This window comes from Microcoleus sp. B13-B6, from assembly GCF_036705405.1.
Lineage (GTDB): Bacteria > Cyanobacteriota > Cyanobacteriia > Cyanobacteriales > Microcoleaceae > Microcoleus.
The window spans coordinates 1-51,503 of record NZ_JAUBUJ010000058.1; the positions used below are offsets into that span (position 1 = coordinate 1).

Consider the following 51,503-nt stretch of genomic DNA (forward strand, 5'->3'; position numbering starts at 1 on the left):
AGGTTTTTTATTTCACCGGTCCTGAGTCTGCTTTCGGAATGAATCCGGGGGCTTGTATCCTGGATGCTTTCGGTCAGGCAGATAGTCTCTGCCATTTATTCACAGCTTGCCAAAAAGAGCATCTGCTACACATAGAGCCGCAAAAGTTATTTTTGATGAAAAATAAATATTTTCGCTCTAACTGTAGGGAAGAAAAGTAATTGCCAATATTACTGACAGCCTTAAAACTATATTAAGTTTTGATTAAAAAAACTAAAACACAGAGTAGAAATTGTCAGAAATTATCAAGCTCCACTGCCTAAATTGTTGTCTGAGGCAGACGAACTCAAACAAGTTTCGATAAATCTGATGCACAATGCTTTACAAGCGATAGAGAATTGCCGAGTTTTAAAAGTAGAGGTGAGAGCAGAAAATCAGAGCCTGCTCGTCAGTGGCAACTGAATTACCCGGAAATTTGGCCCCGAATATTCGATCCGTTCTTTACCAGAAAACCCGCCGACGAAGGCAGCGGATTGGGACGGGAGATTGTTAAAAAAAGTGTGGAAAAACATTCGGGTAAAATAGAAGTAACATCAGTTATCGGTCAAAGGACGTGTATTGTGTCAATTTCGATCGCCATCAAGGGCGATCGCACTAAAAATCATACCAATGCGCGACTAAATAAAAATGCAACTCTAGACCGATGTCAAATCTCGATTGCGGTTAGCGTGTCGCGACTGTAAAATCGGAAATCTAAAATGGTATTAAGTCCCGGTTCCGCCTGCATCTATCCCCCTTGATTGGCCCATGTCAACAACAGTTTCTGATACCCAAAGCTTGCTAGAACAGGCGATCGACCCCAAACTACCTGTGCTGCCTCCAGACACACCCTTGAAAGTCGCAATTGCTGCCATGACTGAGGCGAGTGCCAGTTGCATTTTAATCGCGTTTGAGCAGCAATTGCTCGGAATTTTTACAGAAGGCGATGTTGTGAAAATAACTGCTAGCGGTATTTCGCTAGCAGGGGTGGCAATTTCTGAGGTGATGACTGAAAACCCGATCGCCCTGAACCTCGATCAAGCGGGGAATATCTTGAAGGTATTGAGCATATTGCGATCGAAAAGAATCCGTCATTTACCCCTCCTAGACGAAGGTGGCAACTTGCTAGGCGCTATCACCTGCGAAAGCATCCGTCAAATCCTCAAACCGGCAGATGTGCTGAAAATGTGGCGCGTCCAAGAAATTATGACTACACAATTAATAGTTACCTCAAGCAGCGCCTCAGTTTTAGAAGTCGCAAAACAGATGAGAACCCACCGGAAAAGCTGCATAGTCATTTGCACGGACAGCGACAACCAAAATCAGAAACCTGTGGGCATAATTACAGAACGCGACATTGTTAAATTCCAAGCTTCTGGACTAGATTTCGCAGATACTCCCGTCACCGCCGCGATGAGTTTTCCGCTGATACCGTTGCAGGTAAAAGCCACCTTGTGGCAGGCTCACCAGTTAATGCAGCAGCACGGCATCCGGCGCTTGGTGGTGGTGGACGAGGAAGGATATTTAGCCGGAATTGTGACTGAAAGTAGCCTGCAGCAGGTCTTAGATCCGGTAGAAATGCACGCAAATGTCGAGCTTTTGCAGGAAACACTTGCCGACAAAATTCAGGAGTTGAACAAAATGAACGAACAATTGCAAAAAGAAGCGTTGCGGAGAAGAGAAGTAGAGGAAAGATTGCTGATTTTAAATGATAACTTGGAAGAACAAATTAAACAGCGAACTTTAGAATTAATTAATGCCAACAGTCAGTTAAAAAAGGAAATACAAGACCGCACCACCGCTGAAGATGAAGTTCGCCGCCTCAACACCGAACTCGAACAGCGAGTTCTAGACCGCACGGTTCAACTAGCAGCCAGTAACGAAGAATTGCAGCAACAAATTAGCGATCGCAAATTGCTCGAAGAAAAATTGCACTTTTCTGAAAAGAAAGTCCGCGCCGTTTTTGAAGCGATGACCGACATCGTTCTCGTGCTAGACAGTCAGCGGAACATAGAAGTTTTGCCAACGAATGTGGCAGCGGCTTCTGAGCCTGATTGTGATATAGTCAGCTTGACCATAGAACATTTTTTTGACGACGACAACCCGGATGATTGGTGGGTGTTAGTTCAGCAAGTGTTAGAAACACAACAAACACTCAATTTTGACTACAGCTTAACAGTTTGTGGTCGCGAAATTTGGTTTTCCGCCTGCATTTCCCTGTTCTCAAAAGATGGAGTCATTTGGGTTGCCCGCAACATCAACTCCCGCAAAATAGCCGAGTCAGCGCTGTGCAAAAAAAATGCAGAATTATCTCATACCTTAGAAGAACTGAAGCGGACTCAAAAAGAACTCATTCAATCAGAAAAAATGGCAGCCCTCGGACAGTTAATTGCCGGAGTTGCTCATGAAATCAATTCTCCTTTAGGGGCGATTCGCTCTTCTGTGCAGAACATCGCCGACTTCTGGACCGAACAATTGCAGCAGTTGCCGATATTTTTTCAACAACTATCCCCGGAGCGGCGGCAGGATTTCTTTGCTTTGCTACACCAGTCCAGCCAAGAAACAGATACCTTATCTAGTAAAGAAAAACGTCAGTTAAAAAAACTTTTGCAAGGGCAATTAGAATCAGAAAACATTGACGACGCTGCCAGTCTTGCCTGTACTTTATTAGATATCGGCATCGGCAATAATGTAGAACCTTTTTTACCTTTGTTGAAAGACAGCCAAAGCCGAAATATTGTAGAAACCGCATACCAATTTGCTACAGTACAAAAAAGCACTAGAAATATTGCTACTGCCACAGATAGGGCAGCCAAAATCGTTTTTGCTTTGAAAAGCTACTCTCGTTACGACCAGTGGGGTTCCAAAGTAATCGCTAATATTACCGACGGTATTGATACTGTTCTAACGCTTTACAACTACCAAATCAAACACGGTGTGGAAGTCGTCAGAAACTATGGTACTAATTTGCCCCCGGTGCTATGCTATCCTGATGAACTCAATCAAGTTTGGACAAATTTGGTTCACAATGCTTTACAAGCGATGGGCAACAAAGGAGTGTTACAAATTGATGTCAAATGCCAAGCGAACGCAATATCAGTCAGTATTACCGACAGTGGCCCCGGCATTCCTCCAGAGATTATGCCGAGAATTTTTGATCCCTTTTTCACAACTAAACCTCCAGGGGAAGGCAGCGGTTTGGGATTAGATATAGTTCAAAAAATTCTGGACAAACACCAAGGTGAGATGCAAGTAGAAAGCGTGCCTGGTCAAACAAAATTTACTATCTCCTTGCCCATCGAAATTCCTTGATAGCCATAAAAAAAATAGGTAAATGCACCCATTCTTAAAATTTAATAGAAGTAAAATTTTATGCTGAAACCAGTAATTTTGTGCGTTGACGATGAAGTTGTGGTCTTAAATAGTTTAAAAATTCAGCTTAAAAAAGAATTTGGGGATGCTTACCTCTATGAAGTAGCAGAAAACGCAGATGAAGCTATGGAAATTCTGGAGGAAATTCAGAAAGAAGATGAAAGTGATATTTTGGTCATAGTATCTGACTGGTTAATGCCAGGGATTAAAGGAGATGATTTTTTGATTATGGTTCACCAAAAATATCCTAAAATTGTGAAGGTCATGCTGAGCGGGCAAGCAAACGAAGTAGCAATAGCACGGGTGAAAGAGCAAGCAAACTTGCACCGTTGTTTGTACAAGCCGTGGGAACGCCAAGAATTAGTAGAAACAATAAAATCTGGGTTAAAAAAAATATGAACCATAAACCTGTGATTATTTGCGTGGATGACGAACCGATAATTCTTGAAAGTTTGAAAATTGAGTTAAAAAAAACCCTGGGGGAAGAACATTTATTAGAAACCGCTGAAGGCGGCGAAGATGCTTTAGAGTTAATCGAGGAATTACTGGCTGATGGCTGCGAAATCGTAGCAGTAATTTGCGATTATCTGATGCCGAATATCAAAGGGGACGAATTGCTGAAGCAAATTCACAGAATTTCCCCAAAAACTATCAAAATTATGCTGACGGGGCAAGCAGACCTCGAAGCAGTGGCGAATACGATTAAATATGCTAAATTGTACCGATATATATCGAAGCCTTGGCAGTCAGAAGACTTGAAGTTGACGGTAAAAGAAGCCATCAATAGCTATTTTATGGAGAAGCAATTAGCGGAACAAAATGCTCAACTCCAAAAGCTAAATCAAGAATTGGAAACTTTAGTCGAGGAGCGGACTGCACAACTACGCTTGTCTGAGGAAAAGTTTGCTAAAGCTTTTCGTTCGTCTCCCAACCCGATTACTATTACCAGATTTAATGACGGTCGTTATTTAGAAATTAATGAGGCTTTTTGCCAGACAATCGGTTATTCTGCCGCAGAAATTCTCGATCGCACGGCGATTGATTTGAATCTTTGGGAAAATATACAAGCCCGCGCTGAGTTGTGTAAAATGTTAGATGAAAAACAAATTATTCTCAACTACGAATTTGATTTTCGCACTAAAATAGGGGAACTCAGAACCGGGCTACTGTCAGCAGAAATCATTGACATTCATGGCGAAACCTGCGTGATTTCTGTGATTCAAGATATTAGCGATCGCAAATTAGCCGAAGAAAAACTCCGATCAGTAGCGGCTTCTTTAGCAGCAGCGCAAAGAATCGCCCGTGTCGGTAATTGGGAATGCGATTTATCGACCAACACAACTACTTGGTCGCAAGAGTTATCTCGGATTTTTGGGATTGAGCCAACTCAGCCTGCGCCAACACTAACTGAGTTTTCGCAATACGTGCATCCCGACGATAGACAAAAGTGGCAAACAACGATCGACGCTGCTATTGCTAGCGGGCAATCTTACACTTTGGAATATCGAATTCTGCGGCCGGAACCGAAAATTGCTGCCGATAATTCCCCGTCACAAATAAGTGAAGGCGGCTTCATCCGCTACATCGAAGCCAGAGGAGAAGTAGTTGTCAACCAACAAGGGCAAGTGACAAAACTATTCACAACTTTGATGGACATTACCCCACGCAAGCTGGCAGAACTAGCCCTAGCAGAGAGCGAAGAAAAATACCGTCATTTAGTTGAAACTTCCCAAGATATTATTTGGTCTTGCAATGATCAAGGCCACATTACTTTTGTGAACCAAGCAGTTAAACAAATATACGGTTACGAGCCTGAAGAAATGCTTGGCTGTTCTTTTAGCGATTTTTTAGCTCCAGGAGAGATAGACTGGAAATGGGAACTTCAGCAGCGCTTACTGACAGGAAAAACTGTGTTTCAGTACGAAAATATAGTATTAGGAAAAGACGGCAGAAAGATTGATGTAACTACCAAGGCGATCGCGCGCATGGACGCTGAAGGAAATATCATCGGCACAACAGGCACTGCTAGCGATATTACCGAACGCAAACAAGCTGAAATAGTCCTGCAAAAAGCCAAAGAAGAAGCCGACAGAGCGAACAGGGCAAAAAGCGAATTTCTCTCGAATATGAGCCACGAATTGCGAACTCCCCTCAACGCAATTCTCGGTTTCAGCCAACTGCTAGCCCGCGACCCAGACCTCGGTGCCGACCAACAGCAATACTTAGGAATTATTACCCAGAGCGGGGAACATTTGCTCGTTCTGATCAACAATATTTTGCAAATGTCAAAAATTGAAGTCGGGCTGGTGACACTTAATAACAGCACCTTCGACTTGCACAAACTGCTAAAAAATACTGAAAATATGCTGAAGCTGCAAGCCGAAAAAAAAGGGTTGCAGTTAATTTTTGATTGCCCAGCCGACCTACCTCAATATATAGAAAGTGACGAAAGCAAGTTGCGACAAGTATTGATCAATGTAGTGGGAAATGCTATTAAGTTTACGACCGAAGGTGGTGTTAATTTGAGAATCAAACATGAGTTGTTGAAAACTAAAACTCATGGAGAGATGCCGCCAATTGACTGTTGCTGTTTGCTATTTGAAGTGGAAGACACTGGTTCAGGAATTTCTGCGGCAGAAATGGACAATTTATTTAAACCTTTCGCGCAAACTGAAAGCGGAAAAAAAGCTCAAGAAGGAACAGGTTTGGGCTTGCCAATCAGCAAGCAGTTCGTTAAGTTAATGGGAGGGAAGATGACGGTAACAAGCACCCCCGGTCGCGGCAGCATTTTTAGATTTGATGTTAAAGTTTCGCTCCCTAATGAAATGGAAATTCAGGTGGCTCAAACAGCTAGCCGAGTGGTCGGTCTCGAACCAGGACAGCCAGAATACCGGATTTTAGTTGTTGACGATCGCCTGGAAAGCCGCTTGCTGTTGGTCAGAATGCTGACATCGCTAGGCTTTGCGGTGCAGGAAGCTGAAAATGGCGTTCAAGCTGTGGAAATGTGGTCGAGTTGGGAACCTCATTTGATTTGGATGGATATGCGGATGCCGGTGATGGACGGTTACGAAGCTACTAAACAGATTAAAGCGCATTTGAAAGGTCAAGTAACGGTGATTATTGCTCTGACTGCAAGTGCTTTTGATGAAGAGCGATCGGTGATTTTGTCTGCTGGTTGCGATGATTTTGTAGCGAAGCCTTTTCGGGAGCAAGTGATTCTGGAAAAGATGGCTAAGTATCTGGGAGTCCGCTATGTTTACGATCGAGAAGCTTCGCTAAGTTATGATGCTGCGGTGTCCGCCGAGGTTTCCACGGCAACTGAAACGGCTGATTTGCCTTTTACGCTCAATACTTCATTTTTGGAAGCGATGCCTGCTGAATGGGTTGATCAATTGTATTCTGCGGCCGATGCGGTTGATAACGAGGAGATTTTTCGGCTGTTGTTGTCGATCCCTCCTATTAATGCTAGTTTCGGCAGCGCGATCGCTGATTTGGCGAATAACTTCCGGTGCGATCGGATTATCGATTTGATTGAGGAGTTTAGAAATTGTTGAAGGATGAAAGAAGAAGGGATAATAGGGGCAGGTTCAGGATTATTGATGATGTAGGGCGATCGTCTAGGGAGCATCTCATATTTGTAAAAATACTTCTTCTGGCTCCTTCCTTCTGCCTCTTTCCTCCTGCCTCCTGCCCCGCAGCTTCGGGCCTCAAAACTCCAATTTCTAGCTTAGCTGCCAAAATGAGATGAGCCCCTTTAATCTCCCATCTCAAATCTTAACTAGGATAAGTTGTGTAAATATAAAATGAGTTGATTGAGGATGGAGTGCTATAATGACTTTTTAACCAGTTTTCAGCATTTCAACACTTCTTAAATTAACAAAAAATAACCAGCGATGACCAACAATCACAGAGAAGAAAATAAAGGCAACATATTAATTGTTGACGATACTCCCGAAAATTTGCAAGTTTTATCAGCAACGCTGTGCGATCGGGGCTACAAAGTCCGCGGCGTAATTAGCGGCAAAATGGCAATCAGAGCCGCGCGATCTGGTTCTCCAGATTTGATTTTGCTGGACATCAAAATGCCGGAAATGGACGGCTACGAAGTCTGCACGCAGCTCCAGGCAGATCCGAAGACATCAGAAATTCCCGTTATTTTTATCAGCGCTTTAGATGAGGTATTGGACAAATTAACCGCATTTCAAGTGGGAGCGGTAGATTATGTCACAAAACCGTTTCATGTAGCAGAAGTTTTAGCGCGAATCGAACACCAACTGACTATCCAAAGACTGAAAAAACAATTAATCGATCGCAATAAAGAACTGCAAGAAGAAATAATAGAACGCAAAAAAGCCGAAGAAGCAGCGGCCGCTGCATCCCTCGCAAAAAGTCAATTCGTTGCCAACATGAGCCACGAATTGCGGACTCCCCTGAACGCCATCCTGGGTTTTACCCAAGTCATGAGCCGCGACTCTTTGCTCAGCCACGAAAATCTCGAAAATCTCCGAATTATTAACCGCAGCGGTCAACATTTGCTGGAACTAATTAACGATGTTTTAGACTTGTCGAAAATAGAAGCAGGGATAATTGCCTTAGATGAACGCAGCTTTGACCTTTATCTACTCCTCGACACTCTCGAAGAAATGTTTCAAATCAAAGCTGAAACAAAAAAAATGCAACTGAGATTTTCCGTCGAGGCTAATGTTCCCCAATATATAAAAACTGACGAAAAAAAGCTGCGCGTCTGCTTAATTAACCTGCTGGGAAATGCCATGAAATTCACTCCCGAGGGGGGCAGTATTTGGCTGCGCGTGAGCGTGGAAAGCAACCAGCCGCAGTCGGTAGAATCGGGAAGTTATCCTAACTATACGTCGCTCGAACCATTGTTAATTTTGTTTGAAGTTGAAGACACGGGAATTGGCATTGCAACAGCAGAATTTGATACTTTATTTGAGGCTTTCGTGCAAACACAAGCCGGGAGAAAAGCGGCTGATGGTACGGGATTGGGTTTGACAATTACTAAAAAATACGTGCAGATAATGGGCGGGGATATTAGGGCCAAAAGTGTTGTAGGTGAGGGAAGCAGTTTTAAATTTAATATCCGAGTATTTGCCGCTATTTCGTCTGAAATAACAGTGGCGACATTGCAGCGGGTGATCGGACTAGAAGCAGATCAACCAATTTATCGGATTTTAGCAGTAGACGACAATCCAGACAATCGGCTGCTGCTGCTTAAAATGTTACAACCAATTGGTTTTGAAGTCCGAGAAGCGGAAAATGGCTACCAAGCTGTTGAACTTTGGGAAAGTTGGCAGCCTCATTTAATTTGGCTGGATACGCGAATGCCAGTAATGGACGGTTTTGAAGCTGTCCAACGAATTAGATATAAAGAGAAACAAACTCAGTGGAAAACTGTAATTATTGCTCTGACTGCTAGCACTTTTGAGGAAAGAAAAGACGAAATTATCGCCGCAGGTTGCGACGATTTTGTGCGAAAACCTTTTCAAGAACAAATCCTCTTTGATAAGATGGCTTGCTATTTGGGAGTGCGCTATCTTTATCAAGAGTTGCCCCAGCTCCCAGTCGGGGCTTTACGGCGTTATTGTGTGAAGGAAAAACCCGATTCATTTTTCGGAGGGCTGCTGGCTCAGATGCCTCAAAGCTGGGTGCAGGAACTCTACGACGCCGCTAATGATGTTAATGAAGAGCTAGCGATTCAACTTGTCGATCGCATCTGGGAAAGTCATCCAATTTTAGCTGAGGCTTTAAAAGATTTGCTTGCCGATTACCGACTCGACAAGATAATGGATTTAACTCAATCGAGTTTAAAATAAATGGATAATAGCGAAATTAAAGTATTGGTGGTTGATGACCAACCAAGCAATCTGCGGTTCTTATCCAAACTGCTAACATCCCAGGGGTATCAAGTTTACCGAGCTATTTGCGGGCCACTGGCGTTGCATGTTGCGATCGCCCATTGCCCGGATTTAATTTTGCTCGACATTAGAATGCCGGAAATGAACGGTTATGAAGTTTGTCGGAGACTGAAAGCGACACCAGAAACCGAACAAATTCCGGTAATTTTTTTAAGCGTCTTAGATGAAATGAATGATAAATTACAAGCTTTTCGAGTAGGAGGCGCCGACTATATTACTAAACCATTTCAAGTAGAAGAAGTTTTAGCGCGCATCGACAAGCAAGTCCGCTTGCAAAAACTGCAACAGCAATTAAAAGAGCAAAATTATCAACTGCAACAGTCACAGTCGCTGCTTGCTAGCATATTAAATAGTTCCTTAGACTGTGTGGTGGCTTATTCGGCTGTCCGCGACAGTGAGGGAAATATTGTAGATTTCCAGTGGCTCTTGATCAACCCTGCCGCCGAAAAATTTTATGGGCTGCTATTCAATGACATAGTTGGCAAGAATTTGTTATCCCAAGTTTCCCAAGTTAGCAATAACGGGTTATTTGATTTGTATGTTTCTGTAGTAGAAACAGGAGAAACTGTAGACCAAGAAATTTATTACGAACAGGAGCGAGATACAATTGTTTGGCTGCACATTGTGGCGGTAAAATTAAACGATGGTCTGGCAGTAACATTTCGTAACATCACCGAGCGCAAACGAGCAGAAATTGCCCTACGAGACAGCGAAGAACGCTTCCGCGCGATATTCGAGCAAGCAGCAGTCGGCATAGCTAAAACCGCACTTTGTGGTAAATTTATACGGGTAAATCCCGGCTTTTGTCAAATAGTCCGCTATGCAGAATCGGAATTGTTACAGCAAAATTGGCAGGCAATTACTCACCCGGATGACAGAGAAGCGGACAGAGAATACCTGCGCTCGCTGTTATCCGGGAAGATTCAAACTTTTTCTGTGGAAAAGCGTTTGGTATGCAAAGATGACGCAGTGCGCTGGGCAAATGTTACTGTTTCGGCAATGCGCGATGTCAAGGGGACGCTGCAGTATTTGATTTGTGCGATCGAGGATATTTCCGAACGCAAGCTGGCACAAGAATTGCTGCAAGAGAGTTTAGACACTCAAACCCGCTACGCTCAAGAATTAACTCGTTCTAATGCCGAACTAGAACAGTTTGCTTACGTGGCTTCTCACGATTTGCAAGCGCCTTTGAGTACGATTGTCGGCTACGCTCAACTATTAGAAAAGCGCTGTCACAACCAACTTGATGCCCAAGGGAATAAATTTATCCGCAATATTGTTAACTCTTGCGGGCGGATGCAGGGGCTGATTGATGACTTGCTGGAGTATTCGCGGGTAGGTCGCAGTGAGAAACCTTTTGATGTGATAGATTGCAATCGGGTTTTTGAGGATGCTTGCGCTAATTTGCAGTTGGCCATCCGCGAGAATCAAGCTTCTGTTACTAGGGGGGATTTGCCCAGGGTAAAAGGTGACAGTTTTCAACTGCTGCAACTGTTTCAAAATTTAATTGGTAACGCCATTAAGTACCGCAGCAGTGAGGCGCCGGTGGTGCAGGTGGACGCTTCGTGTCAGGAGGATAGCTGGGTGTTTTCAGTGCAGGATAATGGTATTGGGATTGCCTCACAGTACCATCCGCGAATTTTTCAGATTTTTCAGCGCTTGCACACCCAAAAACAGTATTCGGGAACTGGTATCGGTTTAGCGATTTGTCAAAGAATTATCGATCGGCACGGCGGCAGCCTTTGGGTAGAATCAGAACCCAATCGAGGCTCGACTTTTTATTTTTCTATTCCTATATCAAAGTAAAGTCAATCGATTTTAGATTTTAGATTTTAGATTTTAGAATTGAAGAAAGCGACCCCACTGATAAATCCGGGGGCTGGTGATATCGATTTGAGATTTGAGATTTGAGATTTGAGATTTGAGATTTGAAGAAAGCGACCCCACTGATAAATCCGGGGGCTTGCGATCAGGATTCGGAGCTTGTTTCTCGCTCCACGGATGAATCCGGGGGCTTGTCAGCAAATTGCTTGATTGTCACCCGTCCTTTACTTAAGCTTTAAATATCTTTATCTGTTCTTTACAAAAATGCTTATAAAGTGTAGCATATTCACTGATGACATCGAGCTAAAAATCTATCAACATAAATCTATTAGCTCTATCCTTATACAACTTATAAATCAGCGGTGCGCGCAAGACTTGTTAATTTTTTTCAACTGTATCCAGAGCATCTTGCTTTGGGATGCAATAGTTTCCCTAGTAGTTCGCGGAGAAGGATTTGTGATGTGTTTGCAGTTTGCCGGTTCTGGGACAGACTGCCAAGTGAAACAAGCATGATTCGCAAACCTTTGCAAATGGAGAAAAACGGTAAATGGCTGCAACACAATTTCAGTGTCCTCAGCCCAATTTACCGGATGATGGCAAGAGATTCTTTGCAGGTAATCAGACACGGCTCAAAGTCCCGCAACCTCATAAAAGACGTTCCTAGTGAGGCAAAGCCGTGAATTATCAAAAGAAAAAATTTACTCTTTTAATAGCAAACGATGACGAGGACACGCGCTTTTTGGTGGAGGAAGCACTGCGAGAAGTTCGATTAGCAATTACGAGCGAATTTGTGGAAAATGGAGAACAAGTCCTAGACTACTTATACCGTCGCGGTCAATATCTTGGTAGCAGCAATTGGCATCAGCCAGACTTGATCCTTTTGGATCTGAATATGCCGAGGCTGGACGGGCGAGAAACACTAACTTCGATCAGATCTGACCCCCATTTGCAACAAATTCCGGTTGTAATGCTCACAACTTCCCACTGCAGAGGAGATATCTTGCTTTGCTACCGCTTGGGAGCCAATTCTTTCATATCCAAACCAGTAACTTTTGAAGGCTTGCTTGAAGTAATGAAGACTTTATGTGAATATTGGTTTGAGATCGTTTCACTCCCGCCGGATATGTAAGCATTAATGGAGCGCTAAATGCCTAGTTTGAGTGTATAGTGAATTTGATCGGCCGAAATATTGGCCGATCGCAAGTATCGCTATCAAAACAAAAAAGTTGCTTTCGACGCGCTCCGAAGGCTATAGTTGTGTTAACACGTCACCAATGTCTGAAAATTTTGTTGGTTGAGGATGACCTCGGAGCTCCGACAATGATCGAAGACCTTCTAGGGTCATTCAGCGAGTCTCTATTTCTGCTCCAAACTGTTAAGTCTCTGGAGATAGGAGTTGGGCGTCTGGAAGTAGACAAGTTTGACGCCGTACTATTAGATTTGTCAGTGTCAGACAGCTTGAGGGGAAGCGAGGATCTCGCAGTTTTGAAAGGGCGATGGCCCACATTGCCAATTGTGGTGCTGACAGATATCAGCGATGAAAATATGGCCCGGTCAGTATTGCGCTGGGGCGCTCAAGATTGTTTGGTAAAGGGAAGATTTCACAGAACTCTGCTGGTGCGGGCAATCCATTACGCGATCGAACGCCAGCAAATCGAAGAACAATTGCGGCAGCAGGCTCTCCGACAGCGCCTGTTGGGGAAAATGATCGAACATATTCGATCGTCAATAGATCCGGCAAGCATTCTCCAAAATACCGTTGCAGATGTGCGACAATTTCTCCAAACAGACCGCGTTTTAATTTATCGCTGTCAGGATTGGGTGTCTCAATTGGACGGGGAAGAGCACAAAGGTGCGATCGTCGCAGGTGACGGTTTGCCAGAAGGTGATATTGAAAACCAAAATATTAGTGCTGCTTTGGCGGTATCCTGCTTTATTTTAGTCGAATCCCAGTCGGTACAAGCAATAGCAGATGTCAGCACTGCCCCCTTGGCTGGCAGTTGCAAAGAATTGTTGACAGATTGTGAAATTGCAGCAGTTATAAGCGTACCAATTTGGCAATCAGGCGACTGGGAAACGGCAAAAGAAACACAAGAAGCCACGGTTTGGGAAGTCGAGAACAATCAAGATGCAGCGGAAAATTATATCGGGAACCAGGCGAGTGGCAAACCGCAGGCGCACAGTAAAAATTTGCCGGATTCGATCGCAGAAAATGGCCATAGTTTGTGGGGAATGCTGACAGCATACAATTGCTACGGTGTCAGGGAATGGCAGCAGTGGGAAATAGATTTTTTAGAGCACTTGGCAAATCAAGTGGCGATCGCGATCGAACAATCTCAACTTTACCGCAAGCTAGCAATAGCCAATCAAAAATTGCAGCAACTGGCAACTACTGACGGACTGACTGGCATTGCCAATCGCCGCCAGTTCGATCGCATTTTGAGCTTAGAGTGGCGCAGATTGGCAAGAGAGGAACTGCCACTGTCTTTAATTATGTTTGACATCGACTTTTTTAAACTTTACAACGAGTTTTATGGGCATCTCGGCGGGGACGATTGTTTGCGCCAAGTTGCCGGGGCGATCGCCAGCGCCACCAACCGGGCTGGGGATTTGACTGCCCGCTACGGTGGCGAAGAATTTGCCCTAGTGCTGCCCAACACCAGCGCCCAAGGGGCAAACGCTGTCGCCCGGAAAATTTGCGACGGCATCGCCTGCTTGAAACTGCCCCACGCGCGATCGTCGATCGGCCCCTACGTTACCCTCAGTTGTGGCATTGCGACAGCGATTCCTTCTGCCCAGGAATCTCCCACCACCCTAATTCACAGCGCTGACAGCGCCCTTTTTCAAGCCAAAAGCGAAGGCAAAAATCGCATTTGTCACGCCAGGAGTAACTCGGAATCTGCCCCGATTTTTATGTAAAAGTTGAAGGTAATATCATTTCCGGTAACACCAGAATGATGTTGACTGTTGACTGTTGACTGTTGACTGTTGACTGTTGACTGTTGACTGTTGACTGTCAACAGTGAAATCGAATTTACTATTCCGATGCTAACGGATTTGATATAATTGGTAATTTGTAATATCGTGTTTGATTTTTCACTCACAACGGTATTTGATATTACTGAGATGTTGCACCCTTCTCAATTACTTGTTGAGGAACAGGCTTTTCGGCCTGTTCCACGAGAAAATTCACTCTTTGTGGAACAGGCATCTTGCCTGTTATTTTGAAGGGTGCAAGAGCTGAGATATTACCCATTTCCGCATTTGATATTACTGAGATGTTGCACCCTTCTCAATTACTTGTTGAGGAACAGGCTTTTCGGCCTGTTCCACAAGAAAATTCACTCTTTGTGGAACAGGCCGAAAAGCCTGTTCTTGAGAATCGTGCAAGATGTGAGATAGTAACCATTTCCGCTTCCTAATTTCCAATTACCAATTGCTAATTATTGCCCCAAATTTGAATTCCTACCAGTTAAATTCGGCCGCACTGGAATTTCAATCAAAAACTCCGCGCCCTCTCCCGGTGTCGAAATACAACTCAATCTGCCACCGTGGCGATCGACTATAATCGAGTGAGAAATCGACAATCCCAAACCCGTACCCTTGCCCACAGGTTTAGTCGTGAAAAACGGGTCAAACAGCCTCGATCGCACTGACTCCGGTATCCCCTGCCCGTTGTCGGCAATCGATACCGCTACGAAGTCGGCAGCCGCCTGATAACTGCGAATAGCGATCGTGCTGGGATGTCGATCGCACTCCTCGATCGAACGCTGCTTGTCCCGTTCTTCCAAAGCATCGATCGCATTAATTAAAATATTCATAAATACCTGATTCAACTCGCCCGGAAAACATTCAATTTGTGGCAAGATTTGGTAATCTTTAACTATCAGAATTTCTCCTGGACTGCTGTGAGATTTTAAGCGATTTTGCAAAATCATCAAAGTGCTATCAATTCCTTCGTGAATGTTAACCGCCTTCCCTGCGGACTCGTCCAATCGGGAAAAATTACGCAACGATTTCACGATTTCGACAATTCGCTCGGTTCCTACTTGCATCGAATTAAACAATTTCGGGAAATCCTCAGCAATATAAGCCAAGTCTATTTCCTCAATTTTCTGCAAGACTTGGGCGGGAGGATGAGGACAGTAATGCTGGTAAACTTTAATCAATTCCAGCAAATCTAAAGTGTAATTGCGAGCCGGATTGAGATTGCCGTGAATAAAGCTAACAGGATTATTAATTTCGTGAGCAACACCAGCAACTAACTGACCCAAGCTCACCATTTTTTCATTTTGAACGAGCTGAGCTTGAGTCGTTCGCAGTTTGTTAATAGCTGCTTCTAACTCTAGCGCTTTTGAACGTTCTCGCGCTTCCGATTCCTGCAAAGCTGACTCGGCTTGTTTGCGATCGGCAATTTCACTTTGTGCTTGCTCAAACAGCATTGATTGCTGGATCGCGATCGCCAACTGCACGCTAATTTGTTTGAGACACTCGACCTCAATTTCCAGCCACTGGCGAGGGCCCGCGCACTCGTGGGCAATCAATAGCCCCCACAACTTCTCGCCTTGCAAAATCGGCACTACCAAATTAGCTCGCACCTGAAATTGACTTAATAAATTAAGGTAGCACTGGGAAAGACCAGCTTTGTAAATATCATCTACAGGTACAGCGCGACCGTGTTCGTAAGCAGAAGCATAGCTGTATTCAAAGCAGGGATCGTTAATAGTTAGTCCCTGAATCGATCGCCACTTTTGGCCCACCGACTCGACAGTTACAAAACCGCTCCTATCGGGATTAAAGCGATAAATTATTGTCCTGTCTGTTTGCAAAAATTGCCGTACTTCAGCCACAGCTTTTGTCAAAATTTCTTTTAAATTGAGAGAAGAGCGAATGCGTTCCAGCATCTCTACCACCAAGCGTTCTCGCTTTAATTGCTGGCGCAAGATAGCCTCGGCAAGTTTGCGAGAGCTAATATCTTCAATCACAGCAATTACATAGCTAGGTTCCCCAAACCCATCCCGCACTAAAGATACAGTCATATTAGTCCAAACAAATGAACCGTTTTTGCGAATAAAGCGTTTTTCAAGGGAATAATTAAAAATTTCCCCAGCTAACAGTCTGTCGCGCGACTCGGCATCTGCTGCTACATCTTCGGGGTGAGAAATCTCCCCAACATTTCGCGATTTCAGCTCCAATTCTGAGTATCCCACAATATTGCAAAACCCTTGATTTGCATTCAAAAATTGACCGTCGCGCCACACTTTAACAATGCCAATCGCCGCTTGTTCAAATACAGCGCGAAATCGCTGTTCGCTTTCTTGTAAAGCAATTTCTGCTTTTTTGCGATGGCTAATGTCCATTGCCGTGCCAAACAGCCGCACCACCTGACCCAACTCATTTTTAATAGCTTGTCCTTTAGCGTTAACGTGCCTAATTTCTCCTGATGGGAAATAGATGCGGTGGTCGATATCGTAAGCTGTTCCTTCAGTCACTGCTTTTTGTACAACTTCTGCGAACCTTTCTTTGTCATCGGGATGAATTTGCTCTAAAAGTTCTTCCATTGTCGGTGGCAGATTCAATTCTCGACCATAAACTCGAAACAGTTCTTCCGACCAAGTAATAAGTCCTGCCTCCCTATCGAATTCCCAATTGCCGATGCGGGCTATTTTTTGCGCTGCTTGCAACTGTTCGGCAAGTAGTTGCAGAGATGCGATCAACTGCGTTTTTTCGGCTTCTGCTGCCACGCGGGCGCTGATATCTTTGTGAGTGCCCGTTATCCGCAACGGCGCACCCCATTCGTCGTACTCGACTACCTTGCCCATTGCCAGAATCCACTGCCAATTGCCCGCTTTGTTGAGCATCCGAAATTCAAATTCATAAATCTCAGTCTCACCTTCCAAATAGGAATTTAAACATTCCATTACCTTCCCTCGGTCTTCTGGATGCAGCAAACTTTCCCAACCTTTGAGGTTGTTTTCAATTTCGGTTTCTGCGTAGCCAAGCATTGATTTCCAATGAAAATCGAAATAAGTTTCGCCAGTAGCTATATTCCAATCCCACAGCCCCAAAGAGCTGCCTGAAACCGCCAACTGCAATCGCTCTTGACTGAGTTTTAATGCCGATGCGGTGCGTTTTAGTTCTGTGAGGTCGGCAATTATGGCTATCATTCCTATCGGTTGACTAGCGCTATCTTTAATGCAGTTAGCTCGCAAGAAAGTTTCTATGATATCGCCATTTTTACTCTTGATTTCAATTTCACTGTCCCAGGAAAAACCTTTCCGCAGCCCCCTAAATAACTTTCTCAAATCTTGAGATTTGGGGTACATTACTGCTGGGCCGCCGGCATTATTTAGTTCCTCAACTGTATAGCCGTAGCGCTGAATAAATGCTTGATTGTGATAAATGGAATAACCGTCCAAATCGGCGATCGCGATCGCATCACTAGCACTGTCTACAGCTTGAGTTACCAGGCACAGAGTTAGTTCGGCTTGTTTGCGATCGGTAATGTCAAAAATCGCTCTGTCGAGCCACAAAACTAGCCCTTCTATATTGTAAGTTGGCCTACCTCTTTCCGACATCCACCGCACCGCCCCGTCAGCGCGAACAATCCGGTATTCTAGATTGTACGGCTGTTTCGACTCTACGGCTGCGCTGATTTGTCGATCGACCATTTCCTTGTCTGCCTCGTGGACAATTGTCGCAAAACTCAAGCCGTTGTTGCCAATAAAATCCCCAGCAGGATACCCACTAATTACCTCAATTTCATCGCTAATAAATACCATCGTCCCCTCAGCATCGTACAAGCTGCGGCAGATAGCGCCGGGGATATTCTCAACGAGCGATCGAAATCTGGCTTCGCTCTCCCGCAAAGCTGCTTCTGCCTGTTTTAAATCAGTAATATCCAGCACCATGCCTTCCCAAACTATATCCCCTTCCTGCCCTATTTCAGTCGGACAATCAACTCGTTCCGGTTTCGACGAAACCCCTTGCATCCACTTAAGTTTTCCCGACGGTACAATCGCGCGCCATTCCTGCTGCCAGGGCTGCATATTTGCCGCAGAAACAGCAAGAGATTCTTCAAATTTTTGACGGTCATCTGGATGAAGAAAACTAAAAAGGAGTTGAGGATTCTGCTGAATCTTTTCTGGTGCCAATTCAAATAAATCGCGACTGCCAGAAGAAATGTAAGGAAAACTTTTTTTGCCGTCGATTGAGAGGCGAAATTGATAAATTATTCCCGGCAAATTGGCAGCAAGCTGCCGCAGTCTAGCCTCGCTTTCTTGCTGCGCTAATTGTTGGCGCCTCTCCTGAGTGATATCTCGAATTATCCCGACGAGAATTTTACTGCCATCGGTATTTTCAAAGACAGTTTTTTTAGTAGACAAAATGTGCTTTGCACCGCTGCCGTCCGTAAATATTTCCTCGCTCTCGTTTTCTTCCCCCGTCCTAAAAACTTGTTCGTCATTCTGCCAAAAAATCTCAGCTTCTTGTTTTGGGAAAAAGTCGTAATCCGACTTGCCCAGCAGTTCCTCGCGCTGCTTGCCGAGCAGCTTGCAAAAAGCATTATTTAACAGTATCCAGCGGTGATATTCGTCCTTGACAAAAATGGGATCAGCCAGTGCATCTATCGTATAATTCAAAAACTTTTTACTAGCTTCCAGTTCGGAGAGTGCTAAAATTTTATCCGTAATATCGTGGATAGTTCCTGTCGTCCCCTGTGGCGCGCCGTCCCAGCCCAACATAAAAAATTCTTGCACTTCCACCCACCGAATTTCGCCATTTTTGGTAATATATCGACTTTGATAACAACAGGATGTTTCTTGATTTGGTTTCTGACCTCTAAACGAATTTAAATATTGGTATTGATCCTCAGAATGAATGTAACTCAAACAGGAAGTTCCTAAGCTTTCATCAACGGTAAATCCGGTAATTTCCGTCCAAGCTGGATTTAGAAAAGTCCAATGGCCCGCAGTATTTGTTTCAAAAACTACTTCTTTGATATTGCCAACAACCTGCTGGTATTTTTGTTGACTTTTTTGCCATTCTGCTTGCCGTTTCTGGCGGGCGATCGCGCACCTAAGCGTCCGTACCAGCAGCCGGCTGTCTACCTGTCTTTTCACCAAATAATCTTGGGCGCCGGCGGCAATTAACTCGACAGCCAGTTCTTCGTCATCTGCGGCTGTCAGAATGACGATCGGAATATTTATACCGCAATCTTGCAGTCGGAAAAAAGTATTAAATTTTAGGCTGTCAGGAAGTGAAAGATCTAATAAAATTACATCAAAAATTTTGTCGCTTAAAATTTCAATCGCTTCCCGGAGGCGAACTACATTGGTGACATCAATTGATAGTCCTAGTTGGCCCTCAGACAGCAGTTCTTGAATGAGTTCTGCATCTTCTGCACAGTCTTCTACTAAAAGAATTTTTAAACCAGGCGTTAAAGTTGACTCAAACACAGAGGTCATACCATTTTATATTTTAGATTTGAGATTGGAGATTGGGAATGACTGATGAGTATCGCAGTTTGGTTCTTGCGTACAGTGGCATTTTTTTTTACTGCTATCCTTTTGCTATTTTTTAGTAATTATAAAATCTCAGCAGCGGATGCAGCTACCTAGCTGATGATTGGGGAACTTGAACCGCACCAGGGCTGTTTCATTCTCTTGTAGGGGCAATCCCACGCCCGGTTGCCCCGATATCTAAAACCCCTACCCGCTCGTCTATCGGCTGGGCGGGCACGGGGAGTAGGGGTCGCACCGCCCCTACAAAACCCTGGTTTTTCTGAGAATGAAACAGCCCTGTGAACCGCACGCACGAGAGTGCGCTGTGTGCTTGCAGACCCCGCAGATTTGTAGAATTGAGTTGTTCGCTGCAAGTTTTCCGCCTCGCCCCAAACCTAGCGATCCAAAACTATAATACTCTTACCAATATTGCAACTCAACTCTCTTTTAATTTACAACCTTTGGCAGGGGAATAGCAAGAGGCAACTCAAAAGAGTGCGGAGTAATCAGGATTTGCCTTGCTGATAGCCTTGGAAACTTTAGATTATAAATTGCCGTTTAAAGCTTGCCTAAAGTTGCCTTATTTTTTTAAAATGGTATAGCAATCCTCAATCATTTGTGAATTTCTTACTCCCTCCCCGCGGCTTCGGGGAGGGTTGGGGTGAGGTGAAAAGTTTACGACTCCTGCAAGGATTGCTATATTACTACTAAGCTACGAAAGTTACCGTTGATTTACAAGATATGCTCTGAGATTGGGTCCGGTTAATTGCCCGCAATTAGCGCCTGTTTGTATTGAGTAATGCAAGTCCTCTCTCGATCGAGTAACCAAGACTTGCATTCCTTGCTACCAACCTAATTACCAACTTAATTAGGGTTGTCTAACCGGACACAATTTAACTCAGTTGAGTCGCTCAATTTTTCTGCGGTTTTGGCAGCACAACTGTAAACACGCTGCCTTGACCCACATTGCTGCTAATAGCAATTTCACCGTTAAAAGGTTTTAAAAGTTCAATACAAGTATAAAGTCCTAGGCCCGTTCCTGTCGGTTCTCCTTCGGTCTTTTCCTCCCCTTTAGGTGGCTTTGATGTGTAAAAAGGGTCAAAAAGTTTTGACACATCTTCAGATGCTATGCCGCATCCCGTATCTGCAATATCCATGTATATGTTCGAGTCGTCTTGCCGAGTCACGATAGTTATTTCTCTGCTTTTCTTGGCCCACATAGCATCCATTGCATTATTGATTAAATTATAAAATACTTGAGAAAGATAGGAATAAATTAATGGAATGCTGGGAATTTCTTCGTCATAAAAGTATTTTTTTCTAATCTTATTTTTAAAATACAGGTTGCCTTCCAATAGCTGAATTTCTCTCTGGACTAAATCGTTGATATTCACCGGGTGCAAATCTTGCTTTTGCTCGTTTCGGCTTTTCATCATCAGAGTATCCATGATCAGATTGATTTTTGTGACAGCTTGGAAAATATACTTAGTATAATTAAACAGAGAGTCGTCTTGAATTTGTGTGGCTTTTGTTTCAATCAAATCGACGCTAGTCTGGATCACTTGCAGGGGACTTTTGAGGTTGTGAACCATGCCCTGAGTCAAACGTCCGATGATGGCTGTTTTTTCCTGGTTTATTAATTGCTTGGTTTTTTGTTCAACAAGTCTTTCGAGGTTTTGGTTGAGGTGGGCAAGTTCGAGGTTTTTTTCTTCGAGTTTTTTTTGCAAGCTGCGGATTGTCAAGTGGGTTTGAATCCGGCTCAAAACTTCTTCGTGCTGGAAAGGCTTAGTGATGTAGTCAACGGCTCCTGTCTGAAAGCCTTTTACTTTATCAGGCGTATCGGAAAGGGCGCTCATGAAGATGATGGGAATATCTTGCGTTGACGGATCTGCTTTCAAACGTCGGCAAGTTTCAAAACCGTCAATTCCTGGCATCATGATATCCAAAAGAATCAAGTCTGGATGGATGTAGTCAATTTGCTCGATCGCACTTTCGCCGTCTAGAGCCACTAATACTTTAAACCCGTAATTCCTTAACAACTCGAAAAGTACGTCAAGATTTGTTTGGTTGTCATCGACAATTAGTATGATGCTTCTTTCGGAATTCTTATCGTTCATATTCAAGGGAAATCTTCAAATTTTTGAGTGTTGAGTTGTGGTTTGTGACGTAAAACGTGATTCAATGAATTTTTTGCGGATCTAGAAACCCGGTGGGAGCATCTCATATTTGTAAAAACACTTCTTCTGGCTCCTTCCTTCTTCCTCTTCCCTCCTGCCTCCTGCCTCCTGCCTCCTGCCTCAAAACTCCAATTTTTAGCTTGGCTGCTGTCATTGAGATGCTCCAAACCCGGTTGCTTCCTAGATGCTTCTATTTGCAATAACCGTTTGAGGAGCAGGCTGCGAGTCCGGGCCGCCCAAGCAGATTAAGTTGTCGCTTCGCGGGAGGCCCGAACCCCTGATTGAGAATGGTACTCAGGGCGCGAGATTTAACTGATTTTGAGTGGTCTGTTAGCTACCGTCAATTTTAGGACAAATGTTGCTTCAAAAAATCTCGAATTTGCTTGAGCTGAAATCCTTTAGCAAGTTGGCGCAGGTGATGAACGAAAGGCACTAATGTCGGGTCAGAATGTTCTAGTTTAGCAGTTTCTTCCAGAATAGCTTCAATATCGCCCATTGCAGCCAATCTTAACAACGCCAAGACTGACTCTGAGGCAGGAGACACCATCGTTGAGTCAGCAGCAGCAATCTCAGAAGATGCTTTTGCCGTTTGATCTGTCCGCTTTTTGGTTTGCACTCGTTCTTCGTAAACCCATTCTAGTCTCAAGTGCAGGCGCAATAATTCTAAAAGCTCATTAGTTTGAATCGGCTTGGTGAGAAAATTATCGCAACCTGCAAGTATGCTCTGTTGCCTGCTAGTCTCGTAAACGTTAGCGGACAAAGCAAGGATAACCGTATCTTTTAATTCCGGCAACTGTCGCAGCCGCCTGGTAGCTTCCCAACCGTCCATTATCGGCATCAGCAAATCCATTAAAATTAGATCGGGTAGAAATTCCTGTGCTTTGTGCAAGCAGTCTTCGCCGTCTGTGGCCTGTGCAATTTCAAAGCCCAAATGAACAAGTAGCCTGTGCAACATGGCGCGATTTACTTCGTGATCGTCAACTATTAGCACTTTCCGCTGGGGGCCGATAAAACCTACAAGCCGCCTTTTTTCTTGCCGGGAGGGGAGTTCCGAACACTGGGCGACTGCTGGCAAGTCTAGATCCAACCAAAATATGCTGCCTTTGCCGGAGGTACTTTGGACGCGAATTTGGCTGCCCATCATTTTGACTAATTTTTGGCTGATGGAAAGTCCCAGTCCGGTACCTTCGACGAAATTTTTATGATCGCCCACTTGATGAAAAGGCAAAAATATTTCTTCTAATTTATTCTGCCCGATGCCAATGCCGGTATCTTCGATTTGAAAGCGAATTTTAGGGGTAGGGGCACCATCGCCGGTATTGTCTGTTGTCACCTCGCGCGCCTCTGTTGTTCCTAGCGGCGGGTTCGACATTTGCTGCGCGTCTATATTCCCGGCCAAATTGATTGTTTGAGTGGCAATTTCCGCTGTCAAACTAGAATTTTCGCAGTTGGTTTGAGGATAATTATCGGGAAAATTTTCTGCATAACCGACTTTGAAGGTAACGCTGCCGCTGTTCGTAAACTTAACGGCATTACTGAGCAAATTAATCAAAACTTGACGCAACCTTTTTTCGTCGGCCCAAATGCCGTCTGGCAGGGCTGAAACCTGCTCGTAATTAAAAGCAATTCCTTTTTGAGCAGAGCGCATCTGGAACAAATCAATAATACTTTTCACAAAACTGGAAAAATGCACGTTTGTCCGTGACAGTTCCATTTTACTAGCTTCGATTTTTGAGAGGTCTAAAACGTCATTAATCAGCATCAGCAGGTGGTTGCCACACTGGTGAATGTTGTTAAGACTTTCCTGCTGATCGGCGGTAAAGTTTTTATCGACTTTGAGCAGTTGAATGTATCCCAAAATCCCATTCAAAGGCGTCCGCAATTCGTGGCTCATGTTGGCGAGAAAGTCGCTTTTAGCGCGGTTGGCGGATTCGGCGGCTTCTTTAGCTAATTGCAGGGCGGCTTCTGCCTGTTTGCGATCGGCAATTTCGGTTTGTGCTTGTTCAAATAGCATCGATTGCTGAATGGCGATCGCCAACTGCACCCCCAATTGTTTTAGGCACTCTCCCTCCAATTGTTGCCAGGGACGCGGGCCCGTGCAGTGGTGGGCAATTAACAGCCCCCACAAGTTTTCGCCTTGCAAAATCGGCACTACCAGATTCGCTCTCACCTCGAACCGAGTCAACAAAGCCAAGTGGCAGTCGGCCAGACCGGCATTGTAAACATCTTCTGTTGCTCTAATTCTGCCGTCTCGGTAAAGAGTAACGTAGGCTTCCCCAAAACATGGGTCATAAATATCCATTCCTACAATGGGTAGGGTATTTTCGGCAACCGACTCTACAGCGATAAACCCGCTCCAATCGGGATTAAATTGGTAAATAACTGTGCGATCTACTTGCAAAAACTGTCGCACTTCTTCGACAGTTTTGGTAAGAATTTCTTCTAAATTTAGAGAAGACCTAATGCGTTCCAGCATAGCTACTGCCAACTGTTCGCGCTTTAACTTTTGGCGCAAAATTACTTCAGATTCTTTGCGTTTTGTGATGTCTGTAATTACTGCAATTAAGCCGATGTAATTCCCATTAATATCTTGAATACTGTCAGCTCGCACCAGAGCAGTTACTGCTTCGCAGCTCTTAGTTTGCAGTGAAAGTTCGCCACACCAAGAGCGACCTTGGCGAAGGCTTTTATAGATTTGTTTGTAATTTTTAGGTCGGACATAAAGCGCGGCCATATCGCCAATATCATTGAGTTCTTCCACCGTGTAGCCGTAGCGCTGAATGAAGGCTTGATTGTGGTAAATAGACCGCCCTTTCAAGTCGGCGATCGCGATCGCGTCGCTGGTACTTTCGACGGCTTGAGTGACCCGCAGTAAAGCTAATTCTGCTGCTTTGCGATCGCTAATATCCGTCATCGAACCCACCATCCGCAGAGGGTTTCCGGCTTCGTCCCACACTGCTTGAGCGCGGGCGAGCACCCACTTATAGCTACCGTCTTTGCACTGCAAGCGGTATTCGGCGGCGTAATTGGGGGTTTGGCGATCGAGATAACCTTGGATCGCTGCTTGCACTCGTGAGCGATCTTCTGGATGGATGCGATCGATCCATGCGGTGTTGGTGTTTTCGATTTCGCCGTCTGTGTAACCGATAATTTCTTGCCAGCGGGCCGATCGAAAAGCTTCATTTGTTTGAAGATTCAGATCCCAAATTCCGTCTTGATTGCCTTTGAGAACTAACTGCCAGCGTTCTTCACTTTTACGCAATTCTTCTTCGGCTTGTTTGCGCTGAATATGATCGCCCAACTGAGTCGCTACAGCCTTGACCAACTCTACTATACGCGGTTCCATAATCGAGCGATCGCGCTTGCAGAATACTAAAACTGCCAGCACCTTTGAGCTAGCGTGAATTGGCACTCCGAAACAAGCTTTCAATCCGACTGATGCCGCCATTTGCGATCGGGCAAAAAGATGATTCTTGGCTAGAGAAATATCTTCAATCCACTCTACATTTCTGGTTGACCAAATCCGTCCAGGTACTGCCACTCCGGCGGCGAATCTAATTTTTTTACTTTCGCGGCCGAACCTATCTAAATCGCGATCGCTAGCGTACCAAGTTTCGCTGTGTTCCAAAAAAGTACCGTTAGCAGTCGGTATCCAAGCTTCCGCAAAATTCCAGCCGATCGCATTGCACAGCAACCGCAAAATATCTGGGAGGGCGCTGTGAAAATCGGCAGACTGACTAATGGCTTGAGTTGCTGCCAGCAACAGCTTTATTTCATCTTCTGCTTGCTTGCTTTCTGTAATATCAGTTGCCGTGCCGAGAATTTGTTTTAACTTACCGTCTGCTGTTTTCGCAAATACAGTATCTCGGCTAACCATCCAGCGCCAAGAACCATCCTTGTGCCTAATTCTGTATTCAATTTCAAAGATATCCCCTTCGCTGCCTGTTTCGACTTGCTGTAAATAATCAGGCATTTTGATTGAATCTTCGGGGTGGATTAAAGTTGACATCATCCACGGCCCCATTGCCTGAATCTCCTCTACTGTATAGCCAAGAATGTGGTAGATAGAAGCGTTTGCATAGATATTTTTTTTTTCAATTAAGTCACAAACATACAAAATATTAGGACTGGCTCCAGCAATTTGCTGAGCGAACCGCTGGCTTTCCCGCAATGCTGCTTCTGTTTTTTTTCTTTGGGAAATATCGCGAACAATGCAAATGATTTCCCCGTCGGGCAGCATTGTCAGCGAGACATCTAGAGGGACTTCCGAGCGGTCGCGACGGCATCCTACTGCTTCGGTGCTGTAAGAACCTTTCTTCACTACAGTCGGCAGGACTTCTTGCTCGAACCTTTGCAGTTCTGCACCTTGGTAGAAGATTTTCCAACTTTTACCTAAGATTTCTTCGAGAGAGTCGTAACCGTAGATTTTTAGTCGTGCTGCGTTGCAATAAATCACCTCTTTGTCGGCACTGAATATGGCGATACCTTCGGAAGCTTGGGCCATTGCCGCTGCTTGCCTGTGGAGTTTTGACTCAAAACGTTTGCGATTGGTGATGTCGCGGACGATCGCGATAATTTCGTCCTCTGTGCAGAAGACAATTCTCGCTTCAAAATCGTACAGTTCACCCTTAACTGGCATTTGATATTCTACGACTTGAATCTCGCCAGTGTCGATCGCTTGTTGATGGCCCGACAAGATTTTGTCAGCAAAAGCAGCCGGCAATATGTCTTGTGCTTTTTTGCCAATTAGTGATTTTTGTGGTAGGATATTCTCGAAATCTTTGGCCGGTTTGAAGTCTACAAAAGTGCCGTCTGCCCGACAGCGAAATATCATGTCTGGTATCGCATTTAAAAGAGCGCGGTTTGTGGCTGCGCTCTTACCCAATTCAGCTTCAGCTTGCTTGCTAAATGTAACGTCGCGAGCCACTGCATAAATCAAACCTTCTTCTGCAAACGGCGATGCTGTCCACGAGAGCCATTTATAAGTACCATCTTGGCAAAGATAGCGGTTTTCTAAGCTAATAACGGGGTGGCTTTTTTTAAGTTTTTCTAATTCCGCTACAGTAATTTCTCGGTCTTGTGGATGCACGAATTCTATCAAAGGTTTGGCTAAGATTTCATCACTGCTATAACCCAATACATTTGACCAAGCGGGGTTTAAGCGTTTGAAATAGCCATCAAAACCTGCAATGCAAAGTAAATCCAGCGAGAGATTAAAAAATCGATCGCGGTCTTGCTGGGTTTGTTTCAATTCCGTAACATCCATCACCAAACCATCCCAAACTATATCGCCGTTGGCTTGCTTTTCTGGCTTCGACGCGCCTTGCAGCCATTTCACTCGATCTCCCATAACTTGTCGCCACTGGTGTTGCCAAGCTTGCTGAGTCGCCGCTGAAGTTGCCATCGATAGCTGCAAGTCTGAGATGTCGTCTGGGTGAACTGTTGCAAAAGCCAAAGCGGCATTTTCTTCTATTTGTTCTGGCTTTAAATTGTATATCTGCCAACTGCCGGAAGAAACGTAAGTAAAAGATGTTTTACCATCTACATAAAGCCGATATTGATAGATCATTCCCGGCACGTTGTCGGTCATTATTTGAAATCGAGCTTCGCTTTCCTGCAACGCTATCTGCTGGCGTTTGTATTCGGTCACATCTCGCATTGTGCCGACCAACATTTGACGACCATCGGCGTTCTTAAAAACTGTTCTTTTTGTAGATATAATGCGTTCTTTGCCGCAGGCCTCGGTAAAATTTTCTTCTGTTTCCTGAGAAAGACTTCTTTGCAATACTTCCTCGTCTTGTTGCCAAAAAAAAGCCGCTTGTGCTGGGGGTAAAAAATCGTATCCTGACTTGCCAATCAGTTCCGAGCGCCTTTTTCCTATCAAATTGCAAAAAGCATCGTTTAATACGATCCATTTGTGCTGCTCATCTTTGACAAAAATCGGGTCAGGAATAGAATTGATCGTGTGATTTAAAAACTCTTCTGAGGCTTTTAATTGAGCTTCGTAACGGTAGCGATCGCTCACGTCTAAGACTACTTTAATCATGTGGTCGATCGAGCCGTCTAGGGCGCGAATACAGCGCAGGGAAACTCTAGTATAAACTGTTTTTCCGTCTTTTCTGCGCCACCTTTTGTCTAGAACATAGCCTTCGCTCTCCCCGGCAAAAATTTTTTTTAACTGCTCTAAACTGGCCTGCAAGTCATCAGGAAAACCCCACTGATCCCATTTTATGTGCAAAAAATCTTGGCGATTGTATCCCAGCAAATCGCACAAAGCATTGTTCACTTCCAACCACTCGCATTTTTCGGGTTCTGAGGGAGAAATTGGAGGAGCAATAATGGCAATTCCGACCAGAGAATTCTCGACTACTGACCGATATTTTTCTTCGCTTTTTCGTAAAGCTTCTTGGTTCTGCTGTCGCTCGACTGCGTAGCGAAGCGATCTAATTAACACTTCGCTGTCGATTTTTCGCTTGACTAGATAATCTTGAGCGCCGGCTTGGATTGACTGCACGGCAAGCTCTTCATCGTTGCGGGCAGTCAGGACGACAATCGGAGTATTCAGGCTATATTCTTGTATTTTGACAATTGTATTTAAGTCTTGGCTGTCGGGCAGCGAAAGATCTAGTAAAATCACATCAAAATTTTCGCCTACCAAAAGTTCCTGCGCTTTGCTGAGACAGTCTGTACAACTTACTGATAGCCTTTGGGGTTCGGCTCTACTGACATTTGTTTCTAATAATAATTCTTCGATCAGATCGGCTTCTGCTTGATTGTCTTCGACCAGAAGAACTTTAAAGCCATTTCGCTTTGCGGGTGGGCTCAAAACTGATATCATATACCTTGTTTTTTGTAATAAGGCAGTTTAGCTAACTATTATAGCATATAAAGAATTGTATAGCCACAAATCCCGCCCTTCCCAGTTAAAAACTCTTTGGTTCAATAATTACAATGCACTTTATCTCAAAGGTTGAACGGTTCTCAAGAACGGGCTTTCCGACCCATTTCACAAAGAGTAAATTTTCTTGGGAGGGGTTCTTCTAACCAGCCCTTAAAAGGCTTATTGAAAATGGTGCAATATATAGCCTTTCGAGCTCTCATATGAGGTACTCATGGGCATAGGGCATAGGCCTCCGTGGGCATAGGGCATAGGCCTCCGTGGGCATACGTCACTTTTTTGAGAACCGCTATATAATATCTATCCGGCTGTGTTTTTCTTCTAAGTAGGCTAACGCAATCAGAGGGAAAATTTTTAAGGTTTTTAGAAGCTGGGTTTCAGGAGGAAACTAAGCTGCTTAGTATTTTTTTGGGCGATCGCCCCTGTGACCAGATTTTAAATTTTAGATTTAGTCCACAGATGAATCGGGGATGTGGAACTAGAATCTCCAATTTTGGGCGACTCACGACTTCTGTCGGAAAGTAAGTATCCGTTTTTGGGCGGGTTCAGCCGATCGCGCGATCGAACCCCACCCTTTGTTGCCCTTGGATTCCGCTACCCACACAATCCGAGCCATATCCCCACACCAATGAGCGCTCAACGCCCAAAAAGCGTTGGGAACTATCTTCGCTATTCATATTTTTACCACTTCTTTTATAATACCTTACATAAACTAATTACTGCAATTTCTTTACTTTTTGCAATCAAATAAAATATCTCCACCGGCCTTGCTATTTAGCCAAAAAGTGATAATCTTGAAATAGAGGCAATCGAACACTCGGTTGATACAGCCTAAGAAAAAATCCGAGAATTTTGGTAACAAAATTACAAGTCCCAATAAACTGTCTTTTGTTTACTGTCCTTTGACCGAACTGAGATGAAGTTGAGAGGAAAAAAAGCAATGATCGAAAATTTAGCAATTGAACAAAAACCCGGTTTAATTCCCAAAGAAAAAGCCTTAGTATTGTTGTTTGATGAAGTCGGCATCGCCGACATCCCATTAGTAGGCGGTAAAAATGCTTCTTTGGGCGAAATGATTCAACAATTAACCTGTCAAGGAATCAGAGTTCCCAACGGATTTGCAACTACAGCACACGCTTACCGGTACTTCATCCAGTCAGCGGGTTTAGAAGCTAAATTGCGCGAAATTTTTGCCGATTTAGACGTAGAAGATCTGCAGAACCTGCGACAAAAAGGCAAGCAAGCGCGGGCACTGATTCTCGACACACCATTTCCGCGAGAACTCCAAGCGGCGATCGCGGATGCTTACGAAAAATTGTGCGATCGCTACGGCGACAGTACAGACGTAGCAGTGCGTTCCTCCGCCACCGCCGAAGACTTACCCGACGCCAGTTTCGCGGGACAGCAAGAAACCTACCTCAACGTCCAAGCTTGCGCTGGTGTCCTCGAATGCTGTCACAAATGCTTTGCTTCCATATTCACAGATCGCGCGATTTCCTACCGCCAACAGCGGGGTTTCGACCACTTTGAAGTCGCCCTATCAGTCGGCGTCCAAAAAATGGTGCGATCGGACTTAGCATCCTCCGGCGTCATGTTCAGCATCGACACCGAAACCGGATTCAAAAACGCCGTATTAGTCACCGCCGCCTACGGATTAGGCGAAAACATCGTCCAAGGAACCGTCAACCCCGACGAATACTTCGTCTTTAAACCAACCTTAAAACAAGGTTTTCGCCCAATTTTAGAGAAACGACTCGGCAGCAAAACCCTCAAAATGGTGTACGATATCGGCGGTTCTAAATACACCAAAAACGTCTCCGTCATCGCCGCCGAAAAAAATAAATTTGCCATCCAAGATGATGAAATTCTGCAACTAGCAAAATGGGCCGTAGTCATCGAAGAACACTACTCTAAAGTGCGCGGGACATACACCCCGATGGACATTGAGTGGGCAAAAGACGGCAATACGGGCGAATTATTTATTGTCCAAGCGCGACCCGAAACAGTACAATCTCAAAAGTCGGCTAAAGTTTTGCGAAACTACAAATTGCAAGGCAGCAGTGCAGTTTTAGCAAAAGGACGCGCCGTTGGCGAATCAATCGGACAAGGCAAAGCCCGCGTGATTTTAGACGTTCACAGAATCGCTGAATTTCAATCAGGAGAAGTTTTAGTTACCAACAAAACCGACCCGGATTGGGAACCGATTATGAAAAAAGCAAGTGCGATCGTCACCAATTCCGGCGGCCGCACTTGTCACGCCGCCATCATCGCCAGAGAAATGGGAATTCCCGCCATTGTCGGCACCGGCGATGCCACCCAAATCTTGAAAAACGGGCAAGAAATCACTGTTTCTTGTTCCGAAGGAGAGGAAGGCAAAGTTTATTCCGGTTTGCTTCCTTTTGAAATTCAAGAAACTGCGATCGAGAATTTGCCCCGCACCCGCACTAAAATTTTAATGAATGTCGGGAACCCAGAAGAAGCCTTTGGTTTATCAGCCATTCCTTGCGACGGCGTAGGCTTAGCGCGGTTGGAATTCATCATTGCCAATCACATTAAAGCACACCCCCTGGCACTGATTCACTTTGACGAATTGGTAGATGAATCAGTCAAAGAAGAAATTGCCAACCTGACAGCACTTTACCAACACAAACCCGATTTCTTCACCGACAAACTAGCCCACGGAATTGCCACAATTGCCGCCGCATTTTATCCAAATCCAGTTATCGTGCGGATGAGCGATTTCAAGAGCAACGAATATGCTAATCTTTTGGGAGGGCGGCAGTTTGAACCCAAGGAAGAAAACCCGATGATCGGGTGGCGCGGCGCCTCTCGCTATTACGACCCAAATTACCGCGAAGCTTACGCTTTGGAATGCAAAGCATTAAAGCGAGTTCGCGACGAAATGGGCTTGACAAATGTGATTCCGATGATTCCATTTTGCCGCACCCCAGAGGAAGGCAGAAAAGTGTTAGCCGAGATGGCAAAACACGGTTTAGTTAAGGGCGAGAACGGCTTGCAAGTGTATGTGATGTGCGAATTGCCGAGCAATGTCATATTTGCTGACGAATTTGCCCAAGTTTTTGACGGATTCTCGATCGGCTCTAACGATTTAACTCAGCTAACATTAGGATTAGACCGGGATTCGGCTTTAGTCGCACACATTTTTGACGAACGGAATGAAGCTGTCAAGCGAATGGTAGCAATTGCCATTAAAGCCGCTAAGAAGTACGATCGCAAGATTGGGATTTGCGGTCAAGCACCCAGCGATTATCCTGAGTTTGCTCGTTTCTTGGTTGAGTTGGGAATTGATTCGATTAGTTTGAATCCCGATTCGGTTTTGAAGACTTTGTTAGATGTTGCTAAGGTGGAAGGTGCGGGTTCGTTGATGGATTTAGCGGGAGATATTGCTAAGGTTTAACCGTTTTGGTTTGGGAGAGCAACCGGTTTCTCAAACAAGCCTATTCCAGGTTTATGAAGTACACCCCATAAACCTGGTTTCTTTACAGTTCTTGCCTCTAAACTAATTCTGTTCAAGAAACCCGGTTTCTCGCGCTCTACATCTACATGGAATATGCTGTATTTGATGGCTGGTAATTGACCGAAAGCATCCAGGATACAAGCCCCCGGATTCATTCCGAAAGCAGACTCAGGACCCAGAAATAAAAAACCTGTATCCCATAAACAAGTCCCCGAATTTATCCGTGGGGTCAATGCTTCAATTCTTTAATCTAAAATCTAAAATCTAAAATCTAAAATCTAAAATCTAAAATCGATTGACCTGACATAATATCACATCATATCTGCGTTTCTGGCTTTGTTTAACCCTGGCGCGGCGCGCGATCATCGCCCTCCTCACCCGCCAGCTAACGCTTAACACAGGGGCGGCCTAGTTTGAGACTCGATCGGGAACTTTTCTTATTTAAAACCGTCTTCTTGGGGAGGATTTTTTGTTGCCGATGGCCTAAATCAAAAAACATATTCTCCACATAATCTCTGAAAATGTGCTAACTGCTCTCCTGATTATTTTCATAGGTTTAGCTCCCTCGCTGCTGTCTTTGTGGGTGATGCGCTCTGCCCAGAGCCAAGCCCGCGACAGAATTGCAGCGGCCAGACTTGCGGTAGCCAATAGATCCCTGCGAACTCAACTAGCAACTGCCGATCGCACTTACATACAAAGCCTCGGTTATTCGATCGGCGATATCACTTGCGAGTATAACGCCCGCTCTAATTACATTCGCTGCGCTGTCAATCCTTCTGGGCCCTGTCAAGGTTGTCGGTACTACCAAGCCAGAACTCTTGACGCTCGCGGTGAAAAGATATAGCTTGTATTGGTGCTTGTATCTACGTCTATTTGCGGATGTAGTAATCCATGAGTTAGTATGTACTTACGTGTAATGATTATTGGTGAAGCTTGTTTGGGACGACCCACGCCCCAACTCAGCAATTAAAACCTAATCGAGCATTATTGCTTGGTTACAGTTGCCATAACACGCGGATTGCGATCGGTGTTTTTCTAGTTGAGGACTTACGATCATAAACGAAGTTTAGATCATGAATTTTGGTTGGGTGGCGAAAAATCTAGGCATAAATTGGGTTTCTAGTCTCCTGGGCGTAACTCCCGCAGTTAAGAAAATTAGCCAACAAAAATCGTAAGTAGCACAGGAGCAAATCTCCCAATCAGTTTCTCCAAAACATCATGAAAAATTCTGCACGAAACATTGTCCAGAGCATTTATCTCAAACTGTCAACCAGCTCGAAGACTCGCTCGTTGACAGTTTGAGAAGTTGCTTGTGGGGGGCACTAATCTGTTTTTGCGATCGTAGCGAAACAGTCTCAAACCTAGATTGCTATCTCCCGACTCCAAGTCATGAATTTTTAAGACGCTTCGTCGATACAGGGTATGCCGATTTCAATTGAATCTCATATGTTGCACCATTTTCAAGAATAGGCTTTCTGGCCTTTTCCACAACAAGTGAATTTTCTTATGGACTGGGCAGGAGAACCCTCCATAGAATGGTTATTGAGAATGGTAAAAGATATCAGTTGAATGACACTTCGGGCACGGCCGACATAATTATGTGACGGCTATCACTCCCTAATTAATGTCTAGTTGCTATTGTGAATAGGGCTTGCACACCCAAACCAAAGAAACCGAGTTTTTTACCGGGAGCAAAGGCGGCAACCAAGTCTTTTCGTCCATCCAACCCGTTTATCCGTCCATAAATAGTGAAAATTCTCTGCAAATTAAAGTGCATTAGACGATCTACAGAAAACCTCATCAAGTAAATTTTTGAGAAGTCCTGTTATTATCTACTGCGCGATGTAAGAGACAGGCGTATAACAGATACACTCGCTAACAGAAAAGAAAAAAGCCCAAGGCAAAATATCACCCGATAGAGAGATTATTGGCATTTAAACACCAAATCGTCAGCGTTTCTGCCGGCGATACTTGCAATGCTATCAAATAGCAATATAGCACTGCTTTGTGCTGAGTAAAATTCGCTTTTTGCTCTTGATTCAAGTCAAGCAGCAGAGCCTATTACTCTGCAATTAAACCTTGTCAATAGGTGATAATTATCATCTGGAAATGGGTACATCATCTACAATCCGTGAGCCAATTTGACCATGCAAAGCATCTGCAACAAACCAATTTTTATTACCCCAAAAATATGTGACTCCACCGCAAGGATTGCTGGCACAAAGTCCCGAACAACAGCTACTTATCATCAGAAAAAACAAATAAAACAAGTAAAAACAGTAGGGGCAATCCCCCCGTGGTTGCCCCTGTCCCCGAAACTCCGTGGCGGCACGAGAATTGGGCATCCCCACAGAGAATTTTTGCGATCGACTGTAGGGGCAAACCCCCCGTGGTTGCCTTCTCGGACTATAAAAAATGTGCTGTTCCTCGATGCCAGAGTAGAGAACTGGGACAGCTTGGCAAGAGGAGCAACAGCCGATACAGAGGTATTTGTACTGGACTCGACACGGGATGGAGTCGAGCAAATTACTAGAATTCTGGCGGTTTGCAGCGATTTAGATAGCCTTCAGATAGTTTCTCACGGTCGAGAAGGGGGCGTGCAGCTAGGATCGATCGAACTCTGCAACGACAACTTAGAAACCTACAGCCATTTGTTACAGCAGTGGGGAAAAGCCCTCAGCGAGAGAGGAGATATCTTGTTATTCGGGTGCAGCGTCGCAGCAGGGGAAAGCGGCGCGGCCTTCGTGCGGCGGCTGAGCTTGATGGTGGGTGCAGATATTGCAGCTTCCGACAACTTGACGGGGAGTGCGGCACTCGGCGGCGACTGGGAATTAAAATTTGCGACTGGGGAAATAAAGGCGAGAATCGCCATTGAAAAAGAAGTGCTCGAAGCCTACCCTTACGCCCTCGGCATATTAGTTAACGAAACTTTCAAAAACTCCACAGTTAGGGGGCCGTGGATTTACGGGGGAAACGACGGGGCACTGTTCAATCCGAGCAGCAACGCTCCAGCAGCCGATCAACTTATCCCCGGCATTACGGGAGGCACAGTATCTGGGGTGCTTCCGGGTTTGGGCGGTTCGAGTCCCGGCGATGGTGCTCTGCGATTAACTCCTGCAGTAAACCTTCGGGAAGCCTTTGTCATCTACAACAACCCTATTCCTTCCACGGACGGTCTCAGAGTTCAGTTTGATTTTTATTCTTACGGTTCAAGCGGGCAATTTGAGGCTCCGCAACCCAATATTGGCCCTCAGCCAGGGGACGGGCTGGGTTTCTTCTTGATTGACGGCACTGTTAGCCCAACAAGGACTGGGGGTTATGGCGGTTCTGTGGCTTACGCTCCACGAACGGGTATACCCGGTATTGAGGGAGGTTATTTAGGCATTGGGTTTGATGAGTTTGGCAATTTTTCAACGTCTACAGAAGGGCGCTCCGGCCCTGAGCCGCCTGCGATTCCGGGTTCTTCTATTGGTTCTTTCAGGCCTGATTCAGTAACGGTTAGAGGAAATCAAGCAGAAGGTTATAAGTTTTTAACAAATGCGATCGTTCCTTTTGGCATCGATAACATTCCTACGAGTATTGACTTTAGTGGCCCTCAACAAGGCAGGAGTTTTAATTTCAGCAATACGTTCACGAGCGATCGCAATTTAGCCAAAAGATCCGTTCAAATTACGCTCAATCCATCTAACGATCCGGTGAATCCCTCTCGCCTCACGGTTGCCTTCGATGAAAATTTCGATGACATCTACGAAACTAAATTGATCGACATCCCCAACTTGGCAACCGCAAACGGCCGAGTACCGCCAATTTTCAAATTTGGTTTTGGCAGTTCCACAGGAGCCGCCAACAACATTCACGAACTTCAAAACCTGGTGGTTGAAACTATCAATCCTCCCAGTATCACTGCTGAGGTTGCCACTATCAAGACTGGCCCGCAGTTCGTCAAGCCTGGAGGCAGCATTACCTACACGATTACTACTGTAAACAAGGGGCCAGCGCCGGCTACAAATGTTCTGATTCAAGATGAAATACCTTTTGAACTGCTGGGTCCGGGGGGAATGCGGCCGGAGCTGATTGCCTCGAACAATGGCACTTATGTGAACGAAACGAAGGCTGTCACCTGGCCGTTAATTCCGGTTCTCAATGCGGGTGAGACTCTGACTTACACTCTGACAATTAATTTGCCGTCAGGTTTAACCAGCGGTAGCAGTTTTGCGAACGTTGCATTCAGCACTAGCTCGACTTTCGACCCCGACCTCAGCAACAACAGCGGTATACTCGCGCCCGGTCAAATCGAGGGGCCGGGTGTAGTCTCTACTACTGTTGTCGGTACAGTGGCGGATTTAGTTACTACCAAAAGTGGCCCTGTGACTACTTCGGCCGGGTCAAGCGTCGCCTACACATTGACTACGACTAACATGGGGCCAGACCCCGCTGCCGATGTGACTATCACCGACAGCATTATTCCGGGTTTAACAGGAGTCAGCCTATCGGACGGGGGGAGTTACGACCCAGTTTCGGGCATTGTCACCTTCCCAGCACTGACGGTGCTGGCCAATGCGGCTACTGCGACCCACACCGTCAGTTTCATCGCCCCAGCCACCCGTACCGACATCAGCAACACGGCCCGGAGCAGCTCGGCGACTTTCGATCCGATCGCCACTAACAACAACGGCTCGACAACCAACAAAGACGGCACTCCCACTAACTCTACGGTTACGACAAGTATTGCGCCCAATGCGGATCTGGCAACGACTAAAACCGGATCTACGAGTGCTACGGCCGGTAGCTCGGTCAGCTATACAATCGCTACAGTCAATTTAGGGCCGAGTCCTGCGGAAGCTGTAACTATCACGGACAGCATAGTTCCGGGGTTAACCGGAGTCACGGCATCTAACGGCGGCGTTTACGATCCAGTGACCGGCATTGTCACCTTCGCGCCCGTGGCAATAGCCAACGCGGAGACAGTCACGCGGACGATCGGCTTCACAGTACCGCCCACCCTAACTTCCATCAGCAACACGGCAAGAAGTACCTCCATCACTCCCGACTCCACTCCGGCCAACAACAACGGTACAAATGCTAATGCTACTGTTGTTACCTCGATCGAGGCTGTGGCCGATGTTGTCACCCAAAAAACGGCGCCGGCCAGCATTCAGGTGGGTGACACGCTACTTTATACAATCACTACTACCAACAACGGGCCGAGTCCCGCGACCAACGTAGTCATCACCGACAGCCTGATTCCTGGCTTAACTGATGTCAGCGTGTCCGATGACGGAACCTACAATCCAGACACAGGGGCGATCGAGTTCCCAGCGATCGAAACTTTAGCCAGTGGCAGCAACCAGAGCCGCACCATCAGCTTTGTACCGCCGCCTACTCTGACGAGTATCACGAATATTGTATTGAGTCGATCAGACACTTTTGACCCGGACTTAACCAACAACGACGGCTCGACAGTGGCAGTGCCCGGTGAGGCGGGGGGGCGAGTTGTTACTTCGATCGATGGTGTGGCCGATGTTGTCACCCAAAAAACGGCTCCGGCCAGCATCGAGGTGGGCGACACCCTCCTTTATACAATCACTACTACCAACTTCGGCCCGAGTCCCGCGACCAACGTAGTCATCACCGACAGCCTGATTCCCGGCTTAACTAATGTCAGCGTGTCCGATGGCGGAACCTACAATCCAGACACAGGGGCGATCGAGTTCCCAGCGATCGCGACTTTAGCCAGCGGCAGCAGCGTCACCCGCACCCTGATTTTTGTACCGCCGCCGACTCTGACGAGTATCACCAATATTGTGTTGAGTCGATCGGACACTTTTGACCCGGACTTGACGAATAACGACGGTTCGACAGTCGCAGTGCCTGGTGAGGCGGGGGGGCGAGTTGTTACCTCGATCGATGCTGTGGCCGATGTTGTCACCCAAAAAACGGCTCCGGCCACCATCAAGGTGGGTGACACGCTACTTTATACAATCACTACTACCAACTTCGGCCCCAGTCCCGCGACCAACGTAGTCATCACCGACAGCCTGATTCCCGGCTTAACTAATGTCAGCGTGTCCGATGGCGGAACCTACAATCCAGACACAGGGGCGATCGAGTTCCCAGCGATCGCGACTTTAGCCAGCGGCAGCAGCGTCACCCGCCGCCTGATTTTTGTACCGCCGCCTACTCTGACGAGTATCACGAATATTGTATTGAGTCGATCGGACACTTTTGACCCGGACTTAACCAACAACGACGGCTCGACAGTGGCAGTGCCCGGTGAGGCGGGGGGGCGAGTTGTTACTTCGATCGATGCAGCCCGCGCCGACCTGGTTACGTCCAAGAGCGGTCTCACATCTGCTCCTGCTGGTAGTTCCGTGACTTATACTATATCTACCGCCAACAATGGGCCGAATGCTGCTGAAAACGTAGTGATTACAGACAGCATCATTCCCGGTTTAACGGGAGTCAGCGCATCGGACGGCGGCACTTACGACCCCGTGACAGGGGTTGTCACCTTCCCAACAATTCGCAGTTTAACTAGCGGCAGCAACATCAACCGCGAGGTAACAGTAGTCGTTCCAGCGACGGACAGCATTAGCAATACTTCCCAGAGTCGATCGACCACTTTTGACCCCGACCCCAGCAATAACAACGGTTCCGAGTCCAGAGCCACTGTCACTACTGCCATTAGCGCGCAGCCAACACCCAACAAGCTCCCATCAGCCGACAGCAGCAATGTGGCGATCGCGCCCAACAGCGTTGTCCGACTCGGCGGGCTCGGAGGCAGAGACTCAGACGGCACAGTGGTTACATTCACCATCAGCACCCTGCCGTCGGCAAATCAAGGCATCCTGTTCTTGGGCGACCCCGCAACCGGGGGAGTCGCCGTCACGGCAGGTCAAACCCTGACGGCCGAGAAAATGACGCAGTTATTCTTCCAGTCTGTCGGCAATTTCACAGGGGCTAACTTTACCTACAGCAGCAAGGACAATCTCGGTGGCAGCAGTCCTGCCGCCACCGTTTCTCTGGTGTCGCTGGCGTTCAACTACCTGCCAGTACCCACAAACATCACCAAGACACTGGCGCCAAACAGCACCGTCAACCTCACAGTGCTGACGGCAAAAGACCCCGACGACTCGATCGAATTCTTCACTATCAACACCCTGCCGGCGGCAAATCAAGGCGTCCTGTTCTTGGGGGACCCCAGCCTGGGAATCCGGGTGACGGCAGGCCAAAGACTTAGCACAACTCAAATCAGCCAGTTATTTTTCCAAGCGTCTGGCAATTTCACAGAAACCAATTTTACCTACAGCGCGACAGACAGCCGAGGCGCGATTAGTGGAGCCCCGGCTACGGCTTCTCTGCTAGCACTATTACCTCCTAATGACGAGCCACCCGTGGCTAACAACTCTCTTCTGGCTGTGTTGCTGGGAAGAACTGCGAAGATTCCCGGACTGGGAGGAACTGACGCCGACGGGACGGTGGTTTCCTTTACTATCAACACTTTGCCACCAGCCAATGAAGGCACGCTGTTCTTGGGCGATCCCAGCCAGGGGGTGCGGGTCACGGCAGGTCAAACCCTGACGGCGGAGCAAATGACGCAGTTGTTCTTCCAGGCGTCTGACAATTTCATAGGGGCAAATTTCACCTACAGCGCTACAGATAACCTCGGTGTCAGCAGTGCGGCAGTCGCCACTGTCTCTCTCATTCCCCTTAAGGAACTGATACCGGCGCCCACACCCGCGCCGATACCAACACCACCAACACCAGCGCCGATACCAACACCGACGCCGATACCAACACCGACGCCGATACCAACACCGGCGCCGATACCAACACCGGCACCAATTCCAACACCCACACCGGCGCCGATACCAACACCGGCACCAATTCCAACACCCACACCCACACCGGCGCCGATACCAACACCGGCACCAATTCCAACACCCGCGCCCGCAGCGGAACCAGCCCCCACGCCCATACCCGCGCCGACGCCCATACCCGCGCCAGCGCCCGAACCAACACCCACACCCGCAGCGGAACCAGCCCCCACGCCCATACCCGCGCCCGAACCAACACCACCAACAGCACCAACACCAACACCACCAGCCCCGCAACCAACCCCAGCCCCGCAACCAACACCAACACCAACACCAACACCCGCGCCAGAACCAACCCCTATATTCAACCCAGTACCCGAACCCGATACCGGTTGCGGTTGTGACCCCTTGCCCTTGCTGCCCCCGATAACATTTATCCAACCCCAGCCTTCGCCAATACTCAACTTTGACTCCAACGCCGCACAACTCATCGACATCCAAAACACCAGCATCGGAACCCAGGGAAACGATTCCTTAACAGGAAACGAAACTAACCAACAGTTTCTCTCCCTCCGCGGCGACGACACAGTGTTAGGTGAAGGCGGCAGCGATACTATTTTCGGCGAACAACAGCGAGACTTCATCGCAGCAGGTAAAGGCAACGACATCGTTTACGCCGGCAAACAAACCGATGCCGTATTTGGTGGCAAAGACAACGATCGCATTTTTGGCGATCGCAATGGAGACACATTGTACGGCGATCGCGGTATAGACACCATAATCGGCGACAACGGCAACAACATCGACTTGACAGGTAACGACGGCGACCTAATTTTTGGCGGTTCTTCAGGCGATGCCATTGCTAGCAACCAAGGTTCAGACACCGTTTACTCCGGCAAAGCTGGCGACATCGCCTTTGGTGGCAAAGAAGACGACCTGATTTGGGGTGACAAAGGTCCAGATACCCTTTCCGGCGACAACGGAGACGACTCTGTGTTTGGTGGCGTGCTCAACTCCCTCGATAGCGACCCCGACGGCTTCGATTTACTGACAGGAGGCGATGGCAACGACTTACTTAACGGCGAAGAACAAGACGATACCTTGCTGGGTGGCAACGGACGGGATTTGCTGTTTGGAGGCAAAGGGGGCGATCGCATTTTTGGCGAAACTGACTCGGATACTCTTTACGGCAATCTAGGTTCCGACACCATAATCGGCGACTACGGCACTCAACAAGCCAGTACAATTGCCACGGATGAAGCGGACTTAATTTTCGGTAACGACATCGGCGATCTCATCGGCGGTGGCAGCGGTAACGATAGTATTTTTGGCGGCAAAGGTAACGACTTAGTTTATGGTGGCAAAGACAACGACCGGATTTGGGGCGAACTCGGTTCCGACACCATTGTCGGGGATGAGGGGGACGATTCGCTTTATGGCGGCTTGCAAAATCAGTTAGTGTCCGATGTGGATGGCCGCGACTTGCTATTTGGAGGAGATGGCAATGATTTTCAGGGTGGGGGTGAGAGTTCCGATTCTTTGAGTGGGGGTTTTGGTAACGATACCCTTCGTGGAGGCAAGGATGACGATGTAGTACAGGGAGATGCTGGCAACGACTTGATGTACGGCGACTCGGGCAGCGATATTTTGTGCGGCGATGAAGGTAACGATACTATTTTTGGCGATCGCGGGGAAAATCTGCGAGGCGCTGTGGGTGAAGACGGTCAGCAAGACTGCATCAACGGTGGCAGTGGCGATGACCTGTTATATGGCAATGAAGGTCAAGATACTCTCAATGGTGATGATGGTAATGACACTATTTACGGAGGGAAAGATAGCGATATTCTCAATGGGGGTGCAGGGGATGACTGGCTGTTTGGCGATGGGGGAGATGATACTTTGATAGGAGGTATTGGGAACGATCGCTTTGTGTTAAGCGCTAATAGCGGTATGGATACTGTGCTCAATTTTTCCGTAGGAACTGATAAGTTTTTCCTGGCTGGTGGCTTGAGTTTTGAGGCTTTGCAACTTAACTCGATGGCCAATGGCACACTGCTACAAGTTGCGGCGACTGGTCAGGTTTTGGCTCAGGTTTTTGGGGCTGATAATACTATTACCTCTCTGGATTTTCTGACTCTTTCTCCTTAAGATAAAAGCGCTTTAAATTCGCTGAACTTTTCCGATATTTTACCAACTCGGTTTGTTTGACAAACCGGGTATTTTAATATTTAAAAAATTACAAAAATCAAGCTCGTGAATTATTGGATTGTTCGCATTAACGACGAGCATAAAATTGGTTATTAGTAAGTTATTAACTCCTGATGAAAGCCAGAGGACGGAGTTTATGAATACAAAATTTATAACCATTTTTTGATGGAAATAGAGATAAGCTGAGATTCGGCTGATTGAATACCATTAAATTGGTTTTTTATCAGGAATCACGTCCTACTAAAAGTCAGAATAACTACACCATATGTACTCCAAAAGCGAACAATTGTCAACTACTTTTAGGCAGTAAATCTGGCTGCCGTCGGCGTATTTTCGTACATCTTATCTGTTTCTTCTTATAGGTAAATAATTTAGCGCCACGTCTGACTTGGCTAAAAAACGCCTAATTTATAAGGTAAATACAGCGAACTGATACTTGGGGAAGATGTCGATTTAAAAAAAATCGAAGTAAATAGAACTTGTTAGGTATGCGAAGTCGAGAAATTAGCAGTGAGAAATTTCCTATGAGCCCTTAACAATAATATCTACCACTGAAGACTGATAATTAACAAATCAAGGAGCTATGTAACTCATGAAAAATTTATGGTGCAACTACTCTTCACCGATTCACAAATCAAGTTGCGATAGCCGCGACACCGACTGCATAAAAGCTTCTTTGATGGGGGGGCAGTTAGTCAGCGATCGGGTGAGGGATATTTCCTGTTTAACAAAAGCGAGTCTGGCAGTCAATACTCAACATAAAAAACATTTAGTTTGCATCGATCCGAGGGTAGAGAATTATCAGCATCTTGCCAGCGGAGTCAAACCGGGGACAGAGATAATTGTCCTCGATCAAACTCTGGACGGAGTAGAACAAATTACCGAGATTCTAGCTAAACGCAGCTTAATTGCCAGCCTTCAGATTGTTGCTCACGGCAATGAAGCTTCCGTGCAACTGGGGTCAACTGTACTGAAGGATGAAAACTTACCAAAGTACGATCGGCATTTGCAGCAGTGGGGAAATGCTTTCACGGAAAAAGCCGATATTTTATTATTAGCCTGTAGGGTTGGGGCTGGAAAATCAGGGATGGCTTTCGTGCGGAAGCTGAGAGAACTAACAGGTGCAAATATAGCCGCTTCCAACAATTTAATTGGCAGTGCAAAGTTAGGAGGAAACTGGAAATTAAATGTTACAGCAGGACGAGTAAAAACCGCAATAGCATTTGAAACAAAAACGCAGGAAACTTACAGCGCTGTCCTCATTACTTTAGTTGACGAAACTTTTCAAGATGCAAGTCTAATAGGGCCTTGGATATCTGGGGTCAGCGGCACGGCAGACCTTCCAGCTTTAACAGCAGGAACCGGAACGGAGAGTTTTCCGGGTTTGAACATCGACCCGCCCGGCAGCGGGGCTTTGAGATTAACTTCAAGAAGTTTTGACCAATCTACTTTTGCCATCTATAACAGTGCGGTACCAGCCAGCAGTGGCCTTAAAATTGTCTTCGATATATTTGCCTACAACGGCACTGCACGTCCGAATTTATCCAATAATTTGACAGGGGACGGCATAAGTTTCTTTTTAATTGACGGTAGTGTGACGCCAACAAAAGCTGGAGGCTATGGAGGTTCTCTCGGCTACGCCCAAAATATAAACGAAAATCAGGCCGGTTTACTCGGAGGTTATTTAGGAATTGGATTTGATGAATTCGGAAATTTTTCAACTCAGAATGAAGGGCGTATAGGCGGAACTGCGGACGGGTCTAGACCAGATTCGGTAACGCTTCGAGGTAGCCAAGCTACGCAATATCGGTTTTTAACTTCTAACTTTGTGCCGGGGGGAGTAGATAATATTCCCAATCCCGTAAGTCCGCCAATCAACAGCATTACTAGCACTCGCGAACCAGCCAGAAGAAGAGTTCAAGTTATTTTGCAACCTCCCACTTCTTCTGCAACGCCCAACCGTCAACTTACTGTTAGCTTTGATCTCAACAATAATGGTTCGTTTACAGATCCGGGCGAGACTATTATCGACATTGGCAATTTAGAGGGAATAAACGGGCAAATCCCGGCAACATTCAAATTTGGTTTTGCTGGTTCAACGGGAGACGCAACAAATATTCACGACATTCGCACTTTGTCGATCCAAACTATAAACGTGCCGACTACTACAGCAGATGTTGCGACAACGAAAAAAGGCCCGGCTGCAGCGGCACCGGGTAGCAGCATTACTTACACAATTACGACAGTAAATAATGGCCCGAACCCGGCCGAAAACGTGCTGGTTGAAGACCAACTGCCCCGAGGGGCAGTATTTGGCAGTGCCGACGGCAGTGGCACTTTCAACCCGACAACGAGACTGGTCTCCTGGCGTATTCCGAATTTACCTGTTGGGGCCAGCACCACCCGCACCGTAACCGTTACGGCCCCAACTACACTCGGCCCTATTACAAACAGTGTATTCAGCAGCAGCAACACGATCGATCCCGTACCCGCCAACAACAGCGGCAGCAGCCCGGATGCGAGAGTCACCACCACTATCACGAACAATATTGCCGATGTAGTTACGCGCAAAACCGGGCCCGCTACTGCGGCTGCGGGTTCGACAGTCACCTACACAATTACGGCCACTAACAGTGGGCCGAGTCCGGCAACCAATGTGGCGATCGCCGACACCATTGTTCCGGGCTTAACAGGAGTCAGCGTCTCGGAGGGGGGAAGTTACAACGCAACTACAGGTATTGTGACTTGGACGGCGATCGCATCCCTAGCCCGCGCCGCCAGCGCCAACAGAACCGTCAGTTTCGCAGTGCCCGCCACCGGCGGCCCCATCGCCAACACAGCTAGCAGCACGTCAACGAGTCCAGACCCCAATCCCGGCAACAACAACGGCAGCAGCCCTCAAGCGCGAGTTACCACTGCTATCACCCAGAGTGCCGATGTAGTGACGGTCAAAACCGGGCCCGCTACTGCGATCGCCGGATCGACAGTCACTTACACAATTACGGCCACTAACAGTGGGCCGAGTCCGGCAACCAATGTGGCGATCGCCGACACCATTGTTCCGGGCTTAACAGGAGTCAGCGTGTCGGAGGGCGGAAGTTACAACGCAACTACAGGTATTGTGACTTGGACGGCGATCGCATCCCTAGCCCGCGCCGCCAGCGCCAACAGAACCGTCAGTTTCGCAGTTCCCGCCACCGGCGGCCCCATCGCCAACACAGCTAGCAGCACGTCAACGAGTCCAGACCCCAATCCTGCCAACAACAACGGCAGCAGCCCTCAAGCGCGAGTTACCACTGCTATCACCCAGAGTGCCGATGTAGTGACGGTCAAAACCGGGCCCGCTAGTGCGGCTGCGGGCTCGACTGTCACCTACACAATTACGGCGACTAACAGTGGGCCGAGTGCGGCAACCAATGTGGCGATCGCCGACACCATTGTTCCTGGTTTAACAGGAGTCAGCGTCTCAGAGGGCGGAAGTTACAACGCAACTACAGGTATTGTGACTTGGACGGCCATCCCATCCCTAGCCCGGGCAACCAGCGCCAACAGAACCGTCAGTTTCGCAGTTCCCGCCACCGGTGGCCCGATCGCCAACACTGCTAGCAGCACCTCAACTAGCCCAGACCCCAATCCTGCCAACAACAACGGCAGCAGCCCGTCGGCAAGAGTTACCACTGCTATCACCCAGAGTGCCGATGTAGTGACAGTCAAAACCGGGCCCGCTAGTGCGGCTGCGGGCTCGACTGTCACCTACACAATTACGGCGACTAACAGTGGGCCGAGTGCGGCAACCAATGTGGCGATCGCCGACACCATTGTTCCTGGTTTAACAGGAGTCAGCGTCTCAGAGGGCGGAAGTTACAACGCAACTACAGGTATTGTGACTTGGACGACCATCCCATCCCTAGCCCGGGCAACCAGCGCCAACAGAACCGTCAGTTTCGCAGTGCCCGCCACCGGCGGCCCCATCGCCAACACTGCTAGCAGCACCTCAACGAGCCCAGACCCCAATCCTGCCAACAACAACGGTCGCGATCCCGGCGCAACTGTTGCCACCACTATCACCGCTGCCCCGACTCCGACTCCCCCACTCCCACCGACTCCGACTCCGACTCCCGCCAACCTACGGCCGATAGCTAGCAACGTCAACCTCGAAATCGCTCCCAGCAGCACTGTGGCGATCGTAGGACTCGCAGGAAGCGACCCCGACGGATCGATCGCATCCTTCACCATCAACACCGTCCCACCAGCAAATGAAGGGCTGATATTTTTAGGCAATCCCGATACTGGCGGCACGAGTGTCACCGCCGGTCAAATTCTGACACCGGCTGACATTAAGCAATTATTTTTCCAATCGACAGCCAACTTTACAACAGCAAATTTCACCTACAGCGCTACAGACAACCAGGGTGCCAGCAGCCCCGCGAGCGCTACTGTATCGGCACGGGAACCCGTGCCAAACAAACCGCCAGTAGCTAACAACGTCAACCTCGATATCGCCCCCAGCAGCGCTGTGGCGATCGCAGGACTCGGAGGAACCGACCCCGACGGGTCGATCGCATCCTTCACCATCAACACCGTCCCACCAGCAAATGAAGGGCTGATATTTTTAGGCAATCCCGAAACCGGCGGCCGGATTGTCACCGCTGGTGAAATTTTGACACCTGCGGACATTAACCAATTATTTTTCCAATCGACAGCCAACTTTACCACCGCAAATTTTACCTACAGCGCTACAGACAATCAGGGCGCTACCAGCCCCGCCAGCGCTACTGTCTCTGCCATTCCCCTGAACGAACCAACACCGGCCCCAACACCAACAACACCAACACCAGCGCCAACACCGCCAACACCGACACCGCCAACACCGCCAACACCGACACCGCCAACACCAACACCACCAACACCACCAACACCGCCAACACCAACACCACCAACACCACCAACACCGCCAACGCCGACACCACCAACACCGCCAACACCAACACCCGCAGCGGAACCAACACCAACACCCGCAGCGGAACCAACACCAACACCCGCAGCGGAACCAACACCCGCAGCGGAACCAACACCACCCACACCAACACCGGCGCCAACACCAACACCCGCAGCGGAACCAACACCACCCACACCAACACCGGCGCCAACACCAACACCACCAACACCAACACCAACACCAACCCCAGCCCCGCAACCAACACCAACACCAACACCAGCCCCAGAACCAACCCCTATATTCAACCCAGTACCCGAACCGGATACCAGTTGCGGTTGCGACCCTTTGCCCCAGCCCCCTCTCATCACATTTATCCAACCCCGGCCTTCGCAAATACTTAACTTCGACTCAAACGCCGCCCAACTCATCGACATCCAAAACACCAGCATCGGGACTCCCGGAAACGATTCCTTAACAGGAAACGAAACTAACCAACTGTTTCTCTCCGAAGGTGGCGACGACACAGTGTTAGGTGAAGCAGGCAGCGATATCGCTTTCGGCGACCAACAGCGAGACTTCATCGCCTCCGGCCTCGACAACGACATCGTTTACGCCGGCAAACAAACCGATGCCGTATTTGGCGGCAAACAAGACGATCGCATTTTTGGTGATCGCAATGGAGACACATTGTACGGCGATCGCGGTGCCGACACCATAGTCGGCGACAACGGCAACAACATCGACTTGACCGACAACGACGGCGACCTGATTTTCGGCGGGTCTTCAGGCGATGCCATTACTAGCAATCAAGGTTCTGACACCGTTTACTCCGGCAAAGCTGGCGACATCGCCTACGGTGGCATCGACAACGACCTGATTTGGGGTGACAAAGGCCCAGACACCCTTTCCGGCGACAACGGAGACGACTCTGTGTTTGGCGGCGTGCTCAACTCCCTCGATAGCGACCCCGACGGCTTCGATTTACTGTTGGGAGGCGATGGCAACGACCTACTTAACGGCCAAGAACAAGACGATACCTTGCGAGGTGGTAACGGCTTCGATTTGCTGTTTGGAGGCAAAGGGGGCGATGGCATTTTCGGCGAAACTGACTCGGATACTCTCTACGGCAATCTAGGTTCTGACACCATAGTCGGCGACTACGGCACTCCAGCGGGCAGTACAGTTGCCACCGATGAAGGTGATTTAATTTTCGGCAACGACACCGGCGATATCATCGGCGGCGGCAGCGGTAACGATAGCATTTTTGCCGGCAAAGGTAATGACTTAGTTTATGGTGGCAAAGATAATGACCGGATTTGGGGTGAACTCGGTTCCGATACCATTGTCGGCGATGAGGGAGACGATTCGCTTTACGGTAGTTTGCAAAACGAGTTAGTGTTGGATGCCAACGGCCGCGACTTGCTATTTGGGGGAGATGGCAATGACTTCCTCAATGCGGGTGAGAGTTCCGATTCTTTGAGTGGGGGTTTTGGTAACGATACCCTTCGTGGTGGCAAGGATGACGATGTAGTACAGGGAGATGCCGGCAACGACTTGATGTACGGCGACTCGGGCAGCGATATTTTGTGCGGCGATGAAGGTAACGATACTATTTTTGGCGATCGCGGGCAAAATCTGCGAGGCGCTGTGGGTGAAGACGGCCAGCAAGACTGCATCAACGGTGGCAGTGGCGATGACCTGTTATACGGCAATGAAGGTCAAGATACTCTCAATGGTGATGATGGTAATGACACTATTTACGGCGGGAAAGATCGCGATATTCTCAATGGGGGTGTTGGGGATGACTGGCTGTTTGGTGATGGGGGAGATGATACTTTGATTGGGGGTATGGGGAATGATAACTTTGTGTTAAACGCCTTCAGCGGTATCGATACTGTGCTCAATTTTTCCGTAGGAACTGACAAGTTTGTCCTGGCTGACGGCTTGAGTTTTGAGGCCTTGCAAATTAACTCGACGGCCAATGGCACACTGCTGCAAGTTGCGGAGACTGGGGAGGTTTTGGCTCAGGTTTTTGGGGCTAATAATACTATTACTGCTCTGGACTTTCTGACTCTTTCTCGTTAAGACAGGCCTCACAAAAAACAGCGTGTAGGGTTCCTTTCACACAGCACCTTACCGCTGTTTATTCAAAAATTCTAATCCTAAAAAAATAGCTGCGATGCTTCCTGCTACACAAATTTCTAGGTTTGCTATTTTTAACAAAACTTCGGCAATTGGGACTAAAACTACTTCAATATCTTCTGTAATATCCAATTGGATTTTGCTAGCAAGCTTGACATTTTTAGCAAAGTATAGGTAGATAGAATTGGTGTCTTTGACGGGGTTATCATATAAGGTTGCTAGTTCCAAAATTTCTTCAGCAACATATCCAGTTTCTTCGGCAAGTTCTCTGGCGGCTGCCGATTTCCCGCTCTCTTCAGCAGGGTTGAAAGATCCAGCAGGCAGTTCCAGCAAAATTTCGCCTACTCCGTGCCTGTATTGGCGCACTAATACAAGTTCTTGCTGCTCTGTCGTGGCAAATACGAGGGCGATATTGGGTCGGACATTAACAAAAAAGTCGTCTATAATTTGTCCGCTTGGCAATTCTATTTCATCTTGTCGAACCTGACACCACTTGTTGTTAAGAACGAAGCGCGATCGCAATAATTTCCATTTAGTTAAATTTTTCATATCGCAATAATGCTAAACTTTCAGCGTCATCCGAAGGCAAAATTTTCCCATCCATAATCTATTTCAGATCAAAAATTTCACCCAGCAGCCATGCCATACAAAAAATTACCACGAAAATTTTGGGCAGACTTACAAAAATTGACTGTTAATTCTCTAGCACCCGGATTGTTTGCGATCGAGTCACTGAGTCTGAGTCTAGCAGTCGCCGCCGCAGTTGCAGCAGTGCCCGCAACACAGCAACCAGCAAATGCTTCTACAGTCACAAGTTGGAAATTCGATCCGGCGACAAATCAGCTAGAAATTACTCTCCCAGAGGGCACAACCCCCACATATTCTCTACTCAACCCGTCTCAGATTGCTGTGGATTTGCCCAATACTGAGATCGGAGTAGATGCAACTCAGCTATACCCACAAGGCAGAGTGCGTTCTGTGGGAGTGAGTCAACTTCAACCGGGAAGGGCGAGAATTCTGGTCAATTTGGCTCCTGGAGTCGGTTTCAGCGCAGGGCAAGTTCAATTCCAAAGAAGCGGGGTAGAAAATCGCTGGGTGTTGCGTCCTTCGATCGAACCGACTCCAATTATGGAAACTCCCGAAACTCAACCCCAGCCTGCAATACAAGTACCGCAAAACCAGCCGCCGACTGATTCCAACTCAACTGCTGCCTCAAAGGTCGATCGAGCTGAGCCTCCTACTTCCCTAAATCTCGCTACAAATTATTCGCAGCAGCCAACTCCAAATGACCAAATCCGGCCGCTAAGAGTGCCTTTAGTCAATGTTCGCCTTGACGAACGCCGTGGGGTACAAGCTGCTGCTCTACCCCGCCTAGAGCCTCAAATAACGGCTGCGGTACCCCAACAGCGGACGCTTACTTTTGGTGAACCGCTTCCTCGCGGACGATCGAATGCTTCTTTGCAGGCTGCGACTGGGGCGAATGTCTTGTTGCCGGCTGGCACGGAGCTGAGTTTGCTATACCCGGGCGATCGGGCTTTGCGGCTGCAAGCGAAGCTCAGCCGAGAGGAAGTGCTGTTGCTGCAAGGGGGAATTCTCGACAGTCGCGGTAATACGATCGTACCTGCTAATACGCCGGTCATAGGCCGGTTTGAAACAACGAACCTCGGCAGTCGATTTGTGGTCGAAGCTATTAGTCTCAACGGCCGCAATATCCCTCTCTTCGCTCGCTCGGAGCCCGTGGGCGGCCGCCGACAAGAGCCTTCCGATCGCAGTTTGTTGCGAAATACTGGTATTGGTGGCTTAGCTTTGTTCTTGCTGAGCGGCTTTTCTGGTATCGGTTTGTTGGCGGGAGCAGCCGGTGGTGTTGCTACAACTTACGTCGCTGCTCCTCAACCTGCTACGATTCAACCCGGCCAAATTTTGCAAGTTCAGTTAACGGAAGATTTCCCCCAGTTAGGTTTTTGAAGGAAGAGGGAAGAAGGAAGAGGTTCGAGGTTCGAGGTTCGAGGGAAGAAGGAAGAGGTTCGAGGTTCGAGGTTCGAGGTTCGAGGGAAGAAGGAAGAAGGAAGAGGGAAGAATTTTTTCTTCCCTCGAACCTCTTTGTTGTTCAAAATTTACTTAGGATCGCGAATTAAATAACTTACAATTTTAATTGTTATTGTGGGATGGGCGTCCCGCCCGTCCAAAAAGGAC

General features: G+C 47.1%; 21 protein-coding genes. 16 read left to right on the top strand and 5 right to left on the bottom strand.

The annotated features are described in order from the left end of the window. From QUB35_RS23285 to QUB35_RS23335, 11 genes are all read left to right on the top strand, one after another. Window positions 1-200: hypothetical protein (locus QUB35_RS23285; RefSeq protein ID WP_333144067.1), on the top strand; the 200-nt coding region annotated here is incomplete at its 5' end. A gap of 177 nt (window positions 201-377) precedes the next feature. After that, window positions 378-722 (top strand): ATP-binding protein, encoded by a 345-nt coding sequence (locus tag QUB35_RS23290; protein ID WP_333144068.1) that lies wholly within the window; start codon window positions 378-380, stop codon window positions 720-722. A gap of 64 nt (window positions 723-786) precedes the next feature. Further along, complete coding sequence (locus QUB35_RS23295) at window positions 787-3,330, top strand: CBS domain-containing protein (protein ID WP_333144069.1); 2,544 nt, start codon at window positions 787-789, stop codon at window positions 3,328-3,330. A gap of 60 nt (window positions 3,331-3,390) precedes the next feature. Continuing rightward, entirely contained in the window at window positions 3,391-3,789 is a 399-nt protein-coding gene (locus tag QUB35_RS23300; RefSeq protein ID WP_333144070.1) for a response regulator, read from the top strand. After that, window positions 3,786-6,944: a PAS domain S-box protein gene (locus QUB35_RS23305; RefSeq protein ID WP_333144071.1), complete on the top strand. Its 3,159-nt coding sequence runs from the start codon at window positions 3,786-3,788 to the stop codon at window positions 6,942-6,944. Before QUB35_RS23300 ends, QUB35_RS23305 begins: the two co-directional genes overlap by 4 nt. A gap of 339 nt (window positions 6,945-7,283) precedes the next feature. Further along, on the top strand, window positions 7,284-9,224 hold the full coding sequence (locus QUB35_RS23310) for a response regulator (protein ID WP_333144072.1): 1,941 nt from the start codon (window positions 7,284-7,286) through the stop codon (window positions 9,222-9,224). After that, window positions 9,225-11,132, top strand: coding sequence for a PAS domain S-box protein (locus QUB35_RS23315; RefSeq protein ID WP_333144073.1), 1,908 nt, complete (start codon window positions 9,225-9,227; stop codon window positions 11,130-11,132). Between the two features lie 527 nt (window positions 11,133-11,659). Further along, window positions 11,660-11,830 carry a hypothetical protein gene (locus tag QUB35_RS23320; protein ID WP_333144074.1) on the top strand — a complete coding sequence of 57 codons (171 nt, stop codon included), beginning with the start codon at window positions 11,660-11,662 and terminating at the stop codon, window positions 11,828-11,830. Next, a complete protein-coding gene (locus QUB35_RS23325) occupies window positions 11,827-12,279 on the top strand; it encodes a response regulator (RefSeq protein ID WP_333144075.1) in 453 nt (150 codons plus the stop codon). The genes QUB35_RS23320 and QUB35_RS23325 overlap by 4 nt, the downstream gene beginning before the upstream one ends. A 128-nt stretch (window positions 12,280-12,407) precedes the next feature. After that, a complete protein-coding gene (locus tag QUB35_RS23330) occupies window positions 12,408-14,069 on the top strand; it encodes a diguanylate cyclase domain-containing protein (protein WP_333144076.1) in 1,662 nt (553 codons plus the stop codon). 293 nt (window positions 14,070-14,362) lie between these two features. Beyond that, the gene (locus QUB35_RS23335) at window positions 14,363-14,572 is read left to right on the top strand and encodes a hypothetical protein (RefSeq protein WP_333144077.1); all 210 of its coding nucleotides are present in this window, start codon (window positions 14,363-14,365) and stop codon (window positions 14,570-14,572) included. A 21-nt stretch (window positions 14,573-14,593) separates the two neighbouring features. Here the strand turns inward: QUB35_RS23335 and QUB35_RS23340 are convergent, their stop codons facing one another. From QUB35_RS23340 to QUB35_RS23355, 4 genes are all read right to left on the bottom strand, one after another. Beyond that, window positions 14,594-19,615: a PAS domain S-box protein gene (locus tag QUB35_RS23340; protein WP_333144078.1), complete on the bottom strand. Its 5,022-nt coding sequence runs from the start codon at window positions 19,613-19,615 to the stop codon at window positions 14,594-14,596. A 947-nt stretch (window positions 19,616-20,562) separates the two neighbouring features. Further along, entirely contained in the window at window positions 20,563-21,768 is a 1,206-nt protein-coding gene (locus tag QUB35_RS23345; RefSeq protein WP_333144079.1) for a hybrid sensor histidine kinase/response regulator, read from the bottom strand. Window positions 21,769-22,174: 406 nt separating this feature from the next. Beyond that, window positions 22,175-28,666: a PAS domain S-box protein gene (locus QUB35_RS23350; protein ID WP_333144080.1), complete on the bottom strand. Its 6,492-nt coding sequence runs from the start codon at window positions 28,664-28,666 to the stop codon at window positions 22,175-22,177. 605 nt (window positions 28,667-29,271) lie between these two features. Then, window positions 29,272-29,403, bottom strand: a complete 132-nt coding sequence (locus tag QUB35_RS23355; protein WP_333144081.1) for a hypothetical protein — start codon at window positions 29,401-29,403, stop codon at window positions 29,272-29,274. Between the two features lie 263 nt (window positions 29,404-29,666). Between QUB35_RS23355 and ppsA the strand changes: the two genes are divergently transcribed. From ppsA to QUB35_RS23375, 4 genes are all read left to right on the top strand, one after another. Beyond that, window positions 29,667-32,144, top strand: coding sequence for a phosphoenolpyruvate synthase (gene ppsA, locus QUB35_RS23360; protein WP_333144082.1), 2,478 nt, complete (start codon window positions 29,667-29,669; stop codon window positions 32,142-32,144). Window positions 32,145-32,727: 583 nt separating this feature from the next. After that, entirely contained in the window at window positions 32,728-33,048 is a 321-nt protein-coding gene (locus QUB35_RS23365) for a DUF6464 family protein (RefSeq protein WP_333144083.1), read from the top strand. Window positions 33,049-34,351: 1,303 nt separating this feature from the next. Next, the gene (locus QUB35_RS23370; protein ID WP_333144084.1) at window positions 34,352-42,169 is read left to right on the top strand and encodes a DUF4347 domain-containing protein; all 7,818 of its coding nucleotides are present in this window, start codon (window positions 34,352-34,354) and stop codon (window positions 42,167-42,169) included. A 652-nt stretch (window positions 42,170-42,821) separates the two neighbouring features. Then, window positions 42,822-49,253, top strand: coding sequence for a DUF4347 domain-containing protein (locus QUB35_RS23375; RefSeq protein WP_333144085.1), 6,432 nt, complete (start codon window positions 42,822-42,824; stop codon window positions 49,251-49,253). 48 nt (window positions 49,254-49,301) lie between these two features. Here the strand turns inward: QUB35_RS23375 and QUB35_RS23380 are convergent, their stop codons facing one another. Then, window positions 49,302-49,859, bottom strand: coding sequence for an NUDIX hydrolase (locus QUB35_RS23380; RefSeq protein WP_333144086.1), 558 nt, complete (start codon window positions 49,857-49,859; stop codon window positions 49,302-49,304). A gap of 90 nt (window positions 49,860-49,949) precedes the next feature. Between QUB35_RS23380 and QUB35_RS23385 the strand changes: the two genes are divergently transcribed. Further along, window positions 49,950-51,275: an AMIN domain-containing protein gene (locus QUB35_RS23385; RefSeq protein ID WP_333144087.1), complete on the top strand. Its 1,326-nt coding sequence runs from the start codon at window positions 49,950-49,952 to the stop codon at window positions 51,273-51,275. Window positions 51,276-51,503 lie beyond the last annotated feature (228 nt).

What these genes read in the sequence shown, in the direction of transcription:
- QUB35_RS23295 (WP_333144069.1), top strand. Translation starts at nt 787, where the DNA reads ATGTCAACAACAGTTTCTGATACCCAAAGCTTGCTAGAACAGGCGATC.
- QUB35_RS23300 (WP_333144070.1), top strand. Translation starts at nt 3,391, where the DNA reads ATGCTGAAACCAGTAATTTTGTGCGTTGACGATGAAGTTGTGGTCTTA.
- QUB35_RS23305 (WP_333144071.1), top strand. Translation starts at nt 3,786, where the DNA reads ATGAACCATAAACCTGTGATTATTTGCGTGGATGACGAACCGATAATT.
- QUB35_RS23310 (WP_333144072.1), top strand. Translation starts at nt 7,284, where the DNA reads ATGACCAACAATCACAGAGAAGAAAATAAAGGCAACATATTAATTGTT.
- QUB35_RS23315 (WP_333144073.1), top strand. Translation starts at nt 9,225, where the DNA reads ATGGATAATAGCGAAATTAAAGTATTGGTGGTTGATGACCAACCAAGC.
- QUB35_RS23320 (WP_333144074.1), top strand. Translation starts at nt 11,660, where the DNA reads ATGATTCGCAAACCTTTGCAAATGGAGAAAAACGGTAAATGGCTGCAA.
- QUB35_RS23340 (WP_333144078.1), bottom strand. Translation starts at nt 19,615, where the DNA reads ATGACCTCTGTGTTTGAGTCAACTTTAACGCCTGGTTTAAAAATTCTT.
- QUB35_RS23345 (WP_333144079.1), bottom strand. Translation starts at nt 21,768, where the DNA reads ATGAACGATAAGAATTCCGAAAGAAGCATCATACTAATTGTCGATGAC.
- QUB35_RS23350 (WP_333144080.1), bottom strand. Translation starts at nt 28,666, where the DNA reads ATGATATCAGTTTTGAGCCCACCCGCAAAGCGAAATGGCTTTAAAGTT.
- QUB35_RS23355 (WP_333144081.1), bottom strand. Translation starts at nt 29,403, where the DNA reads ATGAATAGCGAAGATAGTTCCCAACGCTTTTTGGGCGTTGAGCGCTCA.
- ppsA (WP_333144082.1), top strand. Translation starts at nt 29,667, where the DNA reads ATGATCGAAAATTTAGCAATTGAACAAAAACCCGGTTTAATTCCCAAA.
- QUB35_RS23370 (WP_333144084.1), top strand. Translation starts at nt 34,352, where the DNA reads ATGCAAAGCATCTGCAACAAACCAATTTTTATTACCCCAAAAATATGT.
- QUB35_RS23375 (WP_333144085.1), top strand. Translation starts at nt 42,822, where the DNA reads ATGAAAAATTTATGGTGCAACTACTCTTCACCGATTCACAAATCAAGT.
- QUB35_RS23380 (WP_333144086.1), bottom strand. Translation starts at nt 49,859, where the DNA reads ATGAAAAATTTAACTAAATGGAAATTATTGCGATCGCGCTTCGTTCTT.
- QUB35_RS23385 (WP_333144087.1), top strand. Translation starts at nt 49,950, where the DNA reads ATGCCATACAAAAAATTACCACGAAAATTTTGGGCAGACTTACAAAAA.